42 protein-coding genes, 1 pseudogene and 1 CRISPR repeat array (1 of these 44 running past the window's edge) are annotated in these 57,671 nt (G+C 41.1%); of the genes and pseudogenes, 27 read left to right on the forward strand and 16 right to left on the reverse strand.

Annotation, left to right across the window (positions count from 1 at the left end):
* Positions 1–146: 146 nt before the first annotated feature.
* Positions 147–470 (forward strand): hypothetical protein, encoded by a 324-nt coding sequence (locus tag H6G92_RS20010; protein ID WP_190895352.1) that lies wholly within the window; start codon positions 147–149, stop codon positions 468–470.
* Positions 471–553: 83 nt separating this feature from the next.
* Here H6G92_RS20010 and dxs read toward each other — a convergent pair whose 3' ends face one another.
* The 7 genes and pseudogenes from dxs to H6G92_RS20045 form a co-directional block, all read right to left on the reverse strand.
* The gene (dxs, locus tag H6G92_RS20015) at positions 554–2,461 is read right to left on the reverse strand and encodes a 1-deoxy-D-xylulose-5-phosphate synthase (protein WP_190895353.1); all 1,908 of its coding nucleotides are present in this window, start codon (positions 2,459–2,461) and stop codon (positions 554–556) included.
* Between the two features lie 721 nt (positions 2,462–3,182).
* Positions 3,183–3,629, reverse strand: a complete 447-nt coding sequence (locus tag H6G92_RS20020; protein ID WP_190895354.1) for a hypothetical protein — start codon at positions 3,627–3,629, stop codon at positions 3,183–3,185.
* Positions 3,630–3,920: 291 nt separating this feature from the next.
* Positions 3,921–4,283: pseudogene (locus H6G92_RS20025) on the reverse strand (aldo/keto reductase); the annotation flags it as partial.
* 103 nt (positions 4,284–4,386) lie between these two features.
* Positions 4,387–4,692: a small RNA NsiR4-regulated ssr1528 family protein gene (locus H6G92_RS20030; RefSeq protein WP_100898458.1), complete on the reverse strand. Its 306-nt coding sequence runs from the start codon at positions 4,690–4,692 to the stop codon at positions 4,387–4,389.
* 357 nt (positions 4,693–5,049) lie between these two features.
* Complete coding sequence (locus tag H6G92_RS20035) at positions 5,050–5,304, reverse strand: hypothetical protein (RefSeq protein WP_190895355.1); 255 nt, start codon at positions 5,302–5,304, stop codon at positions 5,050–5,052.
* Between the two features lie 28 nt (positions 5,305–5,332).
* Positions 5,333–8,404, reverse strand: coding sequence for a phosphoenolpyruvate carboxylase (gene ppc, locus H6G92_RS20040; RefSeq protein WP_190895356.1), 3,072 nt, complete (start codon positions 8,402–8,404; stop codon positions 5,333–5,335).
* 102 nt (positions 8,405–8,506) lie between these two features.
* Positions 8,507–8,743, reverse strand: a complete 237-nt coding sequence (locus H6G92_RS20045) for a hypothetical protein (RefSeq protein WP_190895357.1) — start codon at positions 8,741–8,743, stop codon at positions 8,507–8,509.
* A gap of 432 nt (positions 8,744–9,175) precedes the next feature.
* Between H6G92_RS20045 and H6G92_RS20050 the strand changes: the two genes are divergently transcribed.
* The 8 genes from H6G92_RS20050 to H6G92_RS20085 all read left to right on the forward strand — a co-directional run bounded on the left by H6G92_RS20050 (position 9,176) and on the right by H6G92_RS20085 (position 22,135).
* Positions 9,176–12,187 carry a DUF1574 family protein gene (locus H6G92_RS20050; protein WP_190895358.1) on the forward strand — a complete coding sequence of 1,004 codons (3,012 nt, stop codon included), beginning with the start codon at positions 9,176–9,178 and terminating at the stop codon, positions 12,185–12,187.
* A gap of 146 nt (positions 12,188–12,333) precedes the next feature.
* Positions 12,334–13,833, forward strand: coding sequence for an MBOAT family O-acyltransferase (locus H6G92_RS20055; protein WP_190895359.1), 1,500 nt, complete (start codon positions 12,334–12,336; stop codon positions 13,831–13,833).
* Between the two features lie 507 nt (positions 13,834–14,340).
* Positions 14,341–15,423 carry a photosystem II q(b) protein gene (gene psbA / locus H6G92_RS20060; protein ID WP_190895360.1) on the forward strand — a complete coding sequence of 361 codons (1,083 nt, stop codon included), beginning with the start codon at positions 14,341–14,343 and terminating at the stop codon, positions 15,421–15,423.
* Positions 15,424–15,677: 254 nt separating this feature from the next.
* A complete protein-coding gene (locus tag H6G92_RS20065) occupies positions 15,678–16,367 on the forward strand; it encodes a Uma2 family endonuclease (protein ID WP_190895442.1) in 690 nt (229 codons plus the stop codon).
* Between the two features lie 255 nt (positions 16,368–16,622).
* Complete coding sequence (psbA, locus tag H6G92_RS20070; protein WP_190895361.1) at positions 16,623–17,705, forward strand: photosystem II q(b) protein; 1,083 nt, start codon at positions 16,623–16,625, stop codon at positions 17,703–17,705.
* Between the two features lie 311 nt (positions 17,706–18,016).
* Positions 18,017–18,604 carry a COP23 domain-containing protein gene (locus tag H6G92_RS20075; protein WP_190895362.1) on the forward strand — a complete coding sequence of 196 codons (588 nt, stop codon included), beginning with the start codon at positions 18,017–18,019 and terminating at the stop codon, positions 18,602–18,604.
* Positions 18,605–18,626: 22 nt separating this feature from the next.
* Positions 18,627–19,475: a S1 family peptidase gene (locus H6G92_RS20080; protein WP_190895363.1), complete on the forward strand. Its 849-nt coding sequence runs from the start codon at positions 18,627–18,629 to the stop codon at positions 19,473–19,475.
* On the forward strand, positions 19,472–22,135 hold the full coding sequence (locus tag H6G92_RS20085; RefSeq protein WP_190895364.1) for a serine protease: 2,664 nt from the start codon (positions 19,472–19,474) through the stop codon (positions 22,133–22,135). The genes H6G92_RS20080 and H6G92_RS20085 overlap by 4 nt, the downstream gene beginning before the upstream one ends.
* 98 nt (positions 22,136–22,233) lie before the next feature.
* Here H6G92_RS20085 and H6G92_RS20090 read toward each other — a convergent pair whose 3' ends face one another.
* Positions 22,234–23,655: a serine/threonine-protein kinase gene (locus H6G92_RS20090; RefSeq protein ID WP_190895365.1), complete on the reverse strand. Its 1,422-nt coding sequence runs from the start codon at positions 23,653–23,655 to the stop codon at positions 22,234–22,236.
* Between the two features lie 302 nt (positions 23,656–23,957).
* Between H6G92_RS20090 and H6G92_RS20095 the strand changes: the two genes are divergently transcribed.
* Positions 23,958–25,349: a malic enzyme-like NAD(P)-binding protein gene (locus tag H6G92_RS20095; protein WP_190895366.1), complete on the forward strand. Its 1,392-nt coding sequence runs from the start codon at positions 23,958–23,960 to the stop codon at positions 25,347–25,349.
* Between the two features lie 195 nt (positions 25,350–25,544).
* A complete protein-coding gene (locus H6G92_RS20100) occupies positions 25,545–27,830 on the forward strand; it encodes an alkaline phosphatase D family protein (RefSeq protein WP_190895367.1) in 2,286 nt (761 codons plus the stop codon).
* A gap of 488 nt (positions 27,831–28,318) precedes the next feature.
* Positions 28,319–28,856: a CRISPR direct-repeat array (repeat unit 37 nt; unit sequence CTTTCAACCCACCCTGTATTAGGAGGGTTGTTGTCAC).
* A gap of 445 nt (positions 28,857–29,301) precedes the next feature.
* Here the strand turns inward: H6G92_RS20100 and cas12k are convergent.
* Positions 29,302–31,221, reverse strand: coding sequence for a type V CRISPR-associated protein Cas12k (gene cas12k, locus H6G92_RS20105; RefSeq protein WP_190895368.1), 1,920 nt, complete (start codon positions 31,219–31,221; stop codon positions 29,302–29,304).
* 81 nt (positions 31,222–31,302) lie between these two features.
* Here cas12k and H6G92_RS20110 point away from each other — a divergent pair, with 81 nt between their 5' ends.
* From H6G92_RS20110 to H6G92_RS20130, 5 genes are all read left to right on the forward strand, one after another.
* Positions 31,303–31,755, forward strand: coding sequence for a MerR family transcriptional regulator (locus H6G92_RS20110; protein ID WP_190895369.1), 453 nt, complete (start codon positions 31,303–31,305; stop codon positions 31,753–31,755).
* A gap of 127 nt (positions 31,756–31,882) precedes the next feature.
* Entirely contained in the window at positions 31,883–34,216 is a 2,334-nt protein-coding gene (hsdR, locus tag H6G92_RS20115; protein ID WP_190895370.1) for an EcoAI/FtnUII family type I restriction enzme subunit R, read from the forward strand.
* A 122-nt stretch (positions 34,217–34,338) separates the two neighbouring features.
* A complete protein-coding gene (locus tag H6G92_RS20120; RefSeq protein WP_190895371.1) occupies positions 34,339–34,971 on the forward strand; it encodes a hypothetical protein in 633 nt (210 codons plus the stop codon).
* A gap of 31 nt (positions 34,972–35,002) precedes the next feature.
* Positions 35,003–36,445: a type I restriction-modification system subunit M gene (locus H6G92_RS20125; RefSeq protein WP_190895372.1), complete on the forward strand. Its 1,443-nt coding sequence runs from the start codon at positions 35,003–35,005 to the stop codon at positions 36,443–36,445.
* Complete coding sequence (locus tag H6G92_RS20130) at positions 36,435–38,147, forward strand: restriction endonuclease subunit S (RefSeq protein ID WP_190895373.1); 1,713 nt, start codon at positions 36,435–36,437, stop codon at positions 38,145–38,147. Before H6G92_RS20125 ends, H6G92_RS20130 begins: the two co-directional genes overlap by 11 nt.
* 223 nt (positions 38,148–38,370) lie before the next feature.
* On the opposite strand, the gene H6G92_RS20135 is transcribed toward H6G92_RS20130, so the two are convergent.
* From H6G92_RS20135 to H6G92_RS20145, 3 genes are all read right to left on the reverse strand, one after another.
* Positions 38,371–41,229, reverse strand: coding sequence for a CHAT domain-containing protein (locus H6G92_RS20135; protein WP_190895374.1), 2,859 nt, complete (start codon positions 41,227–41,229; stop codon positions 38,371–38,373).
* Positions 41,230–41,231: 2 nt separating this feature from the next.
* A complete protein-coding gene (locus H6G92_RS20140; RefSeq protein ID WP_029636323.1) occupies positions 41,232–41,561 on the reverse strand; it encodes a hypothetical protein in 330 nt (109 codons plus the stop codon).
* 288 nt (positions 41,562–41,849) lie between these two features.
* Positions 41,850–42,011, reverse strand: coding sequence for a ribbon-helix-helix domain-containing protein (locus H6G92_RS20145; protein ID WP_190895375.1), 162 nt, complete (start codon positions 42,009–42,011; stop codon positions 41,850–41,852).
* A gap of 172 nt (positions 42,012–42,183) precedes the next feature.
* Here H6G92_RS20145 and H6G92_RS20150 point away from each other — a divergent pair, with 172 nt between their 5' ends.
* The 7 genes from H6G92_RS20150 (at position 42,184) to H6G92_RS20180 (ending at position 47,502) form a co-directional block, all read left to right on the forward strand.
* The gene (locus tag H6G92_RS20150; protein WP_190895376.1) at positions 42,184–42,741 is read left to right on the forward strand and encodes a hypothetical protein; all 558 of its coding nucleotides are present in this window, start codon (positions 42,184–42,186) and stop codon (positions 42,739–42,741) included.
* On the forward strand, positions 42,738–43,040 hold the full coding sequence (locus H6G92_RS20155; RefSeq protein WP_190895377.1) for a helix-turn-helix domain-containing protein: 303 nt from the start codon (positions 42,738–42,740) through the stop codon (positions 43,038–43,040). The genes H6G92_RS20150 and H6G92_RS20155 overlap by 4 nt, the downstream gene beginning before the upstream one ends.
* Before the next feature lie 102 nt (positions 43,041–43,142).
* Positions 43,143–43,319 (forward strand): hypothetical protein, encoded by a 177-nt coding sequence (locus H6G92_RS20160; protein ID WP_190895378.1) that lies wholly within the window; start codon positions 43,143–43,145, stop codon positions 43,317–43,319.
* Between the two features lie 572 nt (positions 43,320–43,891).
* On the forward strand, positions 43,892–44,479 hold the full coding sequence (locus H6G92_RS20165; protein WP_190895379.1) for a hypothetical protein: 588 nt from the start codon (positions 43,892–43,894) through the stop codon (positions 44,477–44,479).
* 40 nt (positions 44,480–44,519) lie between these two features.
* On the forward strand, positions 44,520–45,746 hold the full coding sequence (locus H6G92_RS20170) for a hypothetical protein (protein ID WP_190895380.1): 1,227 nt from the start codon (positions 44,520–44,522) through the stop codon (positions 45,744–45,746).
* On the forward strand, positions 45,743–46,822 hold the full coding sequence (thiL, locus tag H6G92_RS20175) for a thiamine-phosphate kinase (RefSeq protein ID WP_190895381.1): 1,080 nt from the start codon (positions 45,743–45,745) through the stop codon (positions 46,820–46,822). The genes H6G92_RS20170 and thiL overlap by 4 nt, the downstream gene beginning before the upstream one ends.
* Before the next feature lie 2 nt (positions 46,823–46,824).
* Positions 46,825–47,502, forward strand: a complete 678-nt coding sequence (locus H6G92_RS20180) for an HIT family protein (RefSeq protein WP_190895382.1) — start codon at positions 46,825–46,827, stop codon at positions 47,500–47,502.
* Positions 47,503–47,702: 200 nt separating this feature from the next.
* Here the strand turns inward: H6G92_RS20180 and H6G92_RS20185 are convergent, their stop codons facing one another.
* Genes H6G92_RS20185 through H6G92_RS20195 form a run of 3 tightly spaced genes read right to left on the reverse strand, consistent with a single transcriptional unit; the run spans position 47,703 to position 50,794 of the window.
* Positions 47,703–48,209 carry a TniQ family protein gene (locus tag H6G92_RS20185; RefSeq protein ID WP_190895383.1) on the reverse strand — a complete coding sequence of 169 codons (507 nt, stop codon included), beginning with the start codon at positions 48,207–48,209 and terminating at the stop codon, positions 47,703–47,705.
* Positions 48,206–49,036: a TniB family NTP-binding protein gene (locus H6G92_RS20190; protein WP_190895384.1), complete on the reverse strand. Its 831-nt coding sequence runs from the start codon at positions 49,034–49,036 to the stop codon at positions 48,206–48,208. The genes H6G92_RS20185 and H6G92_RS20190 overlap by 4 nt, the downstream gene beginning before the upstream one ends.
* A gap of 3 nt (positions 49,037–49,039) precedes the next feature.
* Positions 49,040–50,794 carry a Mu transposase C-terminal domain-containing protein gene (locus H6G92_RS20195; protein ID WP_199344890.1) on the reverse strand — a complete coding sequence of 585 codons (1,755 nt, stop codon included), beginning with the start codon at positions 50,792–50,794 and terminating at the stop codon, positions 49,040–49,042.
* A 334-nt stretch (positions 50,795–51,128) separates the two neighbouring features.
* On the opposite strand from H6G92_RS20195, the gene H6G92_RS20200 reads away from it, so the two are divergent.
* The 4 genes from H6G92_RS20200 to H6G92_RS20215 all read left to right on the forward strand — a co-directional run bounded on the left by H6G92_RS20200 (position 51,129) and on the right by H6G92_RS20215 (position 57,369).
* A complete protein-coding gene (locus H6G92_RS20200) occupies positions 51,129–52,136 on the forward strand; it encodes a zinc-dependent alcohol dehydrogenase family protein (RefSeq protein WP_190895385.1) in 1,008 nt (335 codons plus the stop codon).
* A gap of 348 nt (positions 52,137–52,484) precedes the next feature.
* A complete protein-coding gene (locus H6G92_RS20205; protein ID WP_242059248.1) occupies positions 52,485–54,461 on the forward strand; it encodes a pentapeptide repeat-containing protein in 1,977 nt (658 codons plus the stop codon).
* Positions 54,462–54,947: 486 nt separating this feature from the next.
* The gene (locus tag H6G92_RS20210; RefSeq protein WP_190895387.1) at positions 54,948–55,643 is read left to right on the forward strand and encodes a hypothetical protein; all 696 of its coding nucleotides are present in this window, start codon (positions 54,948–54,950) and stop codon (positions 55,641–55,643) included.
* A 361-nt stretch (positions 55,644–56,004) separates the two neighbouring features.
* Positions 56,005–57,369 (forward strand): hypothetical protein, encoded by a 1,365-nt coding sequence (locus H6G92_RS20215; protein ID WP_190895388.1) that lies wholly within the window; start codon positions 56,005–56,007, stop codon positions 57,367–57,369.
* A gap of 157 nt (positions 57,370–57,526) precedes the next feature.
* Here the strand turns inward: H6G92_RS20215 and H6G92_RS20220 are convergent, their stop codons facing one another.
* Positions 57,527–57,671: the 3' portion of a GumC family protein gene (locus tag H6G92_RS20220; protein WP_190895389.1), read on the reverse strand. The gene runs 2,036 nt beyond the window's last position; 145 of the gene's 2,181 nt are visible here — the last part of the coding sequence; its start codon lies beyond the right edge, outside the window — the gene reads right to left on this strand; the stop codon is at positions 57,527–57,529.

A 57,671-nucleotide genomic window follows, 5' to 3' on the forward strand; every position in this document is an offset into this window, starting at 1 on the left:
TCAAATGCTTGACAGAAATCATCTACGTGGCAAAACAAAACATCTAAACTAAACATAGGACAGGTGCTGGATTTAACGCTATTTTCAGCTTACTACCTGTCCTTTTCCTTATCCCGAACTCAGGTTAACTATAAATAGGTGAAAAAATGACCCAAAAAATCATTTACGGAACAGTTTCTGAAGACGGAACAAAACAAAGTGGACAAGGGTTTGAAGTTCAATCAACGGATACAGGAACCTATGTAATTACTTTCCTAGAACCTTTTATTGAACCTCCCAGCATAGTAGCTACTTTGAAGGATTGGGGTGCTGATAATCAAATCATTGTTAAAGATATAACCCCAAGCAAGGCTCAAGTTAATATCTGGGATTTGGGAATTAAGCAACAATCAGGCGCAGGTTCTCCAGAACTGGCAGTTACCAAAGAAAAGTCTGCTTTTAATTTTATTGCGATTGGTGAAGGTAGTTAAGTAAGAAAGTTTTCCTAAATTTGATGTAGCGATCGCCCACATCTGAGTCACAAGTGTGGGCGATTCATTCTACAAAGAATTAACTAAACAACAGCAGATACTTGCTGCTTAAAGAAAGCTTGCAAGACTCTCTCTGCAATTTGATGGCTAGTTAAACCTAGTTCTGTTTTAGATTCATTGGGTTCAGCATGATCTACTAAGACATCTGGCACACCAAATCGTTTGACAGGAACGAGAATATCTGCATCCATTAAGGCTTCAGCGATCGCAGAACCAAAGCCACCCATAATACAACCTTCTTCTAAGGTTATGACGCGGCCAATTTTCTTAGCCAAAGGCAAAATCAACTCGGTATCCAAAGGCTTAACAAAACGGGCATTGATTACAGTTGCTTCAATGCCGTGTTCGCTGAGAATTTCAGCAGCTTGCATTCCTGGATAAACCATTGTGCCATAGGCGACGATTAACACGTCATCGCCTGTACGCAAAATTTCTCCTTTGCCGATTTCCAAAGGTTCCCAACCTTCTTCCATCAGGGGAACGCCATAGCCATTGCCACGAGGATAGCGCATAGCGATCGGGCCACTGGTATGGTTAACGCCAGTTACTACCATGCGTTGCAATTCTGCTTCGTCTTTAGGTGCCATTATTGCTATGTTGGGAATGCAACGCAGATAGGCAATGTCATACATGCCTTGGTGGGTGGGGCCATCAGATCCGACAATTCCTGCCCTATCTAAGCAGAAGAATACTGGCAGGTTTTGGATGCAGACATCGTGAATTATCTGGTCATAAGCCCGTTGCAGGAAGGTAGAATAAATGGCGGCAACGGGGCGCATACCCTGAGTTGCAAGTCCTGCTGCTAGGGTGATAGCGTGTTGTTCAGCAATGCCAACGTCAACATATTGATTGGGCAGTTTGGCTTGAAGTTTATCTAAGCCTGTCCCCGTTGCCATAGCCGCAGTAATACCGACGATTTTCGGGTTTTGTTCGGCAAGTTTCACTAGAGTGTGAGAAAAGACTTTGGCATAAGCCGGGGGTTTGGGTTTACTGGAAGGAATAGCTTTGCCAGTTGCGACGTTAAAGGGGCTTTGGGCGTGGTAGCCAACTTGATCTAATTCGGCAATTTCATAGCCTTTACCTTTGACTGTTGCTACATGTACCAAAACTGGGCCTGTTATCTGATGTGCCTGTTGGAAGGTGGCAATCAATTCTTCGAGATTATGCCCATCTACTGGCCCAATGTAGGTAAAGCCGAGTTCTTCAAAAACTGCACCTACCTTGGGAACAGCCAAACGTTTCATACCTTCTTTGATGCGTCCGAGTTCAGGAGACAAAGATTCACCCACGAAGGGAATTTGCTTAAATTGTTCCTCAAGATTATCTTTAATAAATTGCACCGGTTGGCTGAGGCGCATTTTGTTCAGATAGCGGGGAATCGCGCCGACGTTGCGAGATATAGACATGTCGTTGTCGTTGAGAACAACCAACAAGTTAGTTTTCGGCATGTGTCCGGCATGATTGATGGCTTCTAAAGCCATACCCCCAGTTAGCGCCCCATCCCCAATAACAGCAACGGCTTTAAATTTTTCACCTTTCAAGTCTCGTGCTAAAGCCATACCCAATGCTGCTGAAATACTTGTAGAAGCATGTCCAGCCCCAAAGTGATCAAACTTGTTTTCACAGAGTTTGAGATAACCTGCAACTCCGTCTTTTTGTCTGAGGGTGTGGAAGCGATCATAACGTCCGGTAAGGAGTTTGTGGGGATAAGCTTGGTGTCCTACATCCCAAATAACTTTATCCCGATCTAAGTCCAGTGTCTGGTAAAGTCCTAGTGTTAATTCGACAACACCCAACCCTGGCCCTAAGTGTCCACCATTAACTGCTACGGTTTGGAGATGCTTATCTCGAATCTGACGGGCAATCTGTTGCAGTTGGCGAACAGATAAACCGTGCAACTGATTAGGATGGGTGATTTCGCTCAGATGCATATTATAGGGTTTTCCTCTCTAATTTCAGGTTTTCGGTATTTTGATTTTCCCACGGTCGGGTTGTTCACATAATCAGACTCTTACATTGTTACTAAGTTGTAGCGGAAAGTATAACTTCGTAATTGATAATCATGAAAAATTTGTTACCCATTAACAATTCGCCAAAGCTAAGTTCTAATCAGCTAAAGCAATAACAGATTTGTCAATAAGTAATACTACTTAAAAATGCTCAACGACCCGTATAAAAATTAAGATATCTGAAGCAGCTTGCGGAAATTTCTTAAGTAGATCACTTACTTTTACCATTTCAAGCTACTACGAAAGAAAGCTAAATATCTCATTTTAACTATATGTTCAGCATATTTTCTGGCAAATATTTAGCAATTATTTCTTCTCTTATTAGTTAATAGCAGCTAATTTTTTCGGCGATCGCCAGTTCATCTGGGTACAAAAAATATGTATGTAAAAATACCCAATTTTTTTAGCTAAACTCAGTATTTTTTTTGTAAAATAATCTTTCTAAATTAATTATAAAATTTTGTCTTACTTCTTACATAACTAGCAAATAACATGATTGCAAGGATTATAGCACAGAGTGGGTAAATTAATCTGTGCAATAAATTTAGACTATCCTAAATTGTTTGTAAATAACAAGATTCCCGACTGATTAGAAAAGTCGGGAATCTAAGCCTTTCTATTTGAACAAAATCAAATAGGATTGCTATTTACCAAAAGCATCCTTGATATTATCAACAGTGCGCTCAACAACATTCTTTGTGTTGTCTACTGCTTCTTTAGTGCGAGCCGAATCTTCGTCTGCTCTTCTCTGAATTGTAGCCGCATCTCTCTTTGCTTTGCGTTCAGCAAAACTACCATTGTCTGTTGCTTGATCAACTTTACTGGCGTTACTTTTGGCAGCTTCCTTAACTTTATCTTTTGTATCTTCGATGAAATTTTTAGCTCGTCCAGCATCTTTACTGGTTTTTTCTTGAACTTTATCACCTACATCTGACGATGCAATCAAGGTTGTAGTAGGAGCAGCCATTGCTGAAGTGTTCGATAAAAATGCACCTTGCCAAACGAAAGCGATCGCTAACATACAAAACAGCGTTGTAGCCATCCAGCGTTTTACTGTAGAAAGCTGTTTTGTAACATAATTCAATTTCATAGAATACAATCTCATGTGACTTAGTATACTATTTCTACTTCATTTAGCTTATAAGCCATATCGATCTCTAGATAGAAGTTCTTGCGTCATTAGTTATTTAATGAATTCACTATTTTGATAGATTGAATTTTGAATAAAGATTTTTTTACTGGTAATTAAGCAGCGAATTAAACAGTTCAGAGATTTTAGGCATAGGCGTAGACGCGTAGCGGCTTGTCGTTAGACATCGCACCTAGAGAAAAGTTAGCGATCGCTTTTCAGTTAATTAACTTGCGATCGCTTAAGAAAGCATCACGCTGACATCAATTGCTGGAGGCGCTGTGGTTCCTCTCTTAGCCAATCTGGATTTTGGGCAGTGCTGTCAAAGATTGATGAGGTTTTGAAAGGCTCAAACTCGCCGCGTGATGACGCTTCTGTCGTTTTTGCTAAGAGCGATGTCTACGACGGGCTTCGCCTACGCACCTGCTCGTCGTTCATTGGCTGGAACGTCCGCACTGCTTCAAAAGCTTGGTCTAGAATCTCCATGCTGTCAATTCCGGTAATCACAACCGATGTCGGCAGATTCAAAGCATAGTGTAAACATTCAATTGGTGTTACAGTATTTGAGCGTAAAAGAATACTGTTTGCCAAGCTTTTCATCCCCAAAATGCCGATGGCAATTTGGGATGTTTGAGGTAAAGAATTGAGGGCACAGCATTGCTGTGCCCCGTAACATATTTGGTTCAAAAAAATGAAACCTGTTGTAAAACATTAACAATTATTTGCCACTATAGAAAAAGGCAATTTCTTTCTCTTTTAAGGGTGCGAAACCAGCATCTACAAGTAATTGGTCGAGTTCTGCTTGAGGAATATGTTTTGCGCCAATTCGCACAATGCGCGATCGCATCGTATTAGATACGCCACTGCGCTGTCTATTGCCTTCTAGGGCCATAACTTTACCATAAAGTTCTAGCTTGGCAGGTGGAATGGGAGAACCATCAAAATCAATTCCCTGTGCGATCGCTTCATCAATAGCATCAGCACCTGTGGTGGTTTGGTTTCCTGGGTTAGTTTCGGTAGGCATAGTAATTTACTCTTGTTCGCTATGGGTAGATTTTACCAGCCTTGCTGATACCAAACTTGCTTACTAGCTTTTTTGCTGCCGAAGATTATTTGCAATTCTTTAGGTGATACCAATTTGAAAAAAGAATGCGACAGATGGGTAAGGGCACAACATTGTTGTGCCCTTACGAATAATTGATGTGTCGTAAACATTATTTGAATTGGTATGAGAAATTTATCTTGATTAACTCTGTCTAATGATCTGAATCAAAAAACCTCTCCCTGATTTTACTACGCAAAACCGTCCCTCTCCGAGTCGGAGAGGGACAGACTTGAACTGAAGTTCAAGCAGGGAGAGGTTCGTCGAACTCACGCTAGACTAATCACGAACTTGTCGCGTCACCAAACCACCAACAAACGCCCCTAAAACTGTTCCTGTCCATAGTCCTGTTGTGCTACCTTGCCATATTGCTCCTGGTGTCATCCAAGCATTGCACATCTCTTTTAAACCCCAAGGTTGATTTTGACACTTTTGGCTATGCAACATTATGGTGATTTGCCCACTGGTGTAAGCACCAAAAAAACCTGACGATAGCGCCAAAAAAGTGCAAATTAAAATTCTGTTTTTAGTCATTAGTCAAAAACCAATGCCCCATTCTCAATCAACCTGTATTTCTCATCCCAGCTGCAATACCATTAATAGTTAATAATGCCCCTCGTAATAACTCGCCTTTGCTGTAACGAGAGTGGATGACTCCAGAAGTAGCATTAGTATTTAGGGACTGCCGTAGGCGCTTAAGTAGTGAAACTTGGATAAATCCCAAGGGTACAATTGTGCCATTGCGTAACTGCACAGATCGTTGCAATACAGGATCACCATCTAACAATTGATTGTGATCGGTGATTTTTAATACCAAATCTCTCGTGAGATAGAACTCGCTAGCAATTTGGTCAAAAACCTTGGCAAAACGAAGTTGATCTTCTGGTTTTGATAATTCCTGGACGTAGTGATGTGCCATTTGCATATCTACTTTTGCCAAGGTCATTTCGGCTTTAGAAATCACCATCTTGAAAAAGGGCCACTTAACGTAAAAGTAGCGTAGCAATTTCAAGTGTTCTTCTGGTTCTGCGTTCAAGAATTCTTGTAAAGCTGTGCCAACGCCATACCAGGAAGGAAGCAAAAAGCGGGTTTGCGTCCAGCTAAATACCCAAGGAATAGCTCGCAAACTGCTTAAATCTTTCTTACCAGATGGACGGCGGGCTGGACGGGAGCTGATTTGCAGTTGGCTAATTTCTTCAATTGGAGTTACTTGGTGGAAGAAGTCAACAAAATCAGGCTGTTCGTAGATTAAAGCACGATAATGTTGACGCGATCGCGCTGCCAATTCTTCCATAATCTCATTCCAGGGTTCAATATCATCAAACCCTGTCCGCAGCAGACTAGCTTGAATCACAGCAGTGGTGATGGTTTCCATGTGGTACAAAGCCAAGTCCAACAAGGAATATTTGGAAGCTAAAACTTCCCCTTGTTCGGTAATCTTGATTCGCCCATTAATACTATGACCCGGTTGAGCCAAAATCGCTTCGTAAGCAGGGCCGCCACCCCGCCCTACAGAACCGCCGCGTCCGTGGAAAATCCGCAAATTTAAATCATAGTTTTCGGCGATTTGTTGCAGTGATTTTTGGGCTTTATGAATTTCCCAGTTGCTGCTTAAAAAACCAGAGTCTTTGTTGCTGTCAGAATACCCCAGCATAACTTCTTGCAAGTTAGGGGTAAGGGGGGAGGAGGAAGCAGGGGAAGATGAATTTTCATCCACAACAGTCTCTGCTTTTGTTTGTTCGTAGCCGCCGGCTAACAAAGCGCGATATAACGGGAGTTCAAACAGTTTCCGCATGACGCTTCTGGAGCGTTGTAAATCTTCTACTGTTTCAAATAGGGGGACAACTTGAATAGTTCCGACAGCAATGGCGGGGTCAAAAAGTCTGGCTTCTTTGGCTAACAGCAGTACTTCTAGCACGTCGCTCACATCGCGGCACATGCTGATAATGTAAGTTTGGCAGATATTAAGACCAAATTCTTGTTGCAGCGATCGCACAACGCGAAAGGTTTCAATTACATCGTTAGTTTTTTCCGAAAATGGCAATTCTGCTGGAATTAATGGCCGGCGGGTTTGCAGTTCTCCTGTGAGCCAAGCGACTCTTTGCTCCTCGGATAGTTCGTTGTAAGGTTGAGGTAATATTTGCAGGTATTGCAGTATTTCATTCAGCGCATCGGCGTGACGGGATGATTCTTGGCGAATATCTAGCTGTGTCAAGTTAAAACCAAAAATTTCTACCTGACAGATCAGATTTTCTAATTCTCGACAACTTAAACCTGTTTCTGTTAAGTTGCGCTGAATCATCCGCAGTTCTGCTAAAAAATCGGCTCCCGAACGATACAGGGGACTATCTTGATTTTTTGGCGTTTCCCGATTGTACAAAGCTAGATTGCGATCACGAGTATTTTCTAGGCGTTTCAGCACATAAGCCAGTTTGAGCCGATATGGTTCTTGTCGATAACGCAGCGCCAGTGCATCGTATACCTCACTCAACTGGGACTGATCCAATTCTAGAGATTCCAGCAAATCTGGTAAGACATCACTCCAATGCATCGACACACTTAATAATTCAATCAGATTTTTCACTGACTGAATATATCTCCCCAGCACCATTTTGCGCTGATAGCAAGCTGTTTGCCAGGTGATTTCTGGTGTGACTGATGGGTTCCCATCCCTGTCTGAACCTACCCAGGAACCGAAAGAGCAAAAGTTTTTACTCGGTGGTTCTAGCCAAGGAAAGGTGTTGGACAGGGTGTGTTTGAAACGTTTATAAAGTTGAGGAATGCCATCAAATAAAACTTCTTGGAAGTAGTGGAGCGCATAATCTACTTCATCTAGCACTGTAGGTTTGAACTGGTGAAGTTCATCTGTACGCCACCACAGGCGAATTTCTTCAAGCAATTGTTCGCGGACATCTGCTGCTTCCCAAGCATATCCCCCGGTTGTAGCACCAAAATGGTTTTCTAAGGTATCCAGTTTTTGCAATAGTTGTACCACCTGTCGCTGCTTATCCCGGATGGTATGACGAACAATTTCTGTCGGGTGCGCTGTGAAAACTAAACGCACATCCAGATGTGCAATTAAACGTTGAATTTGCTGGGGTGGGACATTCTGTTTGAATAAATAGGGAAATAAGGCAGCGAAAGTTCCTTTTGGTTTGACTTGAGCTTTTTCTAGATAATTCTTTCTCAGCAAGTCTGCTGCTATTCCCCTGCTAACAGGCGCGTCATCTTCTCTTTGATTGGACGAATAATTGACATTGGAAGCTGTTTCTGGGTCTATTGCCTCTGTTTCTGCCTCATAGCGACTCAATTGCTGCCGTTGTTCGTATTCCTGCTCTATGATGTTAATCAACTGAAAATACAGAGCGAAAGCACGAGCCGCGCGAATTGCTTCGTTGATATTTAGTTGTTCAATCAATTTTACGGCTGAGGATGCTTGGTCATTTGTTGCTTGTCCTTCTGGTGAACACAAATCGCGCAACTGCCGCAACAAGTCTACCATGTTTTGACCGCATTCTTGCCGGAGAACTGACTCCCACAATTCTTCCACTACCTGGAGACGATGACGCAAAAATAATTCCGACACCGGGTATATATCCGCAGTTTGAGACGAAGAGTATAAAAGGGAACCCATATTCTCTATTGTTGTAAAGCTAATTACTGTTTACGCTTCTAGGATTTCTACTGAATGCTCACCGAGTTGTTCCTGAGCAAATAATTATTTGCTGTATATTTTCTAAGTTTGATTAGTTTCGTGATCCTCTGGGAAGTCGAGAATCGGTAGGCGATCGCCTCGAAATAATTCTTCACTGGCTTCCCCTATAGCTTCTAGTGCTCTTACTGTGGTTTTTCCTGTAATGAGCAGCAGTAATATAGACGCTGTACCTATTTGTAAAAGGAAAGATTGGGGAATGCTAAACAAATCCAGATTGGATGCGGGGTTAGTTGAAGGTTCTTGGTTGGCAGGAGGCATTGCTAATTCTTGGTTATGGGAATTAAGAGTAGAGACGCGATTAATCGCGTCTGTACAGGAGTTAAGATAACTCCAACAATAAAGGGATGGAGTTTTAATGAGATAAGCTTGTTGTTTGTTTCGCCCATTAGGGCCGTTCGCTTAGTGGGACGCGAGTCCGGCTTTAAACGACAAGTCATCAGCCAGTCATATAGAATTATTCTGACTCCTGGCTCCTAACTTCTAATTTATGACTCCCTATTAGTAAAATAAACGCAAAACTCAACATTAGTCAGACTTGCAACCTGTACAAGACTATCTTGGCCGATTTTGTGAGCTACGAAGGTAACAAAATTGTTAAAAAAAACCGTCAGAGTGTGATAGACCTATGGTTCTAGTTTACAAGTGCAGGCACTATCCCCCAACAATCGCTTCCTGTAAAGTTAACTTCCCATGAAAACAGTATTACCAGATCGCCAGCAATCCTTAGTGCAGTGGGTAAGCCAAGCAACAGGGATCAACACTTTTGGGGTGAAAGTCCGGTTACGGGGAAATGACCTTCATATTCTTTGTGAAGGTACAGAATGTCCGCAGCGTTGGCATACTTTGTCTGACTTGCTACAAGCACTACAGCAAACAAACTTAGATATCCTTACAAGCAACGAACAACCCTCAATATATCAAGTATTTGTCTATGGCCGGAAAAAAGGGGAACAGCGCCCCAAATGGTGCCATCGGGTTTACTTGAATCAAATAGATAAGCATCTGGAGCAGGTGGAGCAAGCCTTGCTAGCAGATTCGGAAAAATCAAAACAATCGGGTGGGGCACTGATTGTCTCTAACGAAAGTTTGGCACGCCAAGGGAACCCAGAGGCGATCGCTCGATATCTCAGCGAAACTCTGAGTACGTTAGGTGTATCAGTACAGGCAAAAATTAAGCCATATAAGCCAAAGAACTCTCAGCCGGAAGAAAATCGCCTGTGGATATTTTGCCATTCGAGCTATAGCCCTGATGCATCATTGCTTGCTGAACCAATAGCACAAAAGTTGCGTTATCTCAAGCTATCTGGCTACCAAGATGCAGTAATTGTTTCCCAAGTGAGTGGCGAAACTGCACCTGATTGGCTGCTAAGGGTAGATTTAACGCCACCAGAGGTAATGCTGAAGGAGTGGGCGCGTTGGGGAGATGTCCAAGCGATCGCTCGATTATTAACTGAGGTATTGTCAGGGTTAAAAGTTGGTGTCCAAGTTTCTCTGAAAGAATCAACACTACATATCTTTTGTATCCCAGCTTTTGATCCCTTAGGAACTGCGCCAATCCCCGACAAGGAAGTGTGCTTAGAAGCGATTTTACCCCAGCTAGAAGCGATCGCTCCTCAAGGCATTCTCGCCGCCACCGTATACGGGCAAAAAGCAGGCGAGCAACCCACTTGGATTGATTGGCTGGCTTTACCCGCTGCCAAGTATCCCGCCTTTGCCATATCACCCTTAGATTTGGCAAATACTGGCGATGAACCAGCCATCGTATTTTTACTGGAGCGCTTACTCAATCCTGACTTGGATTGGCGTTTATTGACAGGTGGAATTCGCATACTGCTACTAAACAAAAATGGTTTATTGCACATCATGTGTGATGCACCTGTTTGTCCAGCGCGTCAACAAGTAGCAAGTAAAATTACGCAGTTTATCCGCCATTTAAAAATTCCCGGTATTATGGGAGTACGTGTCTACGGTCGCCGGGCTGGGAATAAAGAACCTTTTTGGCATTATGGCGTTGATCTTGAACATCGCCAACGTTTAGTACCAGAAGCAACCCCAGAATTTGCTGCTACTTCTAAATACGTTAACGATTTAGTAACCTCTGAGACTAGTGAGCCAATTTTGCGCCCAGACTTAACGACAGAAGAAGTTCAAAGTTTTGTAACAGAAGTAGCGCGAGATTGGACGGCAACGGCGAGTGCAACCGCGAAAAAATTCCTGTTGAAAAGCCAGCTATTTACCGAAAGCCACCAGTCAGCAGAACAAAACCCTGATCTTCAAGGACTTAAGATTGCTTTAGTCTGGGGGACACTGGGATTATTGCTTACTCTCCAAACTGATTGGGTGTTGGGTCGAATTATTGCACGGAGTACGCCAAGTTCACCAAAAGTCGGTAATATCTCGCTCCCATCATCTTCTGGGCAAAAGGCATCTTTGACATCTGGGAAAACTCAGCAAGACAAAACGACATTCTTTAGCAGCACTTCCAAGACAAAATCTCCTCCAAATCAGAGTTCTGTATTTAATGCTTCTGAGTTCACTCAAAGTGATGATACTCCGACAAATAATTTGGCAGCCGCACCACTGAAAGAAAAAGCAACCGCTACTGCTATTCTTTTAGCAGCGCGATCGCAGATGCCAAGTTTCAATGTTAGGCAGTTAGACGAGCAACTAGCATTATATAAACAGCGTTTAGCTACAACTGGTAGTCCGCCGGATGTGTTAATTATTGGCTCCTCCCGCGCCCTCAGAGGAGTAGATCCAGCAGCGCTTTCTAAAGCTTTAGCCACTCAGGGCTATCCAAATATTGACGTGTTTAACTTTGGGATCAACGGTGCTACCGCACAAGTTGTAGACTTTGTGATTCGCCACGTACTGGAACCATCAGAACTGCCTAAAATAATTCTCTGGGCAGATGGTGCTCGTGCTTTCAACGGTGGACGCGAAGATATTACCTTTAAATCCATTGCGGCATCAGCTGGTTATAAACAAGCATTCCAAAAAACCCCAACAACTGCCAATAGCAGTGATTCCACTGAAAATACGGTAAATTCGGGACAACAAAAGACAAAGGAAGAAAAACAGGAGATTAGCGCCTATGAAGCTGTCAATCAGTCATTAAATCAGGCTCTAGCATCTCTTTCTGCTAGCTACCCAAACCGCGACCAAATTAAAAGCTTACTGCAAAAACAACTGCTGATACTTGGTCATAATCAGACAGTTGCATCACAAAGACAGCTAAAAGATGGTACTTCAGATGAGATTATTTCTCAACAAGCAGTTGATTTTGATGGCTTTCTACCTTTGTCTATTCGCTTCAATCCTGCTAGATACTATCAAAAACATTCTAGAGTTCCCGGAAATTACGACAACGACTATAAATCTTTCCAAGTAGAAGGACAGCAAGATGCTGCCTTTCAAGAAGTGCTTCAGTTTGCCCAGTCTCAGAAAATTTCCTTAGTGTTTGTCAACATGCCTCTCACAGGAGATTATCTAGATCCAGTGCGTAAACAACATGAGCAAGAATTTCAGGAATATATGTTGCGTCTAGCGACTAGTCCCAACTTTATTTATCGAGATTTGAGTCAACAGTGGCCAAAAGCAAATGACTACTTTTCTGACCCCAGCCACCTCAACCGCTTTGGGGCATACGAAGTCTCGAAAAAGCTGGCACATGACCCGATGATTCCCTGGCCAGTGAAGTAGGGAGGGGGGGACAAGGGGGACAAGGAGACAAGGGGACAAGGGGACAAGGGGACAAGGGGGACAAGGGGACAAGGGGGACAAGGGGACAAGGGAAATAACCATGCCCCATGCTCCATCACTAATAACTAATAACTAATGACTAAAAAATGAACTTTATATCAATTTTCTATGGGCTGTTCTTGTTGAGTGTGCTAGGAATTTATTGGTCTTTAGCACAACAGAAATTGCGATTGTGGACGTTGCTAATTGCCAGCTTGGTTTTCTACGCATCTTTGCATATCCAGTACATACCCTTACTATTAGCATTGACGTTTATTAATTTCCGTGTGGGGCTAGAGATTGGTAAAAATACATCACCGGGAAAACATTCTCTTGACTGGCAAATTTCTAATGAAGAGTGGCAATTTGCCCAAGGTGACTGGAATCGTCGTCGTCTAAAACTTTTGTGGTTGGGGATAATTATAAATGTTTTACTGTTATTAGGTTTTAAGTATTTTACCCCTTTAATCAAGTTTGTTTTTCATGTGCAAACAAACTCACCAGATAGCTCTTTTAAGTTGATTGCACCCTTAGGAATTTCATTTTTTACCTTTGAATGCATTGCCTATTTAATAGATGTCTATCGTGGTGCTCCTGCTACTGAGAAGTTTCTCAAATTTGCCACCTATAAATTATTCTTCGTCAAACTTATTTCAGGCCCAATTACGCGCTACCACAACTTAGCAAATCAATTTAATACACTAGACTTCCCCAGTAGCGATAGAGTAGCTGAGGCGCTGTGGTTAATTGCTAGGGGTGCAGTCAAAAAAGGTATTTTGGCAGACCACCTTGGTATTTTTGTCGATTTATGTTTTGGTAACCTACAACGGGCAGGTAGTACCGATCTGTGGTTAGCTACATTCGCCTACGGTTTGCAGTTATATCTAGATTTCAACGGTTACGTAGACATTGCCCGTGGTAGTGCTATGCTTTTCGGCTTGGTTCTACCTGAGAATTTCGACTTTCCTTACTTCAGCACCAATATTTCAGAATTTTGGCGGCGCTGGCACATGACTCTAGGAGATTGGCTACGTAATTATGTCTACTTTCCTTTGGGTGGTTCCCGTCGGGGTTTAGTCCGTACCTGCTGGAATTTATTTCTTGTGATGCTAATCGCTGGTATCTGGCACGGTGCTGCCTTGGGCTATGTAGTTTGGGGAATATTCCACGGGTTAGCCTTGGTGGTTCATCGACTTACAGATACTATGAGCGATCGCTTTGAAAATCTAGAACAATTCTGGCAAAATCCTCTGGGTATCTTTGTCGCTTGGTTATTGACCCAACTGATGGTTTTTACCTCTTGGATTTGGTTCCGCCTACCTAATCTCCAAGATTCTTCTTTGGTAATTCGGCATCTTTGGGGTTATCCTGCTGACGCGCAGTTTGCTCAAAAGGTTTATGTGGATGCTTTAAATATCAGCCAATACCAACTTACTTGGATACTTCTAGCTTTAGCTGCCCTGATGGCTGTAGTCTATGCCTTCAACCGAATGCTGAAGTTAGAGTTTAACTGGCCCCTTAAGCTTGTCTTCGTCCCCCTATGTTTCTACGCTGTTTGGTTATTAGCTCCTGAAGGCAGTTTGCCCTACATCTATTTTGATTTTTAAGTTTCTACAAACAATCAACAGAAACATAAGACAACTTAAGTAAGTCGATGCAATAAAACCAAACTATGTAAATAAAAGTAAATAAAGCTCAAACTCTTTCTCTCCCTGCTCCCTGCTCCCTGCCCCCTGCCCCCTGCCTTATTGCAACAATAATTATTTACGCCGACTTACTTACAACTTATTATTTCGTTACATATCAACAAAACTTAAAATTTTTCCAGCAGGCTATTTGTAAAGGAATGTAAAGAGTAAAGAATTAGGCGATCGCGTCATTGAAACTTATATCTAGTTTCGTATTGAAAGGGCTTACAAAGCTTCAATTCATTACTTTTATCACTATTGTTTATAGTATGAAAACTTTACAGTTCGATGAGCTTTTTAAAGTATTCTGTTACAGAATATTAAGTCAAAGATCGCCTCAAAGTAAATTCATGTAGACTGTGTTTCAACAGGCAAAAAATAAATCTGCTTGTTCCATATTTAACAACCCATAGCACTTATAAAACAATGACCACAACCTTACAACGGCGCTCCGGCGCTAACGTATGGGATCGCTTTTGCGAGTGGATCACCAGCACTGACAACCGCATATATGTTGGTTGGTTTGGTGTACTGATGATCCCAACCCTACTAGCTGCTACTGCTTGCTTCGTAATCGCCTTTATCGCGGCACCTCCAGTAGACATCGATGGTATCCGCGAACCAGTTGCAGGTTCCTTGATCTACGGAAACAACATCATCTCTGGTGCAGTTGTTCCTTCCTCCAACGCCATCGGCTTGCACTTCTACCCAATTTGGGAAGCTGCTTCCTTAGATGAGTGGTTGTACAACGGTGGCCCTTACCAGTTGGTAGTTTTCCACTTCTTGATCGGTTGCGCTTGCTACCTCGGTCGTCAGTGGGAACTTTCTTACCGCTTAGGTATGCGTCCTTGGATCTGCGTAGCTTACAGCGCACCTTTGGCTTCCGCTACCGCAGTATTCTTGATCTACCCAATCGGTCAAGGTTCATTCTCAGATGGTATGCCTTTGGGTATCTCTGGAACCTTCAACTTCATGATTGTGTTCCAAGCAGAACACAACATTTTGATGCACCCCTTCCACATGTTAGGTGTGGCTGGTGTATTCGGCGGTTCATTGTTCTCTGCAATGCACGGTTCACTAGTAACCTCTTCTTTGGTGCGTGAAACCACCGAAACCGAATCGCAAAACTACGGTTACAAATTCGGTCAAGAAGAAGAAACCTACAACATCGTTGCAGCCCACGGCTACTTCGGTCGTCTAATCTTCCAATACGCTTCTTTCAACAACAGCCGTTCACTGCACTTCTTCTTAGCAGCTTGGCCTGTCGTCGGTATCTGGTTCACCGCTTTGGGTATCAGCACGATGGCATTCAACCTGAACGGTTTCAACTTCAACCAATCAGTAATTGACTCCCAAGGTCGCGTTATCAGCACTTGGGCAGACGTAATCAACCGCGCTAACTTGGGTATGGAAGTAATGCACGAGCGTAACGCTCACAACTTCCCCCTAGACTTAGCTGCTGGTGAAGTTACTCCTGTAGCAATGACTGCTCCTGCTATTAACGGTTAATTCTGAAGATTAGCTAAATAAAAAGCGCCTTCCAGAAATGGAGGGCGCTTTTTAATTGTAATTATTTTAAAACGGAGCGTTTAATAAATCCTGTAGTAGATTTTGGTCTATAGCGTATTAAATAAGAAAGATTTTTGAAGCTTGTCGTACTCCTATGAGAAAGCAAGCTATGTGCAGCAGCTACCACACGAGAAAACATGGCGCTTCACTATGTTAGATTCAAGCTACAACTCCTGCGGATGAGGAATCAGGTAATGGCTGCTTCTGTGGAACATGGCTTAAATAATAGCGCTTTTATTCCTCCCTTAGAAAGTGGCGATCGCTTAACCCGCCACGAATTCGAGCGTCGTTATACAGCAATGCCCCATAAAAAAGCAGAATTAATCGAAGGAGTCGTTTACGTGGCATCACCCCTGCGTTTTAGAAGTCATGGCCAACCTCATGGACAGTTAATTACCTGGTTGGGAGTTTATCAAGTTTCCACTCCAGGGGTAGCGCTAGGTGACAATGCTACCGTGCGCTTGGATTTAGACAATGAACCACAGCCTGATGTTTTGCTGTTGATAGATAAACCAGCCAGGGGACAGGCACACATCAGTGAAGATGATTACGTAGAAGGTGCACCAGAATTAGTAGCAGAAGTATCAGCCAGTAGTGCATCTATTGATTTGTACGACAAAAAACGCGCCTATCGGCGCAACGGAGTGCAGGAATATATAGTTTGGCAGACTTTAGAGAATAAACTCGACTGGTTCTGTTTGCAAAATGGTGAATATTTGCCACTCGTGGCTGATGCAAATGATGTGATTAAAAGTAGGGTATTTCCAGGTTTGTGGTTAGCTGTCACCTCACTAATTACAGGAGACATGACGAAAGTTTTAGCAGTACTGCAACAAGGGTTAAACTCAACAGAACATGCTGAGTTTGTTGAGAGTTTAACTTAGCAAAACTTAAAAATAATATCTTGAAAAATACAAATTATTAATGTAAAACCTGATATTAGGAGCCGGGAAAGTTTTCCTTTTTTTCATACAGTCTCCCTGAGGAAGTTAGCTAACAGCATTTGTGGTGTGATGTAATTCCAGAGAGTCCCGGCTATTAGGGAGAAGGTATTTGGCGAAAGCTTTTGAAAACAGCTTGATTCTCAATTCCTGAAAATTAGGAAAGTTTGTTGTCAGCGATTTATAAACAACACAGTTATGACCACAACTCTAGAAAGAAGAGAAAGCGGCAACCTGTGGGATCGTTTTTGTCAATGGATTACTAGCACCGACAATCGACTTTATATCGGCTGGTTCGGCGTTTTAATGATTCCTACCCTATTGACCGCTACCATCTGTTTCATTATTGCCTTTATTGCTGCACCACCTGTCGATATTGACGGCATTCGGGAGCCAGTTTCTGGTTCTTTATTATACGGCAATAACATTATCACTGGTGCTGTTGTACCCACATCTAATGCCATTGGTTTGCACTTTTACCCAATTTGGGAAGCTGCTTCAATGGATGAATGGCTCTACAACGGCGGCCCTTATCAGCTCATTGTCTTGCACTTTTTGATTGGTATCTTCTGCTGGCTCGGTCGGCAATGGGAGTTAAGCTATCGTCTGGGGATGCGTCCTTGGATTTGTGTGGCTTACTCTGCTCCCGTAGCTGCTGCGACTTCGGTTTTTTTAATTTACCCAATTGGTCAAGGTAGCTTTTCTGACGGGATGCCTTTGGGCATTAGCGGCACATTTAACTTCATGTTCGTGTTCCAAGCCGAGCATAACATCCTCATGCACCCATTCCATCAACTGGGTGTAGCTGCGGTGTTCGGTGGTGCGCTGTTCTGTGCGATGCATGGTTCTTTGGTGACTTCTTCTTTAGTTAGGGAGACCACTGAAAGTGAATCTCAAAACTACGGATACAAGTTTGGACAAGAACAAGAAACCTATAGCATTGTGGCGGCTCACGGTTACTTTGGGCGGTTAATCTGGCAATATGCCAGCTTTAACAACTCGCGTTCTTTGCACTTTTTCTTGGCTGCTTGGCCTGTAGTTGGTATCTGGTTGACGGCATTGGGCATCAGTACGATGGCGTTCAACCTCAACGGGTTCAACTTTAACCAATCAATTCTTGACTCCAAAGGTCGTGTAATTAATACATGGGCAGATGTGCTAAACCGTGCCAATCTGGGTATAGAAGTAATGCACGAGCGGAATGCTCACAACTTCCCCCTGGATTTGGCTGCTGGTGAGGCAGTACCTGTGGCTTTGCAAGCGCCTGTAATTTATAGCTAATACTTAAGTCTTAGCAAAATCAAAACCGCTCTCTGGAAACAGAGGGCGGTTTTTCGTATGTCTAAACCAATACGCTTGGGTTAAGGGCTACTAGCAAAAATTTTGGGTTTCTGAGTTTTTGAGACGCGACAAATCGCCGTCTCTACAAGTTTTTTGGTTTTATCTGAACTGTATAGATGTCTAAACAGGTGCTTCAGTGAACTTATATTTACTTAAATTTCTGCTCTTTTGGTACGGGATATCCTCTATACTCAAAAATATTTTTAATTACGCCACATATCTTAAAAACTTCAGGAAGCGTAAAGATTACTATGAAACTCGGTTTCTTTGCTCATATACTGAGTACCATTGCGATCGCACTTGGTTCTACTGCCACTCTAATTCAACCTGGCTATACGCAGGATAATAAGTTTTACTGTGGAATGAGTGGAGGTGTTCCAGCAACACTAGTTCGGACTTCCAGAGGAAACATTCCAGTAATTCGCTGGGTTGACGATTCTTTTCCCCCACCTTGGACTCCCCAACAGCGCTGTGAAGAAATATCTGCCAGATTCCAACGTTTCTACGGCAATGGGACTCTAAATTTCGTCAGGGCAGGAAAACTCAGCAATCAACCTGTATTGTGTGTTGCCAGTTACAAAGGTGGTTCTTGTCTGCCTAACGGAGTGCTAGTAACATTGAAAGTCGTTACTAATGCCCCACTGACACTACAAAGGTTATTAGATCGTCAAGGTTCGGGTGGCGGTAGACCAATTAATCTGAGCGGTGGCGATAGTAAAGAATTGTTCTCCTACTACCAAGAGGCGGCTTACCTGGATGTAACCAAGTTCATCTCTCAGGTAGAAAGTTCAGGGCAACGCGAATCCTGTCCAGCAGGAAAACCGGCTTGGGAATGTTGAGTAAATCGCAATCTGAACGAACATGGATTGGCGCTTAATGATGCTGATTGCCTGTATTGGCAGTTTATCTATTTCACCGCTAGGCTCAAAACCAAATGTTAGGGCTTTAGATACAAAAAGTTCAACCCAAGGCTCCGCCAAACAAGTGCAACAACTAGCTGAGTTGATCGCTGTCAAAGTCCTATCAAAAGACTTTTTGGGGTCGGGGATTCTGATTCACAAAAAAGGGTCGGTTTATCAGGTGCTTACCAATGCCCACGTACTCAGGTCGGGTAACCCACCTTACCAGATTCAAACTCCTGATGGCTTAATCTATGCGGCTGATTTGTCCAAGATGAGCGTAGGCGTAGCCCGCCGCAGGCATCGCTCTGTTCCTTTCTATTTTAAGGGTAACGATTTAGCTGTATTACAGTTTCGCAGCCCCAAAATTAGCTATACAGTTGCATCTCTCGGCCATGCATCAACTTTGAGTGTAGGAAATGAAGTTTTTGCTGCTGGGTTTCCGTTTGACAGCCAAGGCATCCAAGATACGGGGTTTGTTTTCCGCAGAGGTCAAGTTTCTCTAGTGCTAGACAAAGCCTTGGAGGGCGGGTATCGGATTGGGTATACCAATGATATTGTCAAAGGTATGAGTGGAGGCCCACTGCTAAATTGTGCAGGTCAGCTTGTGGCTATTAACGGGAGACATGCTGAACCTCTATGGGGTGAGCCATACATATATCAAGATGGAACACAGCCCGAACCACCCCTGCTCAAACAGATGAGCAAGTATAGCTGGGGTATTCCGATTGAAGAGTTTATGCAGATGGTATCACCATCATTTACAAATAATTATTCTGATACAGATATTCAGGCAGAGGTGAGGCGATGAATTTTACTCGTAGTCTTTCGGCAATACTTGTTGGTGCAGCTGTGGTATTGCTGAAACCTCAAGTTGCCTTATCCTTAACTCCGGTAGAGGTTAACAATATTGCTCAAACAGTTACTGTTCGCATTGATGGAGATGGTGTCGGTTCTGGAGTAATTTTTGAACGCAAAGGTGAAACTTACTTCGTCCTCACCAATCGACATGTAGTGTCCAGAGACGGAAGATATGAGATTCATACCCAAGATGGCGGTAAGTATCCCGTTTATTACAGCAAAGAATTGCCGGGATTAGATTTGGCCGTGTTGCAATTCAACAGTAATAAAAGTTATCCGATCGCTAATTTAGGCAACTCTGACCAAATTAGAGAAGGAATGACGGTTTATGTGGTGGGTTGGGCCGACCGTTTACCAGGTATTGATGAACGCAGCTATCAATTTACTAATGGCAACATTCGCAGTCGCCTGAAAAACCCAGATGAAGGCTACGCCTTGGTTTACAATAACGAGGCGCTTCCTGGGATGAGTGGTGGCCCAGTGTTAGACGAGAATGGACGTTTAGTAGGAATTAATGGGCGAGCTACACAACCAGAAGAGAAGACAGGTACTGTTTTAAGGTTGGGAATTCCGATTAATACCTTTTTAGCAGCCAGAAATAATGTCCAACCAGTAACCGCGAGTTCGCCAACTCCGGCACCAAAACCAGGTGTTAAACCCAATATAGCTACAGCTGGACAATCAAATACTACAGAAAAACCAGCCCCTAAACGACAACAAAATGCTGAAGACTTCATCAGCTTGGGGGGGGCTAAAGCCGATAAAGGAGATTATAAAGGAGCGATCGCTAATTACAACCAAGCCCTACAAATTAATTCCAACAATCCTGATGCATACTTCCGACGGGGTGCAGCCTACAATGAACTAAAAGATTACCCAGCAGCTTTTAAAGACTTTGAACAGGTAATTCGCCTCACTCCCAAAAATGCAATTGCTTATGCCTACCGAGGTTTTGTCCGCGCTCAACTAAAAGACTATCAGGGTTCGCTTGCCGATGCTGACAAAGCCATTAGCCTCAACAACGATCCCAAATCTCGTACTTCTGCCCTTAGCTACGCTGTCCGGGGTACAGCTAATTTCGGCTTAAATGACTATCAACAAGCGATCGCCGACATCGGCCAAGTAATACAGCGGCTACCTAACCAACCCGAACCTTACGGTTTACGGGGTATAGTACGCACGGTGCTGAAAGACTATAAACTAGCGATCGCCGATTATAATAAGGCACTGAGTTTTTTTGAGTTCTCCGGCATTGGGATTCGCCTCAATAACGAACAAAATCAGGGACTAATAATTGAACAGGTTAATGACGACTCTCCGGCCTCAAAAGTGGGGGTGAAAGTTGGGGATCGGATTTTGGCAATTGATGGTAAACCCACTATCAAGATGAAAGTGGAAGATGCTACTAAGCTGATTCGCGGTGAGGAGGGTAGTACAATTACCTTGCGAATTAAACGCCAAGGTAGAAGCGACTTTGACCTCAAGGTAAACCGAATATTGATTAGCGATCCCAAAGCTGCGGAAATCTATCAAAACCGCGCTATTGCCCGCGTTGGTTTGGAAGACAAACAAGGAGCGATCGCGGATTTGCAAAAAGCCGCAGATTTATATCAGAGGCAAGGAAAAACAGCAGAATCCCAAACTGTACTCAACTCTCTCAGAGAACTACAAAATATTCCATCAACTTCACAACCACCTACCCCATCAAATCAAGCAGAGCCTCAGACAATTATTGCCACTGCTAACGAGGCAATTGTACGAAATCCTAAAGATGCCAATGCCTACACTAGAAGGGCATCTGGGCGCTATCAGCAAGGAGACAAACAAAAAGCATTAGAGGATTTAAACCAAGCCACTCGCTTCAATCCCAAACATTCCCTAGCTTGGTTTTTTCGCGGTGGCGTGTTACAAGAATTGGGACGAAATGAAGAGGCGGTTACTTCCTATAACCGGGCAATTGAAGCTAACAGTGAATGGGGGAAATCCAGCGTTGCTGATGTGTATTTCAGCCGAGCAAATCTTTACTCTGATAGCGGAGACTATCGACGAGCGATCGCAGATTATAACCAAGTACTTCGCCTGAATCCCAAAAATGCCTCAGCCTATGCCTTACGAGGTCTGAATCACCAGCGTCGGGGAGACAATCAAGCAGCAATCAAAGATTTTAACTCCGCAGTTCAGATCGACCCTAATAATGCTGTTGCTTACTTCGCACGGGGTATTAGCTACCATTTCCAGGGAGACTATCAGGGGGCACTTGCTGCTTATGAAAAAGCAACTGTCCAGGATGCTAAATTAATAGCAGCTGTTAACAACCTGGGGCTAATCAAATATGAACTCCAAGATATTGAAGGAGCCATCCGTCAGTTTCAGGCTTCTATTAAGATTGACAGCAAATCCGCAGAACCTCAACTAGCCTTGGCAACAGCATTATATGTTAAAGGCGATCGCGAACAAGCTCTAGAATTAGCACAAGCCGCTCTGCGCTTAGACAAAAGGTTTGCTGATTTAGACGTTCTCAAGAAAAATCTTTGGGGCGATCGCATCTTAGCAGACGTACAAAAGCTCCTACAGAATCCACAAATTCGAGCGTTACCATCTCGTCGCTAAATAGTGCTGATTACTGAGTTGGGAGTTAGGAGTTGGGAGTTGGGAGTTAGGAGTTAAAATTTTCTCTCCCTGCTCCCGCTCTCTGCCGTTTTAGCAAATTAGTTAATTTCTAATAAATCAATCATTTGTTCAGCAGTTTTTAATAAATCATCATATTGACTTTCTTCGGCTGCATAAGTAATTATGTAGGCTTTGTTATTGCTTAAAGTCCAAACTGCTTTTCGTTTTATAGTATATTTATCTTCTTTACCAGAATAAACTACTTCATGTGCTGGGCGATTTGCTAGCTGAGTTAAACGTGATTTATCAATTTTTGCATCCGCCAGAAACTGCGTTATTTCATTAACTCTTGAGCTAGTATATTCATCCAATGAAATAGGTTGTTTTAAATCTTCAATTTCTACAGTCAGGTTGCTTTGATAAGGCTTGTCTACATTTTTTTGAGGTGACCAAAATCTAGCTACATCTGTTGTAGTTGTGTTGTTTTGTTCTATTTTTTCTATTGACCAAGTTTGAGGATATTTTATTTTAATTCCATAAGCAAGATTTTCGTAAATCAAGGAATTTGTTACAAGTGATGTCTCTTGTGAGGTTGAGCTAAATATTTGTTGTAATTTTGGAATCACCAGCACAGTCATAGAAAAGATGATCGCTAACACTGTCAAAGCTAGGGTGATTTTCTTAGTTTTTGACCACTGTTTATTATTTATAGTTAAGTTTGTCAGTGCTTGTAAAGCTGTAGGTGCTGACTGGTAGCGTTGACCAAAATGGTATTTCACCATCCGATCTAAAATGTCTGCTAATTGAGGACTGACTTGGGCTTGGTTACGCCAAATAAATTCTAATGTTTTCGGGTCACTTGGTAGTTTGAGAGGGAAAATACCGGTCAGTGCTTGAATTCCAATCATTCCCACAGCGTAAATATCGCTGCAAAGTTGTGGCTGTCCGTTATATTGTTCGCTAGGCATATAACCAGGAGTGCCAACGGCCACTGTTCTTCCCTGATTATTAGCCATCAAGGTGCTGATTTCTTTTACTGCCCCAAAGTCAATTAAAAAAAGCTTGCCATCAGCAGTACGTCTGATTAAATTGGCAGGTTTGATATCGCGGTGAATAACGTTCTGTTGATGGACAAACTCTAATATTTTCAATATGTCCCATAAAAAAGCAATTACTTTCTCTTGACTCCATTGTTGACCAGGTTTTAATTCTGTGCTTAGGTCATCACCCTGTACGTATTCTTGAACTAAATAAAATTCTTGATTTTCTTCAAAGTGAGCCAACAGTCGCGGTATTTGCTCGTGGTTGCCTAACCTATAAAGAACATCCGCTTCCGTATCGAATAACCGCATTGCTTGTTGCAAAGCTTGCGGGTTAGTAAATTGAGGCTTGAACTGCTTGACTACGCAATGAGGATTGCGAGGTAAATCCATATCTTCAGCCAGATAAGTCTCCCCAAACCCTCCCTGTCCTAATTTTCTGACGATTTTGTAGCGCCCTCGGAGCATTGTTCCTAGCATTAAATTCACCTAGGCTCTTGTCATGTACCACTCATCGAATGATTGATACTGATTTTCTCACAGAATTTAACATAGAGTCCAAAACTACAAGCTTTAGTCAGTTTAAGGGTGTATGATCAGGAACGAAAATAGGTTCTGGGTTGGAGTTGTGAGAGGTTATTTTCTAAAAATATTGTGTGCTTTTGATTACATTTAATCAATTGTTACTCGTTATATATGAGTAAAATATTGATTTTAAATTTCCAGCGGGTTTTTACTAAGCAATTCAATATAAAATCTAAAACTTAAAATCCAAAATAAACATGGCAGACCTAACTCCGAATTCTAGTTTTAGTTTGACACTGCGCTTGCAGATTCCCAATCGTGTAGGGATGTTAGCGTCAGTAACCCAGGCGATCGCAACCACTGGTGGTAATCTTGGTCAAATTGATTTAATCGAGCAAAGCCGCAAAGAATCTACCCGCGATATTACCGTTGATGCTGCTAGTACCGAACATGCTGAAACCATTGTGCAAGCAGTAAAAGCATTGCCAGACATCAAGTTACTCAGCGTCTACGATCGCACCTTTAATTTGCATCGTGGTGGCAAAATCAGCATTACTAGCAGAATTCCCCTGAAGAGTGTGTCTGATTTAGCAATGGCTTACACACCCGGAGTTGGTCGAATTTGTACTGCGATCGCTCAAGATCCAGAGGAAGTTTACAAGTTAACCATCAAACAAAATACTGTTGCCATTGTTACCGATGGTAGTGCCGTTTTGGGCTTGGGAAATCTCGGCCCAGCGGCTGCTCTCCCAGTCATGGAAGGCAAAGCAATGCTGTTCAAGGAATTTGCGGGGCTAGATGCTTTTCCGATTTGTCTGGCCACTCAAGATACAGAAGAAATTATTCAGACAGTCAAGAATATCGCTCCAGTTTTTGGGGGTGTGAATTTAGAGGATATCGCTGCACCTCGCTGCTTTGAGATTGAAAAGAGATTACGCCAAGAGTTAGATATCCCCGTTTTTCATGATGACCAGCATGGTACAGCAATTGTCACCTTGGCAGCATTGTTTAATTCCCTAAAACTGGTACATAAGTCAATGGCGGAAATCCGCATCGTGATTAATGGTGCTGGGGCGGCTGGAGTAGCGATCGCTCGGTTACTGCGGAAAGCTGGCGCAGAAAAAATCTGGATGTGCGACTCTAAAGGAATTATCTCTACCAGTCGCACCGATTTGACAGAAGAAAAACTCGAATTTGCCGTGAAAGCTCAAGGTACCTTAGCGGGTGCAATGCAAGGGGCAGATGTGTTTATTGGAGTCAGCGCACCGGGAGTTTTGACACCAGAAATGGTACATTCGATGGCGAAAGACGCAATTGTGTTTGCAATGGCGAATCCCATTCCAGAGATTCAGCCAGAATTAATCAGTAAAGATGTGGCTGTGATTGCTACCGGTCGCAGTGATTACCCGAATCAAATCAATAATGTCCTAGCTTTTCCTGGGGTATTCCGTGGTGCTTTAGATTGTCGGGCCCATACAATTACCACCACAATGTACCTAGAAGCTGCAAGTGCGATCGCTTCTTTAGTCAAGCCTTCAGACTTGAATCGGGAACACATTATTCCTTCTGTCTTTGATGAGCGTGTCGTCACTGCTGTTGCTGCTGCTGTACAACAAGCCGCACGTCAAGAAGGTATCGCTCGGAATTAATTATCTAAAAGAATTACTCTTACGGGATGGGCATCTCACCCGTCCCTGAACTTTTAGGCTGCAATCAATTTGCGCTATGAACTGATGTTAAACAGATAAGAATTGATGCATGATTGGTGATTAGATGAGTTGGGGCTACCAATTTAGGAGCAAAGACACACATCTAAAACACCACTACTTTGTCAACTGTTTGCAATGAAGTATCAAGTTGGGGACGAGTTTTTACAAGAACTGCCACTGATTTTAGGGGGGCCAATCCTCAAACATACTGAGCCAGATTCAGTGACGGTATGGATGGCACTGAAACAGTCTTGTCAGGTAGAACTTAAGATTTATGACACAACAAATGATGGTAAAGCGCTAGGAAATTGTTTATTAGAGGGGAAACGCTCTACCGTTGCTTTGGGTAAGCATCTGCATGTAGTTGCGATCACGGCTTGGTCTAAAGTTGGACATCACCTAACTAGCCATTGCATCTATGCATACGACCTCCAATTTACTGTTGCTGACCAAAGGCAAAATCTGCAACAAGCATTATGCTCAAACTCCTTTCCTACAGTCAGCATCAGCTACTTTGAGCATCAAAAACCAACCTTTGTTCTGCCGCCAAACCATCTTCAAGATTTGCAAATTATCCATGCTTCCTGCCGTAAACCTCATGGTCATGGGTTTGATGCACTGCCGATTCTTGACAGTTTGATTGATGCTTCAGCTAATCAACCCCAACACCGCCCCCACCAGCTATTCCTTACTGGAGATCAAATTTACGGCGACGATGTAGCAGAACCATCCTTGTGGGTTGCCAGTACTCTTGGTGATGCCCTCTTGGGTTGGGAAGAACAACTTCCTGTGAATGGAGTGTACTGTACTCCCCAGCAGCTACCCCCCGGACAGAGGGCTGATGTTGCGACAAATCAAGCAGGTTTGACCGCAGGATTACATAATAAATCTGATAAAGTTAACAGTCATCTTTTCAGCCTGGGTGAGTACTACGCTACTTATTTACTAGCTTGGTCACCAGTCTGCTGGCCGGTTGCATTTCCCAAAGGACACCAAGTAATGCGCGATCGCCATGCTATCAAGGACTGGAATCGAGCAGTGCGGCATTTGCGCCAATTCATTTATACGCTTTGGAAAGTGCGCCGCGCCCTTGCCAATATTCCCATGTACACCATCTTTGATGACCATGATGTTAGTGATGACTGGAACTTAAACCAAGCTTGGTGTTTGCGAGTGCTGGGGCGTCCCTTGGGGCGAAGAATTGTCCAAAATGCATTATTAGCCTACACGGTTTTTCAAGGATGGGGCAATACGCCAAAGCAATTTACAGAAGGTCAATCCGGTGAAAAGCTGTTGGCGGCTGCCCAAGCTTGGTCAGCTTCTCAAGGAATGGATACAAAAGCTGATGAAGCGATCGCTCGTTATGTAGGTATGCCAGCCAACGATCCCCACACAGATTTACCTATTTTAGTCCGAGACGGTTCAGTATTCATTTTGGATCGACATCCTGAAGCAATCACTTGGCACTACATAGTTCGGAGCAATTGCCATGAAGTAATCGTGTTGGATACACGCACTTGGCGGGGTTATCCAGCCGATCAAAAAGCGATCGCACCGCCGATGCTGCTGTGTCCAAAAGCTTTTGAGCAACAACTAGTTTTACCTTTACAAGAAATAGCGGAACAAACTCAGATTCAAACTACGTTTGTGATTGCGCCCACAAATGTATTTGGATTACAAGTGATAGATTGGATTCACCACTGGCATTTGCAACGCGAAAAAGTTTTTTCAACCGATGTTGGAGATGCTTGGAACATCAATGTTGAAGCACTGGCGAAATTCCTAACCACCTTGTTTGAGGAACGTCAACAAGTCGTTATTCTATCCGGGGATATTCACTACAGTTCTGTTGCCCACTTATCTTATGGACGCACTCATTCCAAATTACAATCTGTCTTGGTGCAGTTAACCGCTAGTGCATTGAAGAATGAAGAGATTTTGACACGGCTTATTCATACACGATTGAAAGATTGGCTACTACCAGAAAAGGTGCGACATTGGATAGGGTGGAGTAATCCACCCAATATGGTAGAAATTTCAGAGAAACAATTACACCATAATCGCCAGATGCTGACTAATTCTGACTGGCATTGTGTACTGGAGTGGATACCTCGAAATAGTGTTCAGACTTCTGCCTACACAGCAGATATATTATCGTTGATAGCTCCCTGGAAACGAGCCGAAAACGCCAAATGGAAATGGTTACAACCCCTGATGTTTTGGAAATCTCGTTGTATTCAGGAGGGGCGAGAAGTAGTTGGATTTAATAATTTAGCTCTGGTTCACTTTGAGTTAGCAGATGGGAGTAGTTCTGGCAAAGTTATTCAAGATTTGTACTGGTTTTCTTCTTGGTATCCAACCCAAGTTGTTTATAGCCGTTTTGAGAGCCAGTTAACGCCCAATCAGTCATTGTTACGATGACAAGCTTTGCGATCATCGGAAAAAAACTCTGTTACCAAAATTGTTACGAGTGTGTTGTTGTTGGGTAGCTAATTTATCATGATATATAGTTAAACTCCTCACACCACACTGAAAGCCGTAAAACATCATGTTTTGCGGTTTTTCCCTTTTAAAGTGTACAGTGACTAATTATTTGTCATCGGCGACAAATTGTTGTCATGATGACAAATTGTTGTTGTTTAAGCTCAAATTTGTATTTTGAGACTGCCAATGACAAATTAGTGTCATTTACAAAAACTGAGCTTATTGAGCATCTTACAACTCTATAAGGCTAATATAACCTTATTTACCCTAACAAGCTTGTTTAAGAAAGCTTGGAATGTGGTGTAAGGAGCTTCTTTCAACCCTCTCATTTTTTAAGACTTTTACAAAACTAAAACCACAAAATTATTATAATGAGACTGGTTTTTACAGGTAAATGCTAATTTCTAGCACACGATACATAAGCACTTTCATCTCACCCTGTATTAGGAGGGTTGTTGTCACTTTCAGCAAGACTCGTCATCTCAAGGCAGCAAGCTGATTTCTTTCAACCCACCCTGTATTAGGAGGGTTGTTGTCACCCAACACTTGCACCATCATCTGATGAAATCGACTTTCAACCCACCCTGTATTAGGAGGGTTGTTGTCACCCGATGGACAAAAGTTTATATCCCAAAGACTGGCTTTCAACCCACCCTGTATTAGGAGGGTTGTTGTCACTGCGGCAATTTCAGTTGAGTAGTTTGGTACTTCTTCTTTCAACCCACCCTGTATTAGGAGGGTTGTTGTCACTCCATCTCCCTTCTCTGCATTGTGGTCGCATAGTCTTTCAACCCACCCTGTATTAGGAGGGTTGTTGTCACGAGTTTCACCCTTCCTATCTTCAAGAATTGCCCGCTTTCAACCCACCCTGTATTAGGAGGGTTGTTGTCACATCGCATTTTGAATTTCAACGTTGCCAGCAGCAACTTTCAACCCACCCTGTATTAGGAGGGTTGTTGTCACCCACCTAGTTTCAAAATATTGTGGGGCGACGTTTCTAGATTTCCTCAGCGCGTATGTCTCCCAATTTCCTATTTGAGCCTCAGTTACAAGAATCATATCTCGATGGAAAAACGATAAATTCAGACGGGGCAAGGTATTTGGAACTTGCGCGGAACTTTTAGAAATTTTGCCTTGATTTTAGTCCTTCAAATGAAGAATTGGGGAGGGTTCCCCCTTGATCGGAGGTGATTAAGTAGCCACTACAGCAGTACATCCGCGCCCTTATTGCTGGGAGCGCACCTATCCTGTCCGAAGACAGCAGCATCAGGGTGAGCAGCTACTAGGGTCAGAAAGCAAGACTATATTGCTACAGTCAAACTAACCCTCATTTAACACAGTTCAGAGGCTGCAAGCAGCATAAACTGCGGCGCTATTGATTATTTTATTATCAAGGTTCAGATATTTGTCAACTTCGCCTAGCTAGGCGCTCATGGTATGCAGAAAGTGCCAATTCCTTTGCTTTGTCTTGGGGACTGCCGCGAATAGGTTGTTTTCCCCCTTCAATCATTATTCCTGCCTGAGCAGCTTTGCTTTGAATGCTTTGAATTAATCTGCCGTAGCTCCAGGAATGGACGTTAACTCGATACTGTTTGGCGTATTTTTGCTGAACTTCTACGGAGCCTGGACATTTTGCTTCGGCTATGGCTTGAATTTCACTTTGGACAATCTCCCGCATATCCCCTAGCTTAGGCAAAACGATGCTGCCAGCTTTGTAAGTTTGAGCGATCGCAATAATTTCTTTAGCTAATAATCTGTCTACATACTGCCCTAACTCAGATGCCCCAAATTGATTGGGAGAGAAACTTTTTTGTGCTTTGTGGCGATCGTGGGATAATGATCGCTGCTGTCGTCTCTGGCGATTTAGGAGTTCGTAATTTTCACCTAGTAATTGCCTGATGCTGCGGTAGGCTAAGACTTTGTTTGCGATCGCATCTACTACGGCGACAGTTGCAGGTTTTTCTAGTCCCAGGCTGACTCCAACCAAAATGTGTGATTGACCTTGGTAAAGGAGTTTACTAGGACGCTCAAAGGATTTGTTAATTCGAGTTAGCGTTGATTCTTTACGTTTAATAAAAGCAAGCTGTGTTTCCCTGAGGTCACTTTTATTCTTCATGTTGGTGATGAATTTGGTAATCTCATCAGTTTTTTCCTGGCGAACCTGTTCTGTTCCTTCGGCAGTCCAGAGGCGATTGTCAACACAGCAATAGAGACTCAAGTGATTAAGATTCCAAGGTTCGCCTTTACCTTTACCTTCTTGCCAAGCTAGACGACCATTTCTGAGGGTGAACAAACCACTTGAATGCTGATTTTTGCTTTGGCGTTTTGTTTGTTGATCTTCTAAGAAGCGTTTAAACCAGTGCAGTTGACGACTATCACAGTACACCTCAAAAGTTAAATCGCTTAAGCCATTGAAGTGAACACATAACCTACCTTTTTCGTTTGTTGACCAAACTAGGTCTTCGTTCGTTTCATAAACCAGAGGAAAAGGAACAGAACTAGATCGGGTTAAGAGAATATCCTGCCAGCGTTTGGCTTCAGCATTGTCTTCTGGAACAGTGGTTGCAGCAGCGAGCAGTGTCTCCAACCATCTAGCATTAGTTAAATCTCGACCTTTAGGAATTCGACTTGTTAGCTTTTCGGTTAGCCTTTGAATTTGGATTTCTAGCTTACGACGGCGTTTAGCAAATTTTTCTGGATCTTCTTCTTTTTCATTGAGTTTGCAGCCATTTTTTAGCAAATAGCTGATGGCGCTACGGCTGAGTATATCGTCAGTCTCTTGGTAAGTGCCAAATAATTTATGAGATAAGCTTCGATCGGGATTGGAAGCGGATGATTTTTTGGATTTTTTAGTCTTACTTTTTTTAGTTAAAGGAGCATTAGATTCAGATTCTGGCGTAGCCATTGCCAAAATTTCAGCAGCTTTGGTACGAATTACTTGTAAGCTACAATCGCTCATTTCTACTAATTCAGTATCGCTGTTGAGCATTTCTAGCCAGCGTATCTTGCCATCTAGCTGTTGCTGTAGACGTTTCTGAATCGCTAACCAAGATTTGTAAATGTAATCTACAACATGAATTGCTGATAGATAGAAGCGGCTGGGCTGACCTGTAAATCTAGGGTCAGTTTTCAGGGGTTGGCAAAGTTGACTAACAACAGTTGACGGCAGTTTGCCATTTTTTCGCCATTTCTCAAAATCTTGGTGTTTACTAAGCTGTTGAAGCAGTTCGTTAATCAGGGGTGTGTTTAATTCTGCCATTAACTTCCAGAGTTTTTGGCGGGTAGATTCACTGGCAATTAGGCGACATTGAATAGTAATTTGGCTCATAAAAATAAAGTATCACAAAAACACATTATGTTCTACAAAAAACTAATGTGTTTTAGGAAATGCTTCTATAGGATGATTCTTATGGAAGGAAAGTTTTACACAAGCACAGAAGCAGCAGAAATTACTCATTGCTCTCGCCGCCAGTTGCAGTATTGGCGGGAGAAGGGAGTTATAGTACCTACGGTTAACAGTACTGGCAAAGGTCGTAATGTTTACTATTCCAAAGCTGACCTGTTGGTGTTAACAGTAATGGAGCAGTTGCTGTCAATTGGGCTAAATTTTGAGGTTTGCCATGCAGCTTTGGAAACACTGCGCGAACAGGAACCTTGGTTATTTAATGAGTCTGTCCCCGAAGAAAAGATGAAGCGGCTAATGTTATTAACCACGCGATCGCCTGAACAACCTTTGCAATTGGCAGAGTTTGACAAGCAAGTAGCGCTAGAAGCTCTTTGTCAAGGGCAGACTGTAATTCCTTTTTGGTGCGAGCGCATTCATCAACAATTAAGGGACAATCTCAAAAGCTTTAGTAGCTAATTTGACGTTGAATATTTAGGTTTTGTCGTTGCCACATAATCACAATGCTAGTTTCATACTTAACAACAGACAAATTTTAGGTGTAGAATTATACTATACATCCTCTTAACCGAAAGCCTACCCTTTTATGTCAGAAGCAATTGACAAGAAATCTTTGAGTGAACGTGATATTTGTACAAAGTACATTACACCTGCTCTAACTAATCGGGCATGGGATATCAACACTCAGATTCGTGAGGAAGTGACGCTGACAAAAGGTAGTGTGATTGTTAGGGGTAAGCTTGCTAGTCGAGGTGAGCAGAAACGCGCTGATTATGTGCTGTATCACAAACCCGGTGTACCACTGGCTGTAATTGAAGCTAAAGATAATAATCACAGTGTCAGTGCGGGGATGCAACAAGCGATCGCAACTGGTGAACTAATTGATGTACCATTCATCTTTAGCTCTAATGGCGACGCTTTTATGATGTGCGATCGCACGATTACAGAAGGAGAACGAGAACGGGAAATCCCCCTCAGTCAGTTCCCGACACCGCAGGAACTTTGGCAAAAATACTGTGATTGGAAGGGAATTGACTCAGAGATTCAGCCGATTGTTTCTCAAGATTACTATCCTAGTCCTGATAAAAAACAGCCACGCTATTATCAACAGATTGCCATTAACCGCACAATTGAGGCGATCGTAAAAGGAGAAAATCGCATTCTGTTAGTGATGGCAACAGGTACAGGTAAGACTTTTACCGCTTTTCAGATTATCTGGCGCTTGTGGAAATCGGGGGCGAAAAAGCGTATCCTGTTTTTGGCAGATCGGAATATTTTGGTTGACCAAACTAGAGTCAATGACTTTAAACCCTTTGGCTCAAAAATGACCAAAATTCAGAAGCGACAGATAGATAAATCTTATGAAATTTATCTATGCCTCTATCAGGCAGTAACGGGAAATGAAGAGGCAAAAAACATTTATCGCCAATTTTCGCCAGATTTTTTTGACTTAATTATCATAGATGAGTGCCATAGAGGAAGTGCTAATGAGGATTCCGCATGGCGAGAAATTTTGGAATATTTTAGAAATGCTACGCAGATTGGCTTGACAGCTACCCCAAGGGAAACAGAAGAAGTTTCTAACAGCCTTTATTTTGGCGAGTCACTTTTTACCTATTCACTCAAACAAGGAATTGAAGATGGTTTTTTAGCTCCCTACAAAGTGATTCGGATTGATTTAGATAAAGACTTGAGTGGATGGAAACCAAAGCCAGGTCAACGGGATAAGTATGGTAAACCAATTCCCGACCAAGTGTATAATCAACGAGATTTTGATAGAACTCTGGTGCTAGAGAAACGCACTGAGTTAGTTGCACGGATTATTTCTGATTATCTTAAATCAAGCGATCGCTTTGCCAAAACTATCATTTTTTGTGAGACGACTGACCACGCAGAACGGATGCGGGTGGCGTTGGTAAATGAGAATGCTGATTTGGTGGCGGGGAATAGCCGCTATATTATGCGAATTACTGGGGATGATGCTCAAGGTAAGGCAGAATTGGATAATTTCATTGACCCTGAAAGTAAATATCCCACGATTGTTACTACCTCTGAGTTACTGACGACGGGTGTTGATGCTAAAACCTGCAAATTGATTGTTTTGGATCAGCGCATCCTGTCAATGACCAAATTTAAGCAAATTATTGGTCGCGGGACTCGCATTGATGAAGACTATGGCAAAATGTTCTTCACAATTATGGACTTTAAAAAAGCGACAGAGTTATTTGCTGACCCTGATTTTGATGGCGATCCTGTACAAATTTATCAGCCTAAGCCAGCTGATCCCATTGTTCCGCCTGATGCTGGAGATGATGAGGTAGTTATAGATGATGGCGAAATTAGCCGCAAGCAAACGCGGGATAGGTATGTAATTGCAGACGAAGAGGTGTCTATTGCTTTTATTCGAGAGCAATACTACGGCAAGGAGGGTAAGCTGATTACGGAATCGATTAAAGACTATACTCGCAAAACAGTTAGTCAGGAGTATGCCTCATTAGATGCTTTCTTGAAGAAATGGTACTCTACGGAGCAGAAGCAGGCTATTATCCAAGAGTTACAAGAGTTGGGTGTACCTTTGGAAGCTTTAGAAAAAGAGATTGGTAAGGATTTTGACCCCTTAGATTTAATTTGTCATGTTGTCTTTGACCAACCACCATTAACTCGCAGAGAAAGAGCAAACAATGTCCGCAAGCGTAACTATTTTAGCAACTATGGCGAACAAGCTAGAACGGTTTTAAATGCTTTGTTGGATAAGTATGCTGATGAGGGAATTGAAGATATAGAAAGTCTTGATGTGTTAAAGGTTCAACCAATCAGCGATTTAGGCACTCCGTTAGAGATAATTCGTATTTTCGGTGGTAAGCAGGCTTATTTACAAGCTCTGTCTGTTCTCAAAGAAGAATTATATCGAGTATCTTAATAATCCTAAATATTATTTGAAATACTAGCAATAATATTTCAATGATTAGGCTAAATAGATGAGATATATTAATATATTTTTTGCAAATTTAAAATTTGTATTATTAGCAATAGTAATTTTTTATGAATCAGTATTTGATTAATACAAAATATGCAGCAAGCAATATTATTGATTTAATCATGCACGATGAAAGATACCTTGAAAAAGCAGAGGGAAGAAAACGCCAAATTGATGAGGAATTAAAGCTTTCTTATGAAAGATTTTATGCGGGAGATATGTCAGATGATATCAGCCCAATGCAAGTTCAGTATGAATACGTCCAATTGATGAAGTACGCAGAGAGATTAAGCGAACAAGAAAAACACTTAATTGTTCAGATGGAATGCTTGAAAAATTTAATAGATGCTAAATTATTTGCTGTATCATCTCTTTGCGGTGCGTTACTTCAAATAGCTAAACAAGGAATTTCAATTGTACATAGAGGTTTAGGAAATTGCCCTGATGGTAGAGGTATAGGTAATGAAGTTTTAAAAAATATAATTTGGCAAGCACGAAATCAATCAATACACTATGAGGAAGGTAGCTTTAGACCACCAGTCCAGCAATGCTTTCAAAATTTGGAAGCTTATTTTGGAAATGAATTTTCATTAAGCCTACACCCTAACGAAAATTTTGCACAAAAAATAGTTATAAACATTCTTGGTTGGAATGACTATCAAGTGTATGAATACGATATGATTTCTATTCTAGGTTAATTGTGCCAATCGGCGATCGCAGTCTCATATTATGTCAATCAGCACTACAATTAAGACTATTCAAGATATCATGCGGAAGGATGCGGGCGTTGATGGTGACGCGCAACGCATTAACCAGTTAGTTTGGATGATTTTCCTCAAAGTTTTTGATGCCCGTGAAGAAGAATATGAACTACTAGAAGATAATTATAAATCTCCGATTCCTGAAGGGTTGCGTTGGCGTAATTGGGCAGCAGATTCTGAAGGTATCACTGGAGATGGTTTACTAGATTTTGTCGATAATGCTTTATTTAAAACTCTCAAAGAACTGAGAACTACGGCAACTGATGCGCGTGGGCAGATGATTGGTAAGGTGTTTGAGGATGCCTACAACTATATGAAAAATGGCACTCTCATCCGCCAAGTAATTAATAAGCTCAATGAAGTTGATTTTAATAAAAAAGACCAGAAAAAACAGTTTAGCGAAATTTACGAGAAAATTCTCAAAGATTTGCAGAGTGCGGGAAATGCCGGAGAATATTATACTCCCCGTGCGGTGACAAAGTTTATTGTAGATAGAATCAAGCCGCAATTAGGGGAAATTGTATTTGACCCAGCTTGCGGTACAGGTGGCTTTTTAACGGCAGCAATTGATTACATTCGCCAACATTTTCAAAGTGCTGATGTCCCAGAAATTCTGCAACGGACGATTCGCGGAACTGAGAAAAAGCCGTTACCTTTTAACCTTTGTGTAACGAATCTGATTTTACATGGTATTGATGTGCCGGAAGCAGAACATGATAATACTTTGGCACGACCATTACGCGATTATAGTCCTCACGAACGGGTGGATGTAATTATCACTAATCCGCCTTTTGGTGGGATGGAAGAAGATGGAATTGAGGACAATTTTCCCGCTACTTTCCGCACGCGAGAAACCGCAGATTTATTTCTGGTGCTGATTGCTCATTTACTCAAAGAAGGCGGTAGAGGTGCAATAGTTCTGCCAGATGGTACGCTGTTTGGGGAAGGTGTAAAAACGCGGATTAAAGAAAAACTGCTGCAAGATTGCAATCTGCATACAATTGTTCGTTTACCAAATGGCATATTTAGTCCCTACACAGGTATTAAAACTAATCTGCTATTTTTCACTAAAGGTGAACCGACAGAAACGATTTGGTATTATGAACACCCTTACCCAGCAGGTTATAAGTCATACTCGAAAACTAAGCCGATTCGCTTTGAGGAGTTTGCACCGGAGCAAGAATGGTGGGATAACCGCGAGGAGAATGAATTTGCTTGGCAGGTTTCAATTGCAGATTTAAAAGCAAATAATTACAACCTAGATATTAAAAATCCTCACAAAGTTGATGTAGAACACGCTGATTTAGATGAGATGTTAGCAGATCATCAAAAACTCATGGCAGAGTTGGGTGATATACGGAGTAAGTTGAAATTTGAGTTGATGGAAGCATTGGAAAGAGATGAAACTTAAAACTTTTTTTGAAAATTTTGAATTGTTGACAGATACGCCAAATGCGGCTGCAAAGTTACAGGAACTGATTTTGAAACTGGCTGTAAGAGGTAAGTTGATTCTCCAAGTTACTAACGAGCAAGTTACAGTAACTCAGCTTGAAGTAGTAAAAAGAAATAAAAAAAGCTTTGATGATAAGAAGCAAGTTAGAGAATCTAAGGGTAGCTCAGAGATAAATTATTCTGACATTGCTTATCAAATACCCAAAAATTGGATATGGACAAGGCTTTCTAATATAATTACTCTTAAAAGTGGTTCAACTATTGATTTAGGTTTAGAGATAGATAAGGGAGAATTAATATATCTCAAAGTAGGTGATATGAACCTCCCAGGAAATGAAATAGAAATCACTAATTCAAGCCGTTATGTTTTACCTACAAAAAAAATAGAAAAGCAAACTATACCAGGAAATAGTATTATTTTTCCTAAAAGAGGCGGTGCTATAGGAACCAATAAAAAGAGATTAGTAAAACAAGCAATTTTGGCTGATTCTAATATTATGGCAATGATATGTCATGAAGGATTAGATATTGAATATTTATATACTTGGTTTTATACAGTTGACCTTTGGCAATTAAATAGTGGAACTAGCGTACCACAAATTAATAATAAAGATTTAGAGCCATTACTGTTTCCTTTTCCACCGCTTGCAGAACAAAAACGCATTGTAGAGAAGTGCGATCGCCTGCTTTCCATCTGCGACGAAATCGAAAAACGCCAGCAGCAAAGGCAGGAGAGCATTTTGAGAATGAATGAGAGTGCGATCGCTCAACTCCTCTCCTCTCAAAATCCCGAAGAATTCCGCCAACACTGGCAGCGCATTTGCAACAATTTTGACTTACTCTACAGCATCCCTGAAACAATTCCTAAACTGCGTCAGGCGATTCTAGAATTAGCAGTACAAGGTAAACTTGTGCGTCAATTGCCTAATGAAGAACCTGCTTCTAAAGTATTACAAAAAATAAAAGAAGAGAAAGAAGAATTAGCGAAACAAGGAATTGTTGTAAAGGAAAAAACATTAGCTTCAATAAGTCTTGATGAGCTATCCTTTAATATCCCAGAATCTTGGATTTGGGTTAGACTTGGACAAATTGTAAAGAGTATTCGCTATGGAACATCTAGACACTGCTCGTATGAGCAAAATGGTGTGCCTATTCTTCGCATACCTAACTTAATAAATGGAAAGATTGATCAGCAAGATTTAAAATTTACTGTTCTATCTGAAAAAGAGCTTCTAGAATTAAAACTAGAAAGAAATGACCTTTTAATGATTCGTTCTAACGGCAGCAAGTCTCTCATAGGTAGAACTGCAATTGTTAGCGCAGATGTAGAAGGTTATGGTTACGCCGGATACTTAGTTAGGCTCAAAATTTTTCTTAATTATATTGATTCAAGATATCTTAATTTAGCTTTAGATACAAATTTTGTTAGATATCAAATTGAAATTCCTATTAGAACAACTTCAGGAGTTAAGAATATTAACAGCACTGAAATTTCAAATCTAATACTTCCGCTTCCACCACTTGGTGAACAAAAACGTATTGTAGAGAAGTGTGATCGCCTGATGTCCCTCTGCGATACCCTAGAAGCTAAATTGAAACAAGGGCGAGATAGTAGCGAGAAGCTAATGGAAGTCGCAGCAAAGCAAGTTTTAACAGCCTGATAACGTCCTGGCGTTTCGCATTCAATCAGCTTGCAGGCGATCGCTGAATACTGTTAACTCAAATTGTGGAAAACTGCGATCGTAGTCTTAAGGCTATTACAGGTAAATGATAACTGACTCCCGATTGCTGAAAAGATGCCGATCTTGGATTTGCAAAATGCTGATTAATTCGTGGAAACGTCGGCTGTAATAAAGATTTATAAACTTATGGAAGCCTTAAATATTAGACTTTGCAAGTCTTTGCGCGAGATAAGAGAGACTCTAAAATCAAGTCAAATTGCCTCATATATCCAACATTAATAACCCAACCATATCTGGAATGAAAATGAGTATAAATTAATGCTGGTAATAAAGGGACAATATCCATATCTGCAAACTTGTCGGTTCCCACCCGTTTAATATCGGTCAATTCGTCCACGATTTCATTATACGTCTGGTACTCTCCTCCTTTTCGCCAACCTACGAGATCGCAAAATTTATCCCTATCGACTTTACTTAGACTCTGGTAAATTTTACTCTGGATGCTGATGCCAAATTTATTATTACTATTGTCAAGCCAAAGTCGATTGATCTCCTGAAGCGTATCACAGGGGAAATTCTTCAAAAGCTGATACCAATTTGCATAGTTTTCTTTAACCATGACTTGGTAAAAAATCCAAGCAGTTTCCTCATCTGCTTCTTTCCACTGTTCTTGCTGAAGATAGTTTTTCAATACTTCACATAGTCTATCTGTTTCCAATTCATCAATATATTTTCTCAATTCAGATTCCAAAGCTTTATCGGCTTCTGAGTCATATCGAACTGCTAACATCTGAGAAAAGCCTTGCCTGAATCGTTCGTGATTTTCTTTATTAGCGAATTTCAATCGAAAAATTTCTTGCCATACTTCTTCGTTTTTGTTCTCTTCATTACCCCATAATTCATGTAATTTTTCATGAGCTTTTTGGTAGAGAGAATAGACTTCTGACGCTTCAGGTAGTTTAATACCAGGAATGATGTGAGGTAAAATGCGCGAAACTCGATAAAGTCGATTTGATTTTTCTGGCTCGTAACTTACTTCTATAAGCCCTAATTCAATCGCTCGACTCAACTGTTTTTTGTAGTCAAAAGTAGACTCACAAACTACTGATAATGCTGTCATGGGGACGGGAATTTCAAATACCAAACATCGGCTAAGTATTCGCTCAATGTCTTGGTCAATTTGCTCATATAACTCTTCCCAAATTATTCTTCCTTGCCATTCAGTAGGATTGGCTTCAAGTTGAGTGAGTTTTGTTTCTGTATCTTCTGTTGACAACACCTCATCATTTAACCATTCCAACAACCGAGGATTACCATCAGCCAAAATTTTGGCTCGCTCAATTAAATTTAGAGAAATTTCCTCGGAATTAAAAGCTTTTAATCGACTCAGTTTTTTCTGTAGATCCGATTTGCGGAAGGATTCTAGAGGTTGTTTGTAGAATGATTCATTCAGGTTTGATTCAAAGTCATAACGACAGGTAATAATAATACGGTCGTCGGCATTATTTTCTTTAATAGCCCATACTAATGACTTCAATATTTCGGCTACTTGAGTTTTGAGAATATACCTTCCTTGACGATGTTCTAAATTCCACTCAAAGTCATCAAATACAAGCAAAAAAGGTTTCTCCCCAGATTGGTTCAACTCCGTGAACACATCTCTTAATCGATATTTGAGTTCCTCTTTGCCTTCCCTGAGTGCTGTCCGTAGCTCTGCATCCCTCAGTTTATCTGCTAGCTTACTCACCAAACTAGATTCATCAATTTGTCGCCACCAAATGATTTTTTCACTTTCAGATAAGCGATCGCACAATCTCGCTGCAATCGTACTTTTTCCTAATCCTCCCATACCATGAATTAAAACCCCAATCTTTTCTGAATAGGGCTTGAGTACCCGCAAACAGTTTTGTAACTGGCGACGACGACCAACAAAAGTTTCACGGGTGGCAACTCTCAGTTTCTTCTCTGGGTCTAAAAACTCTTGAGCAACAGAAGCACGAGCTACGGGTTTACGTCCGCGCTTAACCAACGCACCCGGTAGAATTTCTGCCACATACAAGCGCAACAAATGCCAATCTCGTGCTTGATTTTTTAGCAGTACTTGATAAGCGATCGCAATTGCTTCTGTAAGCGTCTTTCCGGCTGACAATTCCTGGTACAAGACAGCAGCAGTAGCAATGGCATCAGTATCCAACACACGCTGACCCCAACCGATAACAGCAGTTGCACCTTGCTTTAGTAATGCCTCTGCCATTGATGGTACTCCACCTGCGTCACCTGAGTATCCAGTATTACAACCAGAAAGGAAAATTAGCTTGGGCAGTTGGAATTGCAATTCTGTAGCGATGTCTTCTGCACTGCTATATTCTGCTTCTCCCAATTCCGTCTCAGTGATAAAACGTGGTTCTTCATCCCGAAACGTAGCATGACCTGTCAGGTGGATAACATCAAAGTAATTCTTCTCGTTATCATCCACCAAATAACCCAACTCTTTTAGGCAACCACTTTCTTCCACTATCAACGATAAGGGTTGACGCTTCGTTGCTGCTAAAATTTTGGCTTCTTCAGCCTCAAAATCCAGTTCCGGTTCGATTCGCAATGGCGACGTTGCCATAAACAGAACATTTAATGCCCGATTTGCTGGCTGATCTTCTGGTGTCAGTTGTTTAGAATCATCATCCTTTACCCACCGGATGGGAATAATGGGAAAAGGTCGCCGATTCAACAAAAAATCTGTACTATCGTGCAGTATTTCCCACGGTAAATGAGCGAGTTTTTCCGTTGCAGCAATAGCAAGAACGATACCCTCACGCTTATGCTGGGAAATAGCACTTTGAAAAATGCGATCGCTTCCGTCTAACCAGTTATAAAGTGCCTGCCCAGTCTTAGCATAGTCTTCTGGCAGTCTGGTGTAATAATCTGTTTCTACCTTTTGAATCAACTCAGTGATTTCTGCCAGGGGTAGCTGACGAGACTGGCAATTATTGGGATTATCCCAGAATAAACGCAACTCTGCGTAGCGATCGCCCACAAGTTTCAAGTCAAGGTGGAGAATCTTCATTACTACTTGTAGTTTTCTAGAATCTCTTTGATTTGCTCTACAGTTGCGTCTTTGAGCAGTAATCGCCGATTATCATCAGTGACAATTAAAACCTTCTCAACCCTGGCACCAGTTGGGTCGTGTAAAGACTTTTGATTCTTCTCCTTCCACTTGTGAATACTCTCTGCAATGGTCAATGTTCCACTCACAATTCCCACAATCGTGGCTATAGTGGCTAGGGTTCCTTCCCGCTCGACTTCTTCAATAGTTTGATAACTTCCTTCTAATCCCTCAATTGCTAAAAGTTCTTCTGTAGCTTTTACTGCATCTCGTCCTTGGATTTCAATTTTCATATTGCTAAATCTTTAAATAAAAACTTCGGAGAGAAAATTCAGTTAAATGGCGCTTATATTTTTACTTGAAGTAGAGGATGTTAGAAACTGTTTAACAAAATAGCACAAGGTTCGCACCCCACCTTGGCATCTACCTAAAATTGTTACATTCCTTGGAAATGCGCCATATCTCTGCGAATATCTCAAGGATATACAACAGTACATCACAAGCACCACATAACGAAAGTCTCCTAACAGATAAGCAGAAATTAGACAGTCGTTACTTGCGCTTCGTTAACAAATTACGAATTATTTTGGTGGAATTTTCCCGTCATTCTGAGCTTGTTTAATCGCTCGTTTCACAATTAACACCGCCATTTGAGACAAAGAACGCTCCTCTGCATCAGCCAAAAATTGCAGGGCTTCTTTGTCTTTTTCTTCCATATAAAGAGTTACAGTTACTTTTCCCATTTCATCATCATAAGCGATTTAGTGTGTTTTTAGCTTAAACACATTAAAACACACCAATTAACATAAAAACACTTTATTTTAGCGTATAATTACTGATAAGTCAAAAGCCAGCCATCAACTTTCTCAGGGCGGATGCTGGCTTTTGGCCCCCATATCACAGGAGACATTTTCCATGTTAAAGCCTGTTAGCTACAAAACAGATCAACACAGAGCTTATCAACAAGCTTTAGATGATTTCGGCATCACAGAATTACTGGCAAAGCTCAACAACTACTCTGATGCTGACTTTGATAGTGCCTGGATACAACTCCAGCAGCAAGAAATAGAAAGTCTAGCTGCGATTCTGATTTCTCAATTAACTTACAGCCTCAATGGTAAGTTGATTGCCGCTTATCTCAATCTCATCCGGCACAGTAACCAAGATATAGTCCCAAGGTTGATTAACCTCAAATGCCCAGACGCATCTATTGAGCTTCCCGCTAACTTTCCCGATGTAGCAAAGACACCCAGATTTTTATATGGCGATCGCTTGCGTTGGCTCTCCACTGAAAGCAATACTGACTGGGGTATTGTCATTGGTCGATTTTATAGCTTTGCTTGCGATCGCTGCTGCTGGAGTTGGTGTTATCTGATTTGGTTGAGCAAAAATAGCCCCAGTGCAGCTTGGACATCTGCCGATATTGCTTGGGAAGAAGATTTAGAACCAATCAGCGAGGAAACAGACTTATGAATCCTCATCCACTCAAGCAGCGAGAACAAGATTTGATGCAACTCTACAGTTACTGTCAACTGGGCATGACTCCGAAGCAGTTTTACTCCAAGTGGCAGGTAAACTACGAACAAATGGCTCAGATTTGCGATCGTTCCCTTTCCACCGTTCGGCGCTGGTTTGCTAGAGGTAAAAACTACCGCCGCCCCATGCCAGCCGATTTACGCCACCTTGCACTGATGAACTTTTTGCTGGAACACTTTGAGGAGATTCCCGAAGAACTGTTGCAGAAGCTGTGTTTTCCAGACAAGAGTGGGTAGAAATTGAATCTAATTTCAATATCAAAATGATATTTCTTGCCAGCCACCGTCAAAGTAGGCTGGCTTTTGTCTTGGAAATTAGAGTATTACTAGGAGAATTTCATGACATACCTTGAAAGGCTCAGTCCTTGGTGTATAGTCCGGCTTTTACCTAATATGCAGAACCAAATTGTAGCTCGTTGTCGTCGCCGCAGCGATGCAGAAGCTCATTTACAAGTTTTGCGCCGACTCATCCCTGGTGTGAGTTTTACACTGATTTTCAATTTGGGGGTAGAGTAACAAGATTTGACTGCTGTAGAGTAAGTAGCGATCGCATCCTTCTGTTACCTGAAACTGCCAGTTGGGGTATCACCTACGTGGAGGGGGTACGGGTTAACTAAAATGAGTAAGTAGCACACCTCAATTACTGAGACATTTCAACACTCGTTCCCAGTGTCAGAGCCAGTCAATCTCTACCAATATTTCTTTGCCGTTGTCATAAAATACGTGAACAACAAGTTGCTTACGTAAATGTCAATGGTAACCTCATATTTAGCTACGACATTCCAGCATCTTTGGCCTAGTGCCAAACGCTCCTTTGTTTTACCCTTCTTTGTAAAGAGCTTCTTACTTAAGTACTCATGCCATATCCTGTAAGTATAATGATCAATAAAAAGTTAGTTAAGAACCATTTAGCCTTGTTTCAGATTCTACTTCCAAATAAGTTTTAATGATCTGCTGTAAAGCTGTCTTAAAGTATATCTAATAAGTTTAATATAGCAATATACCAGATTGACTAAGCTCAAAGTATATTTGACGCAGGCAATCTATTGATGTATATATTTATAAATATTGGATTTTGTGCAACTTCAATGATTAGTACCGTAAAACTAAAACAGATTAAAGTCTATATTGCTGGGAAAGTTTCTCCTAATTCGGTATTTGGGACTTCTAATTGGCGCGATGGTTTTTGTGCAAATCTTTCTGAAAAAACTGGATTTCAAATTATCAATTTAGATCCACTTAAAAGTCATGAAGACTTTAATCTTGATGAAAACAATTCACAGCTTATATTCGGAAGAGATTGTTTTATGATTAGGTTAGCAGATTTAGTGATTGTGCATCTTACGAATGATATAAGCGTCGGTGGTTCTCAAGAAATGTTAATTGCTAAATACTATAGAAAGCCTCTTATTGGGATTGCTCCCAAAGGAGGAAAATTTCATCAATTAGAAAAAAAAATTTTAGGTAGAGTTTACAAAAACTGGATTCATCCATTTGTTAAAGTGCCTTGTGATTTAGTAGTTGAAGATATTAACGAAGCTGCCGTTTCTATTAAGAATTTATTCTCATCTTTTGAAGATATTCCTGAAATAAAAGATTTGTCAGTTATTGATGAATCCGCAGATTATTATGAAAAGCAATACCATCACCTCGACAAATTTCTTCATTTTGATTGATTAAGCTATTGCTATAAATAAATTAAATTATAAAACTTCTATGTCTGACATTTTGCAACGGCAAGCAAAAGACTCTTTAATAAATCTTCAAGATTGTTTAAAGTGGTATGCGAAGAACCGAAATAATGACTTTGTTGGTCAGTTTTTAGATGAAGAAGGGTGCAAAAATAAACAATCCGGTATTTATGGAATGAGTATATGGCTAGTTTTAACGAGTGAAATCAGAAACGATCAATTTATTACAAATATCCGACAGCAATGCAAAGAAGAATTGAAAGAGATAGTAAACAAAACAAGAATAATCAGCGCTCCTAACACGACAGCGCCTGATAATGATAATTATGAAATGAAGTATATTATACCTAAAATTTGTTATGCATTTGAGGCACTAAATCAACTAGATGATGCAAAAGCAGAAGCAGGTATTTTACAGCAGTACATCCAACAAGCCCAGCATGGTGAAGGTTCATGGGGATTTTTAACTAATTCAAATGAAGGTAATACTGTTATTACCGCCTTAGTACTAAGAGCATTTAAATTAGAACCTAGTTTTAGAAAAAACTTGGAAAATGGGCTAGATTATCTTAAAACACATTTTGATGATACAAAAAATTTGTATGAGCGCCTATTTGTTTTAAACACAATTCACTTGTTTGATGATATTGAAACTTCAAAGAATATTGATGTAGAAAATAATATTAAAAATAATATTAAAAGTCTATATAAGGAAGTATATTACAATCCCACTAAGTTTGCTAACCCTCTAAACATAGATTACAACGATCCAGGAAATCAAAGGACACGCTACTTTAGATTGCCTACAGATATGATTTTACTAGAATCTTTAACTCTTATATCTGGAAGCAACCTACAGTATTTACATGTTCATGCTGGCAGACGTATTCTTAAATATCTCATCGATAATCTAAAAAGCTCAAAATTTACAAAAGACACATCGGGACATAGAGCATCAGCGGGATTTTACTTTTTTGTTAAAAGTGTATTACAGCCAATTTCCCACAGAAAAACTTCAAAAATACCAAGGTTGATTAAAGATTTTCATGGTTTGCTTGATTGTTCTATGGCATTTGGCATTGATTTTACATACAATTTACTCATTCTCATAGCAAGCATAATAATTTTATTATTTTCAATAATAAGCAAAAATAACTTTCTAACTCAATTTATTATTGGTATATTACTAAAATTAATACTCGATTTATTTAAAAGTTTATATAATTTTTATAAAGCGTGGGGAGAGCCATGAATAAATTTATCTCTGATGAGCCTATTCGCTTACAAATGATTAAAGATATCTTTTTAGAAACAAATAATCAAGCACTAAATATACTTATTCAAATTGGTGTAAAAGATGGGGATGATGCAGCGCTTATTAAATATTCTGAACAAGATTCATTAGTAGTAGCTAGTGATTTCATTAGAGGTTCAGAATTCTATTTGTTTGAACTGGGTTATCTTAACTATTTCGATATCGGATACTATCTTATTGTAGCTAATTTGAGCGATATTGCAGCAATGGGTGCCACACCCTTGGCTCTAACCACAGTTATTCGATATAGAAACGAAATGACTGATGAACAATTTAATCAGATAGTTAGAGGAATAAAGGCTGCGGCTGATTTTTTTAATGTCCAAATTATTGGAGGTGATATAGGTAGTCATAGTGCTGATGTCCTGACTGCAACTGCATTAGGAATGGTAAAAACTGAAAATGCTCTGTTACGGAGAGGTGTTAGAAACGATGATTTACTTTGTGTAACAGGTAAAATAGGGCTGCCAATTACAGCGCTCATATACTTTAAAGAAGTAAAACCGTTGAATTCTGGTTCTTTATTAAGTATTGAAGAAGAAAATAAAATTTTATTATCTTGGCAACGTCCTGTTGCAAGGATAGAGGAAGGACTATTACTCAGTGAAAATAAACTTGCAAATGCTTGTCAAGATATTTCTGATGGGCTAAAAGCAACAATACAACAAATGTCAGAGTTAAATAACCAAACTTTTACTATCTACGCAGATAGGTTACCTATTGATGAAACAACAAAGAAATTGGGCTATTTTCTTAATATAGATCCTGTAAAAATTGCAGTTAGTGCTTCAGTTGATTTTGAACTAATGTTCACGCTCTCACCTCATAACCAAAAGCTTTGTTCTGCATTATTTGCAGATAAAGGATGTAAATTTAGTGTTATTGGAGAAGTTAATAAAGTCAATAAAAATATTTTATTTGATTACAATGGCAATGAAGTAGAATTACCAGGAGTTGTTTGGAAACAACAAACGGGGGACTACTTAAAACAAATTATTAATAGAATGAATTGAAAATGAACTGTTTATTTTGTTCAATTATCGAAACACCGGATTTACATAAGAATCCTGAAGATGAAGTTATAGAAGAAACAGAAAATTTTTATGCGAAACCTGCATTAGGTCAATTTATAGAAGGTTATACTCTCATTAACAGTAAGAAACACTACAATTGTTTTGCTTGTATATCTGCTAAAGAACTTAATGAATTTGATATATTCAAGCAAAAAATAATAAAAAGATTAAGTAATATTTATAGCCTTCCTGTTATTGTGTTTGAACATGGTAATGCTACCTTTCATCATCGTTCTAGTAACTGTGCAGGCTGTATAGCCCAACCATTAATATATTCTAGTGATTGTGGAGGTTGTATAGACCATGCACATATGCACCTAATTCCATTTGATAAAGATTTACACAATCTGCTAAAAGAAAATTTTGACTTTGAAAGGATTGAGGATTTGGTAGAATTATTAAAATATCAAGCCGAAAATTTATCTTATCTATATTATGAGTCAACTAATAGAGAAAGATTTATTTTTAAGGTGGATGAAAAGCTTCCTTCTCAATTTTTACGTAAGCTTGTATGTGAAATTCTAGGGCAGCCCAACGTTTGGAATTGGGCAAAGCATCCTTTTCGTGACAAAATTCAATCTTTTAAAAAAGTTTATTATAATCAGTATTTTGATGGTTAATGTTTTTCCTGCCAATCGGCTAGTTGTGCTTTTCATATCTTAAGCCAAAGCTAATATATTAATTTTAATGAGATTAGAACAAGTCATTATACTTAGACAAAACTAAGAGTAAAAATAATTAGGATTATTGCGGAAATTGTTTGGACAACCAGAACAATTTATCCAGAGACTTGGTTTATTTAAAACTTTTTTCTCTTAATTTACAAATGCTTCTGTTGCTTTGCCATTTCCGCAAATAGCAGACCACATCTATGACAACACCCATCCTCCCACAGTGCAGGCATTTTGAAAGGTGCTTGACAATTGGGACACTTCGCTAAAATTTTGAGTTGATGGCGATCGCACTTCCACACCGACTTATACTGCCACTCAATTTGGTGACAAGGCGCTTCAGCATAACAAGCCCCACACAAGCGAATTGGCTCATGCTGCATTCCCACTCCAGCAGGTGGTAACATCTGGGCTAACCTTTGGGCATCCACTTCTACTACAGATGCGATCGCTTCCAATTCTTGCTGACTAGGGCGAGGATTAAAATGAAATCTTTCCCAACGTGCCACTACAGCACCAATTCCTGCCAAACTACCCAACCCACTCGGAGATAAATGGTTAGCACGTCTGAACCTACCAAGAAAGTGGCTCAGGCTCTCTTTTTCATAGGGTTCAATCAAGAATAGCCAAGGCTTAACATTTGGTGCTTCTATCATTTGTACTCCTTAGCTACTTCCTGTAAAACAGCCTTGTCAATCTTCTTCAATCCTCTTGATAAAGAACAAATTGCTGCTTCCCTCAGAATCTCATCAAGGCGACCAATGTAACCTTCAGTTGTTGATGTGAGAATCCTTAGCATCTCCTTGCTCGTTAAATTAGAAGACACTGGCAGTTTCAGAACCATTTGTTCCCACATTTCTACAGTCTTCTTGAAATCCTCTCCCGACAATTTACCGAAGCGAAGATGGGCCCTAAAGCGTTCGAGAACTTGTTCATCCCTCTTTATTACCGCATCCAAACGATCTGTTCCTACCAGTACCACAGCAATTCCTAAATCTTCGGCAATATCTCGCACGTCAGCAAATGTTTCAGGCTTGAGACGGTCAGCTTCATCAATAATTAGCATCTCTACGCCACAACCCCTGAGTACTTCTATCGTCCTATCTCGAAAATCAGATACAGTTCCTTTTGCTACCCGATACTTGAGGTACTCAGTAATCTTTTTAAACAAATCCTTGGGGCCACATTTTTGGTGAGGTCGAATATAAACGACAGGTACAGTTGGAGGTCGTCCAGCTTCCTGCTGAGGCTTATGTATATGTATGTAGGCAGCACAAGCAACTGTCTTACCAGTTCTTGATTCCCCAACAACTCGGCAGGATTTTCTTGCCTTGCGCTTACCATCTAACCAATCATGGAGAGTTTTTACATGCTGTAAAGGCACAATACTCTTACCCTTGAGACGAGCAATTTCAGCTTGCAACCACTCATCATCCGGTTTTACTCCACCCAACTGCTGGGCGATCGCTTGAGCTTCTGTCATTGTCTAAAACCCATATTCTTCACGAAGTTGTTCATAGTCCCACACCTCAATGTCTTCGTATTGAGAGTGAACCGTTTCTGTAAATTCCACTTCATCTAGTTCAACTATTTGAGAAGGCAAGGATTCTGTATTACTTTCATCAACCGCAACAGAACGCAAAACAGCCTGTTCCAATTTTTGACGCTCCTTACGGCTTTTCTTGTTAGCTACAAGAGCATCGCGGTCAACAACTTCTTGCAACAATGATTGGTTACTGATAGTTTTCCCTGCGGTACGAAGTCTACGACTCGCCGCCTCAGCCTCATCTAATGCCAGTTGCTCTGTCTCCAAACCTTGAGCATGAGCGCGAGTCAGAAATACTTCCTGATTATTTTCCTGGCGATAAACCAAAATTGTTGTAATGTCTCTGGGGTCAAACCTTAAGTTGACAGTTTCCCCTGCATAACCTGCCAGATATTCTCCTCGATACATCAAGTTCTGAAACTGCAAGCAACCACCTCTTTGCACAGTGCGCCGTGACTGCTTCATTAAACAAATATCCAAATCTCGTTCTGGTATTGGTACTGGCACTGTAGGCAAACCTGCTTCCCAACGCTCAAAGCGAGTTTGGTCGCCCATCCGCGCATCAATACTTTGGTTATAACGATCTACTATGTAACGTACAAGTAACTGTTCTAGTTCTCGTAAAGTAAGTCTTGCGTCTTTCTCCGCATCTTCTGGGCGTTCCTGTACATTAGATCCGGTGTATCCAGGAAGCGTTGAAAATAGTTGGTCATTTAATGTTTTGAAGGGACGTTCCACTACTCCACCTTCAGAAGGGCGATCGCGTAAATGACAGACAAACCCTAATTGCGCCCCAATCTGACTCAAGTGGTTAGAACGAAAATCTTTACCGCCATCAGTATAAAAGTGTTCTGGTTTTCCATAGGTTCCCCACTCACAATGGAGTTTGTACTCGAAACCGTACTGTTTGGGTAGAATTGCATGGCGTAACGCTAATGCTACTACCCCAGAACTGGGTGCATCAAAGCCCAAGTTGATACCCATAATGCAACGAGAGTAAGTATCAATTACTGTTGTCAGCCAGGGACGACTTAGCAATTCACCATGTTGATCCACCAGCAACACATCCACACGGGTATGGTCACATTGCCAAACATGGTTACTGTAATCAACCGATAAATCTTTCCCTTCACGGGTTTTAACTGAAAGCGTAGTTCCTCTCCATCCAGGGCTACGAATACTCTTGGCTTTTTCTTGCTTTTCTAATATGGGCGCTAATACCCGTAACACAGTTCTGTAATTGGGCGGCTTAGAGTCCTCCAACTCACGGGCTTTAGCCTGGACTCTGAGAGCAACTTGTTTAGGGGTCATACGTTTACTACCCTTGTTCCCCTCCTTGTAAGTTTTAGTAATGAATTTTTCCCAAAACTCACCAATGCGATGTGTTCCTTTATCAGCCCTACCTGTTTGAGCGAGTCCGACTAAACCATCTTGTTCCCACTTTTTCACCAATCTTTGTACCGTTCGCAACGATACACCTAGTTTCTCTGCTGCTTCCCGCAACTTTTGCCCATAAGTTGTGCGATCACAGGGTTCCAATAAACTTTGGATTACCTCTAGCTTGAGTTGGGCTTCCTCTGATAGTTGTGTAACAATTACATTCTTCTCAAGAGTTGTACTACTTTCTCCTAGTAAGCCTTCCATAGGAATTGCCGAGGTATGAACAGCTAAATCAGGGTTTTGCTGACTGTTCATAATAAATAACTTTTTTATAAAAACATACTGTTATTCTAATTCTACAGAAAGCGACAGTCAATTTGTCATTATGAAAATACACAAAAGCTTTTTTCCTTCTAATGAAGCGACAGATAATTTGTCACTATTACAGAAAATGACAGCTAATCTGTCACTGTCAATGATGTTATCCTAGTACTGCTAAACCGCTATAACCTATATTGAGCAAGGATTTAATGGATGACATTAATTTGTCACGGCGACAAATAAAAAGTCACTGTACAATAACTTTGTGCCCACACTCTTGCGCTAAAGTTGCAAATGAACGTGCATCTAAAGCCAGGAGGAAAGAGTTGTGAAAGCAGTCTTGATGACAGCAGCTGGCAGTCCAGAAGTTCTGCAAGTACAGGAAGTGCCAAACCCTGCTATTCCCGTAGGTAATACTGAACTTTTAGTGCGTTTGGTGGCGGCTGGCGTTAACCCCATTGACACTAAACTTCGTAGCCGAGGCACTTTCTACCCCGATCGCACGCCGACAATTTTAGGATGTGATGGTGCAGGTGTAGTCGAAGCGGTGGGTGCTAGTGTTCAGCGTTTTCGCCCAGGCGATGAGGTATATTTTTGCTATGGCGGCTTGGGCGCACACCAAGGTAATTATGCTGAATATACTGTTGTGGATGAGCGGTTTGTGGCACGTAAACCCGCCTCTATCTCCTTTGCCGAAGCAGCAGCAGCGCCCTTAGTGTTAATCACTGCCTGGGAAGCTTTATACGAACGGGGACGATTGGAACCTGGGGAACGGGTTTTCATTCATGCGGGTGCTGGTGGTGTCGGTCATGTAGCAATTCAATTGGCGAAACTCAAAGGTGCTACTGTTTCCACCACAGTCAGTTCTGAAGAAAAAGCTAATTTCGTCAAACAACTAGGTGCCGATCATGTAATTTTTTACAAACAAACAGACTTTGTGCAAGCGGTATTAGATTGGACTGGCGGCGAAGGCGTAGACTTGGCTTTTGATACCGTAGGCGGCGAAACCTTTCATAAAACCTTCCCCGCAGTGCGAGTATATGGCGATATTGTGACGATTCTCGAACCAGATGCCAATACTGTTTGGAAAACTGCTAGACTACGCAATCTCCGCATTGGGTTAGAATTAATGCTGACACCAGCATTGCTAGGATTAGAAGAAAGCCTCCAGCACCATGCAAAAATTCTCGAACAATGTGCTACCTGGATTGATGAAAGCAAATTAAAAATCCATGTTAGTCACAAATTTTCATTGAAAGAAGCGGCTAAGGCGCACCAACTAATTGAAAGCGGTTCTGTGACGGGTAAAATTGTTCTACTGATTAGCGACGATTGATCGAACAATTTGCATAATTTATTTTTTAAACGCATAGGCGCTTCTCTACGAGACGCTACGCGTAGCTTGCTTCCCCGTAGGGGTACGCCTTCCCGCAGGGTATGTACGCAGAGGTTAAACGCAAAGGTACGCAAAGGTGTTTCTTGGCGCTACTCTACGCTTTCCTTCTCTACGAAACGCTTTGCGATTGCGTTCCTTTGCGTTTTATCAATTCTTCTCTTCTTCCCTCTACCAACGTGGGCAGCACAGACGCAACCAGAACGCACACCCTTAACTCTAGAATTATTACAAGAACGTCTACGCACACCGACACTCCGCGAAGGCAATTTGACGGTAGATTTGCAGAAGATGGTGATTGATCTGCGCCCAGAAAATACTAGCTTTCGTGATGCCTTTTACCAACTACTGCGAAAAGAACTAGGTGCAAAACCTCTAGGTTTAGACCTTAGCTATACTCTGATTTTAGGAGATTTTGTAGGCAGCGATTTGGGTTTAAGAACACCTTTGTATGCCCAAGCGATCGCTGCGATTTTCACCGCCACCGAACAAAAAGAACTAGAGCGTTTGCGCTTCGTTTGTCTGGAGTCACTTACGAACTCCAAAGATTGTCGATCGCTTTTGGGAACAAAGTCAACTCCATCGAGTGAAATTTCCGTTTTTCGTGGTGTCTTGACACTGGTGCAAACTCGTTTCAATGGCGAAATGAAGTTCTCTAATACATTCTTTCTTCAGTCAGTGGATGCCCAAGGTGCAACTTTTCTCCAATCCACTAACTGGGCTGAAACTCGATTTGGTCGTCCCGTCAGCTTTAGCGGTGCTAAATTCAAGCAACCAAGCAATTTTCAGGGCAGTATTTTTTTTGAAAAAGCTAATTTTAAACAAACCCAATTTCAGGAACTCGCTGATTTTCAAGGCAGCATCTTTGAAAAGGTTGCCAACTTCAACCAAGCGAATTTTAAGCAATTGGCTAAATTCAATAGTGGGCAGTGGCAAGAAAATGCTGATTTTTCTGATGTCCGCTTTGCGAATCAAGCCCAATTTACTAAAGCAAATTTTAATCAGTTCCTCCTTTTAACAGAAGCTACTTTTGAGCAAGCTGTCATCTTTCGAGAAGTAGAGTTTAATCAATCAGTAAATTTGCAAGGTGCAAGCATTCTCAATCAAGCAGATTTTAGCGATGCGAGGTTTTCTACAGAAGCTTGTTTAAGCGTACCTAGTTTAACTTTTAACTCTAACCAAGCAAAAATTTTAGGTAATCCTGGTCAGATTGGTAAGATGTTCTGCATCCCTACATTGCAAGGTAATCAAAACATCTTGCGGAATTTAGGACAAAATTTCCGTCAGCAACAACAAGTTGCCGATGCTAATGAACTGGAATACACAAAACAACAACTGCGATTAGTAGAAATGAGCCGCAGTTTGACGGCTACAAATATTAACAGTGCAACTGTTGCAAGTTTGATTAAACTGGGGTTTTCTGCAACTCAAGCCGAAGCAATCGCCCAGCGTCGTCTGATAAAATTATTTCGTAACAGTAGTGAGTTACTCACCTTAGCAGACATCGATTTAGAAAAATACACACAACTAAGCAATCGTTTAATTGTTGGTGAACCTCTTTCTATCATTGGGTGGTTACTGCAAGCTTGGAGTTGCTTGGGGTTGAGTGTACTGCTGTTGTTGAGTGGCTATGGTACGAATTTTTGGTTAGTGTTTGGCGTGGGAGGAGTTGCGATCGCTTATTTCGGCTTACTGTTTTGGTTAGTGGATCGCTATCGTCGGTTGCATCCTGTACCAATTATTCCTACATCTTATGAAACTATTTCGATATTAGTCAGTTTTAGCGTTTTAGAATTCTTCAGCTTACTAGCCATCTTTCGCAATGCTCAACAACCTTGGCTGACATTGGGGTGTCTTTTAATTATTATTGTCCCTGTCCCGGTGACTTTATTGATCCGACTTTACCAACAAGGTCGTTATCACAATTTAATGGACGTTTCTTACTTCACAGAAGACGGCACATTTCGCCAGTTACGATTGTTGATTGGACGTTTGCCAGTGATACCAAGGAATCAGACATTTAGGGAACGATATATGCCTCTGTTGTGCGATCGCCGTTGGAACTGGCTCAACTACTATGATTTTAGTCTCAACAACCTAGTTAAATTAGGATTTAACGACATTCGCCTGCGAGATGAACACCTACCAGGCATCATCTCTGCACTAGCTTGGTATCAATGGAGTTTGGGTTTAATTTACATTACTCTCGTTTTGTGGACACTTTCTCGCACAATTCCAGGATTGAATTTGCTGATTTATCTGAAATAATTCCTGCATCTGAACCTTATACCAGTGACTGCACTATTTATTGCTATCAGCATAGCGGTATAACGTCGAACAAGAGTGATAGAACCCTAGATAAATGCAGATTAACTAAATATCTAAAAATTTGACAAATTCATCAAAAGATTGTTTATTGCAATATAGTATTTTACCTAAATTAAATTTTATTATACAAGTGTCTCAGTTAATTTCCTTAACTTATTGTCTAAAAAAATCTACAAGTTTGATAAAAATACCAAAATATTTTTCATTGCCCTTAAAAATGAAATCACATACATTGTTAATGTAAGTAGCATTAATTAAATAATAAATTATCTGCACTTAAAAAGATAACCAAATAATCTAGTGGCTACTAACTAGTGTTGCTAACAATAAAAACAAGAAAAAAGTCCTTATACAGACTTAATTTTGTCTATTTTATGTTGCTATGCTAGCAAGATTTTTATCCCAAAAATAGGAGGCTTAATCCTAATGGCAGATTTGAATAATAGTGGTAGCGATAACTCCTCTACTAGTGGGAACAATCCGCTTAGAGATTCACCCTTCGGTCGTTTGAGTGAAGTTCTCAGTGATGAACAACTCACCAATCTATTCAGTGGTGTTGGAAATGGAGAAGGTGGCGGTAGCCCTATTGGCGGCGGTGCGGGTGGAGGTGGCAGTCAGCCTGCTTTACCCTATGGTGGTAATCCTTTCGCTGGCGACAATTTCTGGAATATCTTTGCAGGCGGTGTGAACCCATCCGCAGGCGGTGGTAATCCAGGTAGTGGCAGAGACCCTTTGACTGGTGCTGGTAGCCAGACTGGTACTATTAGCACAACTGAAATACCGGACGGGTTCAGTTTGAGGGTTACTATTGACAAGCTAATTGACTCAAGACTTGACAAGGAACTGGGTGGTGAACAAATTCCATCATTTGGTGGTAGTGGACAAATCCCATCATTTGGCGGTAGTGGTCAAATTCCATCATTTGGTGGTAGTGGACAAATCCCATCATTTGGCGGTAGTGGTCAAATCCCATCATTTGGCGGTAGTGGTCAAATTCCATCATTTGGCGGTAGTGGACAAATCCCATCATTTGGCGGTAGTGGACAAATCCCATCATTTGGCGGTAGTGGACAAATCCCATCATTTGGCGGTAGTGGACAAATCCCATCATTTGGTGGTTGATAAATACCGTTCGCTTAATAGAATTCTTGCGAAAACTAACAGATAAATAGAGGAGAACAATAATGAGTTCTTCAGTACATAGTATGCTAGTACAGTTTGGCGCAAATAAACATACCATTCGATAAAACTGAGAAGCATGTATTATCGGTGATTTGCCTTCTGCATTCTTGTACTAGTTTGCTATTTTACGCCTTTTAACTCTTTATAGATAAGGATTTAAGGAATACTTTCTGTTAGTTTGACAGTAAGATAATTAAAGCCTTTGTTTTAGAGATATTTTGGGTTTAGCAAATTCATAATTGGTATAACAGGTGCTGAAGACCCCATAATTTTTTAAGTAAAAATAGGAGAATTAGTGCCAATGGAAGCGTCTGCTATCAATCCCATTAATGGTGGAGTTAGCCCCTTAAATGCAGGCGACGGTAGTAACCTGTATAGCGTTAGTTCCTTTGCTGCCAATAACAGTTTCTCTGCTGAAGGCAACCTATTGACAAGTGGTAGCAATCTATTCATAGGTAACGGTAACAATCCCATTCCAGGTGGCGGTATTAACCCGTTTGCAGGCGATAGTGGTAGTAAGCTTCAGCAATTAATATTTGATCGATTAAAGTTAATTTTGGGTGATAGCTTTTTTAAGGATATTGACAACAAATTGGCGGGAGGTAGTAACCCGTTTGCAGGTAGTGATTATCCTATTGCGGGTGGGGCTAACAACCCCTTTGCAGGTAACAGTAATCTTATTACAGGTGGCCCTAGCAATCCGTTTGCAGGTAACAGTAATCCTATTGTAGGTTCTGGAAGTCTACTTCAACAATCGCCTTTCGATCCATTAAAAGAAGTCCTTGGTAACAATATACCCTTTAGTAATGCTGGGAATACATCTAATGCTGGTAGCCAAGCCTTTAATGAGGGCAACGCACCGGTTGGTAATGGTAACAAGAACTTTGGTAATAATAACGCAACCATTGGTAATTTTAACTCGGATTATGGCAGTAACAGCGCAACCATTGGGAATGGGAACTGGAACTTTAATAATGAAAACACAACCATAGGTAATGGCAACTGGCTATTTGCAAAGAGTAACACAACCCTTGGTAACGGCAACTGGTATTGGGACAACGGAAGTAACAACGCAACATTAGGTAATGGTAATTGGCACTTCGACAGTAACAACACAACACTAGGTAACGGTAATTGGCATTTCGGTAGTGATAACGCAACGATTGGAAATGGTAACTGGGACTTTGGCAGTAATAACACAATTATTGGTAATGGTAACTGGGTTTTTACCAGTGGAAATGAAATTATTGGTAATGGCAATTGGTTAGTGGATAGTGAAAAAACAATAATTGGAAAAGTCAACAATACCAGCAGTTTAGATTTATCCCTACAAGAAATTAAGACTGATGTTAACAATCTTATAGACTCTCTTATAGGTAAAATGGGTCAAAATTTTCTTGGGTTAACAGGAGATTTTGATGTATCAAGTAGCCAAACGTTTAACCGACTCATCTCTTCTAAAAGTGTTGGTATTAATGACACAAATATATCTAACGACATTGAGCTACTTTTGGCATCACTTAGCCCAATTCAAGGGAATATGATCGATTATCAGCCTGTGCAAAACCCTCAGTCTGTCCCAGAACCTGTTTCTTCAGTGTCATTGGTAGTAATTGGATTTGTATGTTTGCTGTTATCACTGTTTAAAAAACAACAACTAACGTAAATTTAATTCTTCTAACCTGATTGCGATCGCACTAAGTAAGTTGTGTACGAACAATATGGCTGAGATAACGATAAAAGCCAAATTTTACATAATTATCAATGCCCAAAATACTCATTATGACAGTATTTTTGAGTTTATTTACTCTACCAATCATTCTCTATATTCTACTTCCTAGCCCAACAGCTTCTTGGAGATTATTTTCCTCAGTTGAGTAATAGTAATTGTATCGTTCAGTCTGGGGAGTAACTCCATTTACCACCTGTCCAAGGACATTTTGACCAGATTTTTCTAAAAGCTCCTTG

It is taken from the genome of Nostoc foliaceum FACHB-393 (genome assembly GCF_014698505.1).
Taxonomy (GTDB): domain Bacteria; phylum Cyanobacteriota; class Cyanobacteriia; order Cyanobacteriales; family Nostocaceae; genus Nostoc; species Nostoc foliaceum_A.

Excerpts from the sequence above, each read along its gene's own strand:
- H6G92_RS20010 (WP_190895352.1), top strand. The coding sequence starts at position 147 with ATGACCCAAAAAATCATTTACGGAACAGTTTCTGAAGACGGAACAAAA.
- dxs (WP_190895353.1), bottom strand. The coding sequence starts at position 2,461 with ATGCATCTGAGCGAAATCACCCATCCTAATCAGTTGCACGGTTTATCT.
- H6G92_RS20020 (WP_190895354.1), bottom strand. The coding sequence starts at position 3,629 with ATGAAATTGAATTATGTTACAAAACAGCTTTCTACAGTAAAACGCTGG.
- H6G92_RS20030 (WP_100898458.1), bottom strand. The coding sequence starts at position 4,692 with ATGCCTACCGAAACTAACCCAGGAAACCAAACCACCACAGGTGCTGAT.
- H6G92_RS20035 (WP_190895355.1), bottom strand. The coding sequence starts at position 5,304 with ATGACTAAAAACAGAATTTTAATTTGCACTTTTTTGGCGCTATCGTCA.
- ppc (WP_190895356.1), bottom strand. The coding sequence starts at position 8,404 with ATGGGTTCCCTTTTATACTCTTCGTCTCAAACTGCGGATATATACCCG.
- H6G92_RS20045 (WP_190895357.1), bottom strand. The coding sequence starts at position 8,743 with ATGCCTCCTGCCAACCAAGAACCTTCAACTAACCCCGCATCCAATCTG.
- H6G92_RS20050 (WP_190895358.1), top strand. The coding sequence starts at position 9,176 with ATGAAAACAGTATTACCAGATCGCCAGCAATCCTTAGTGCAGTGGGTA.
- H6G92_RS20055 (WP_190895359.1), top strand. The coding sequence starts at position 12,334 with ATGAACTTTATATCAATTTTCTATGGGCTGTTCTTGTTGAGTGTGCTA.
- psbA (WP_190895360.1), top strand. The coding sequence starts at position 14,341 with ATGACCACAACCTTACAACGGCGCTCCGGCGCTAACGTATGGGATCGC.
- H6G92_RS20065 (WP_190895442.1), top strand. The coding sequence starts at position 15,678 with ATGGCTGCTTCTGTGGAACATGGCTTAAATAATAGCGCTTTTATTCCT.
- psbA (WP_190895361.1), top strand. The coding sequence starts at position 16,623 with ATGACCACAACTCTAGAAAGAAGAGAAAGCGGCAACCTGTGGGATCGT.
- H6G92_RS20075 (WP_190895362.1), top strand. The coding sequence starts at position 18,017 with ATGAAACTCGGTTTCTTTGCTCATATACTGAGTACCATTGCGATCGCA.
- H6G92_RS20080 (WP_190895363.1), top strand. The coding sequence starts at position 18,627 with ATGGATTGGCGCTTAATGATGCTGATTGCCTGTATTGGCAGTTTATCT.
- H6G92_RS20085 (WP_190895364.1), top strand. The coding sequence starts at position 19,472 with ATGAATTTTACTCGTAGTCTTTCGGCAATACTTGTTGGTGCAGCTGTG.
- H6G92_RS20090 (WP_190895365.1), bottom strand. The coding sequence starts at position 23,655 with ATGCTAGGAACAATGCTCCGAGGGCGCTACAAAATCGTCAGAAAATTA.
- H6G92_RS20095 (WP_190895366.1), top strand. The coding sequence starts at position 23,958 with ATGGCAGACCTAACTCCGAATTCTAGTTTTAGTTTGACACTGCGCTTG.
- H6G92_RS20100 (WP_190895367.1), top strand. The coding sequence starts at position 25,545 with ATGAAGTATCAAGTTGGGGACGAGTTTTTACAAGAACTGCCACTGATT.
- cas12k (WP_190895368.1), bottom strand. The coding sequence starts at position 31,221 with ATGAGCCAAATTACTATTCAATGTCGCCTAATTGCCAGTGAATCTACC.
- H6G92_RS20110 (WP_190895369.1), top strand. The coding sequence starts at position 31,303 with ATGGAAGGAAAGTTTTACACAAGCACAGAAGCAGCAGAAATTACTCAT.
- hsdR (WP_190895370.1), top strand. The coding sequence starts at position 31,883 with ATGTCAGAAGCAATTGACAAGAAATCTTTGAGTGAACGTGATATTTGT.
- H6G92_RS20120 (WP_190895371.1), top strand. The coding sequence starts at position 34,339 with ATGAATCAGTATTTGATTAATACAAAATATGCAGCAAGCAATATTATT.
- H6G92_RS20125 (WP_190895372.1), top strand. The coding sequence starts at position 35,003 with ATGTCAATCAGCACTACAATTAAGACTATTCAAGATATCATGCGGAAG.
- H6G92_RS20130 (WP_190895373.1), top strand. The coding sequence starts at position 36,435 with ATGAAACTTAAAACTTTTTTTGAAAATTTTGAATTGTTGACAGATACG.
- H6G92_RS20135 (WP_190895374.1), bottom strand. The coding sequence starts at position 41,229 with ATGAAGATTCTCCACCTTGACTTGAAACTTGTGGGCGATCGCTACGCA.
- H6G92_RS20140 (WP_029636323.1), bottom strand. The coding sequence starts at position 41,561 with ATGAAAATTGAAATCCAAGGACGAGATGCAGTAAAAGCTACAGAAGAA.
- H6G92_RS20145 (WP_190895375.1), bottom strand. The coding sequence starts at position 42,011 with ATGGGAAAAGTAACTGTAACTCTTTATATGGAAGAAAAAGACAAAGAA.
- H6G92_RS20150 (WP_190895376.1), top strand. The coding sequence starts at position 42,184 with ATGTTAAAGCCTGTTAGCTACAAAACAGATCAACACAGAGCTTATCAA.
- H6G92_RS20155 (WP_190895377.1), top strand. The coding sequence starts at position 42,738 with ATGAATCCTCATCCACTCAAGCAGCGAGAACAAGATTTGATGCAACTC.
- H6G92_RS20160 (WP_190895378.1), top strand. The coding sequence starts at position 43,143 with ATGACATACCTTGAAAGGCTCAGTCCTTGGTGTATAGTCCGGCTTTTA.
- H6G92_RS20165 (WP_190895379.1), top strand. The coding sequence starts at position 43,892 with ATGATTAGTACCGTAAAACTAAAACAGATTAAAGTCTATATTGCTGGG.
- H6G92_RS20170 (WP_190895380.1), top strand. The coding sequence starts at position 44,520 with ATGTCTGACATTTTGCAACGGCAAGCAAAAGACTCTTTAATAAATCTT.
- thiL (WP_190895381.1), top strand. The coding sequence starts at position 45,743 with ATGAATAAATTTATCTCTGATGAGCCTATTCGCTTACAAATGATTAAA.
- H6G92_RS20180 (WP_190895382.1), top strand. The coding sequence starts at position 46,825 with ATGAACTGTTTATTTTGTTCAATTATCGAAACACCGGATTTACATAAG.
- H6G92_RS20185 (WP_190895383.1), bottom strand. The coding sequence starts at position 48,209 with ATGATAGAAGCACCAAATGTTAAGCCTTGGCTATTCTTGATTGAACCC.
- H6G92_RS20190 (WP_190895384.1), bottom strand. The coding sequence starts at position 49,036 with ATGACAGAAGCTCAAGCGATCGCCCAGCAGTTGGGTGGAGTAAAACCG.
- H6G92_RS20195 (WP_199344890.1), bottom strand. The coding sequence starts at position 50,794 with ATGAACAGTCAGCAAAACCCTGATTTAGCTGTTCATACCTCGGCAATT.
- H6G92_RS20205 (WP_242059248.1), top strand. The coding sequence starts at position 52,485 with ATGGTGATTGATCTGCGCCCAGAAAATACTAGCTTTCGTGATGCCTTT.
- H6G92_RS20210 (WP_190895387.1), top strand. The coding sequence starts at position 54,948 with ATGGCAGATTTGAATAATAGTGGTAGCGATAACTCCTCTACTAGTGGG.
- H6G92_RS20215 (WP_190895388.1), top strand. The coding sequence starts at position 56,005 with ATGGAAGCGTCTGCTATCAATCCCATTAATGGTGGAGTTAGCCCCTTA.